At 64.5% G+C, this 55,772-nt stretch carries 56 protein-coding genes; 21 read left to right on the top strand and 35 right to left on the bottom strand.

From position 1 onward, the window contains the following. Positions 1-222: 222 nt before the first annotated feature. On the top strand, positions 223-720 hold the full coding sequence (gene dps, locus FJU11_RS13610; protein ID WP_141167616.1) for a DNA starvation/stationary phase protection protein Dps: 498 nt from the start codon (positions 223-225) through the stop codon (positions 718-720). A gap of 83 nt (positions 721-803) precedes the next feature. Here the strand turns inward: dps and FJU11_RS13605 are convergent, their stop codons facing one another. Genes FJU11_RS13605 through cyoA form a run of 5 tightly spaced genes read right to left on the bottom strand, consistent with a single transcriptional unit; the run spans position 804 to position 5,911 of the window. Next, positions 804-1,577: an SURF1 family protein gene (locus FJU11_RS13605; protein ID WP_141167615.1), complete on the bottom strand. Its 774-nt coding sequence runs from the start codon at positions 1,575-1,577 to the stop codon at positions 804-806. A 36-nt stretch (positions 1,578-1,613) separates the two neighbouring features. After that, positions 1,614-2,024 (bottom strand): cytochrome o ubiquinol oxidase subunit IV, encoded by a 411-nt coding sequence (cyoD, locus tag FJU11_RS13600; protein ID WP_141167614.1) that lies wholly within the window; start codon positions 2,022-2,024, stop codon positions 1,614-1,616. After that, positions 2,021-2,644 carry a cytochrome o ubiquinol oxidase subunit III gene (cyoC, locus tag FJU11_RS13595; protein WP_141167613.1) on the bottom strand — a complete coding sequence of 208 codons (624 nt, stop codon included), beginning with the start codon at positions 2,642-2,644 and terminating at the stop codon, positions 2,021-2,023. Before cyoC ends, cyoD begins: the two co-directional genes overlap by 4 nt. A gap of 9 nt (positions 2,645-2,653) precedes the next feature. Then, on the bottom strand, positions 2,654-4,657 hold the full coding sequence (gene cyoB, locus FJU11_RS13590) for a cytochrome o ubiquinol oxidase subunit I (RefSeq protein WP_141167612.1): 2,004 nt from the start codon (positions 4,655-4,657) through the stop codon (positions 2,654-2,656). Positions 4,658-4,705: 48 nt separating this feature from the next. Beyond that, positions 4,706-5,911, bottom strand: coding sequence for a ubiquinol oxidase subunit II (cyoA, locus tag FJU11_RS13585; RefSeq protein ID WP_141167611.1), 1,206 nt, complete (start codon positions 5,909-5,911; stop codon positions 4,706-4,708). Positions 5,912-6,282: 371 nt separating this feature from the next. Here cyoA and FJU11_RS13580 point away from each other — a divergent pair, with 371 nt between their 5' ends. Further along, positions 6,283-7,602, top strand: a complete 1,320-nt coding sequence (locus FJU11_RS13580) for an MFS transporter (RefSeq protein ID WP_141167610.1) — start codon at positions 6,283-6,285, stop codon at positions 7,600-7,602. An 87-nt stretch (positions 7,603-7,689) separates the two neighbouring features. Here FJU11_RS13580 and sufA read toward each other — a convergent pair whose 3' ends face one another. The 9 genes from sufA to FJU11_RS13535 all read right to left on the bottom strand — a co-directional run bounded on the left by sufA (position 7,690) and on the right by FJU11_RS13535 (position 15,890). Further along, entirely contained in the window at positions 7,690-8,085 is a 396-nt protein-coding gene (gene sufA, locus FJU11_RS13575) for a Fe-S cluster assembly scaffold SufA (protein WP_141167609.1), read from the bottom strand. An 87-nt stretch (positions 8,086-8,172) separates the two neighbouring features. Continuing rightward, entirely contained in the window at positions 8,173-8,553 is a 381-nt protein-coding gene (locus FJU11_RS13570; protein ID WP_141167608.1) for an SUF system Fe-S cluster assembly protein, read from the bottom strand. A gap of 14 nt (positions 8,554-8,567) precedes the next feature. Beyond that, positions 8,568-9,812 (bottom strand): cysteine desulfurase, encoded by a 1,245-nt coding sequence (locus tag FJU11_RS13565; RefSeq protein WP_141167607.1) that lies wholly within the window; start codon positions 9,810-9,812, stop codon positions 8,568-8,570. Further along, the gene (locus tag FJU11_RS13560) at positions 9,805-10,194 is read right to left on the bottom strand and encodes a VOC family protein (protein WP_141167606.1); all 390 of its coding nucleotides are present in this window, start codon (positions 10,192-10,194) and stop codon (positions 9,805-9,807) included. The genes FJU11_RS13565 and FJU11_RS13560 overlap by 8 nt, the downstream gene beginning before the upstream one ends. After that, positions 10,187-11,476 (bottom strand): Fe-S cluster assembly protein SufD, encoded by a 1,290-nt coding sequence (gene sufD / locus FJU11_RS13555; RefSeq protein WP_141167605.1) that lies wholly within the window; start codon positions 11,474-11,476, stop codon positions 10,187-10,189. Before sufD ends, FJU11_RS13560 begins: the two co-directional genes overlap by 8 nt. A 13-nt stretch (positions 11,477-11,489) precedes the next feature. After that, a complete protein-coding gene (gene sufC, locus FJU11_RS13550; protein ID WP_141167604.1) occupies positions 11,490-12,248 on the bottom strand; it encodes a Fe-S cluster assembly ATPase SufC in 759 nt (252 codons plus the stop codon). 265 nt (positions 12,249-12,513) lie between these two features. Continuing rightward, positions 12,514-12,837, bottom strand: a complete 324-nt coding sequence (locus tag FJU11_RS13545; protein ID WP_235891030.1) for a GIY-YIG nuclease family protein — start codon at positions 12,835-12,837, stop codon at positions 12,514-12,516. Positions 12,838-13,034: 197 nt separating this feature from the next. Next, on the bottom strand, positions 13,035-14,555 hold the full coding sequence (sufB, locus tag FJU11_RS13540; protein WP_141167602.1) for a Fe-S cluster assembly protein SufB: 1,521 nt from the start codon (positions 14,553-14,555) through the stop codon (positions 13,035-13,037). 159 nt (positions 14,556-14,714) lie between these two features. Beyond that, a complete protein-coding gene (locus tag FJU11_RS13535; RefSeq protein WP_141167601.1) occupies positions 14,715-15,890 on the bottom strand; it encodes a cysteine desulfurase family protein in 1,176 nt (391 codons plus the stop codon). A 240-nt stretch (positions 15,891-16,130) separates the two neighbouring features. On the opposite strand from FJU11_RS13535, the gene FJU11_RS13530 reads away from it, so the two are divergent. Next, positions 16,131-16,808, top strand: coding sequence for an alpha/beta hydrolase (locus tag FJU11_RS13530; RefSeq protein WP_141167600.1), 678 nt, complete (start codon positions 16,131-16,133; stop codon positions 16,806-16,808). A 24-nt stretch (positions 16,809-16,832) separates the two neighbouring features. On the opposite strand, the gene FJU11_RS13525 is transcribed toward FJU11_RS13530, so the two are convergent. Together FJU11_RS13525 and FJU11_RS13520 are read right to left on the bottom strand one after the other, a co-directional pair. Beyond that, entirely contained in the window at positions 16,833-17,477 is a 645-nt protein-coding gene (locus tag FJU11_RS13525) for a class I SAM-dependent DNA methyltransferase (RefSeq protein WP_141167599.1), read from the bottom strand. Positions 17,478-17,539: 62 nt separating this feature from the next. Next, positions 17,540-18,748 carry an anhydro-N-acetylmuramic acid kinase gene (locus FJU11_RS13520; protein ID WP_328591729.1) on the bottom strand — a complete coding sequence of 403 codons (1,209 nt, stop codon included), beginning with the start codon at positions 18,746-18,748 and terminating at the stop codon, positions 17,540-17,542. 21 nt (positions 18,749-18,769) lie between these two features. Here FJU11_RS13520 and tyrS point away from each other — a divergent pair, with 21 nt between their 5' ends. Then, complete coding sequence (gene tyrS, locus FJU11_RS13515) at positions 18,770-20,023, top strand: tyrosine--tRNA ligase (RefSeq protein WP_141167598.1); 1,254 nt, start codon at positions 18,770-18,772, stop codon at positions 20,021-20,023. A gap of 145 nt (positions 20,024-20,168) precedes the next feature. Here tyrS and FJU11_RS13510 read toward each other — a convergent pair whose 3' ends face one another. Continuing rightward, positions 20,169-23,402, bottom strand: a complete 3,234-nt coding sequence (locus FJU11_RS13510) for a YhdP family protein (protein WP_141167597.1) — start codon at positions 23,400-23,402, stop codon at positions 20,169-20,171. Between the two features lie 299 nt (positions 23,403-23,701). Between FJU11_RS13510 and FJU11_RS13505 the strand changes: the two genes are divergently transcribed. Both FJU11_RS13505 and FJU11_RS13500 read left to right on the top strand, forming a co-directional pair. Beyond that, positions 23,702-24,175, top strand: a complete 474-nt coding sequence (locus FJU11_RS13505; protein ID WP_141167596.1) for a peroxiredoxin — start codon at positions 23,702-23,704, stop codon at positions 24,173-24,175. Positions 24,176-24,376: 201 nt separating this feature from the next. After that, entirely contained in the window at positions 24,377-25,876 is a 1,500-nt protein-coding gene (locus FJU11_RS13500) for a DEAD/DEAH box helicase (RefSeq protein WP_141167595.1), read from the top strand. 70 nt (positions 25,877-25,946) lie between these two features. Here the strand turns inward: FJU11_RS13500 and FJU11_RS13495 are convergent, their stop codons facing one another. From FJU11_RS13495 to FJU11_RS13465, 7 genes are read right to left on the bottom strand one after another with little or no spacing between them, the layout of a single operon-like run. Continuing rightward, positions 25,947-26,309 (bottom strand): PRC-barrel domain-containing protein, encoded by a 363-nt coding sequence (locus FJU11_RS13495; RefSeq protein ID WP_141167594.1) that lies wholly within the window; start codon positions 26,307-26,309, stop codon positions 25,947-25,949. A 41-nt stretch (positions 26,310-26,350) separates the two neighbouring features. After that, positions 26,351-27,991 carry an NTP transferase domain-containing protein gene (locus tag FJU11_RS13490; protein WP_141167593.1) on the bottom strand — a complete coding sequence of 547 codons (1,641 nt, stop codon included), beginning with the start codon at positions 27,989-27,991 and terminating at the stop codon, positions 26,351-26,353. Between the two features lie 4 nt (positions 27,992-27,995). Beyond that, the gene (locus FJU11_RS13485; protein WP_141167592.1) at positions 27,996-28,709 is read right to left on the bottom strand and encodes an XdhC family protein; all 714 of its coding nucleotides are present in this window, start codon (positions 28,707-28,709) and stop codon (positions 27,996-27,998) included. Then, positions 28,706-29,050 (bottom strand): XdhC family protein, encoded by a 345-nt coding sequence (locus FJU11_RS13480; protein ID WP_141167591.1) that lies wholly within the window; start codon positions 29,048-29,050, stop codon positions 28,706-28,708. The genes FJU11_RS13485 and FJU11_RS13480 overlap by 4 nt, the downstream gene beginning before the upstream one ends. 54 nt (positions 29,051-29,104) lie before the next feature. Next, positions 29,105-30,343: a vWA domain-containing protein gene (locus FJU11_RS13475; protein WP_235891029.1), complete on the bottom strand. Its 1,239-nt coding sequence runs from the start codon at positions 30,341-30,343 to the stop codon at positions 29,105-29,107. Position 30,344: 1 nt separating this feature from the next. Next, a complete protein-coding gene (locus tag FJU11_RS13470; RefSeq protein WP_141167590.1) occupies positions 30,345-31,286 on the bottom strand; it encodes an AAA family ATPase in 942 nt (313 codons plus the stop codon). Positions 31,287-31,343: 57 nt separating this feature from the next. Further along, positions 31,344-31,823 (bottom strand): flavin reductase, encoded by a 480-nt coding sequence (locus FJU11_RS13465; RefSeq protein ID WP_141167589.1) that lies wholly within the window; start codon positions 31,821-31,823, stop codon positions 31,344-31,346. 262 nt (positions 31,824-32,085) lie between these two features. Between FJU11_RS13465 and FJU11_RS13460 the strand changes: the two genes are divergently transcribed. The 4 genes from FJU11_RS13460 to purB all read left to right on the top strand — a co-directional run bounded on the left by FJU11_RS13460 (position 32,086) and on the right by purB (position 35,809). Next, positions 32,086-33,165 (top strand): ABC transporter substrate-binding protein, encoded by a 1,080-nt coding sequence (locus tag FJU11_RS13460; RefSeq protein WP_181408186.1) that lies wholly within the window; start codon positions 32,086-32,088, stop codon positions 33,163-33,165. A 70-nt stretch (positions 33,166-33,235) separates the two neighbouring features. After that, on the top strand, positions 33,236-33,910 hold the full coding sequence (rpe, locus tag FJU11_RS13455) for a ribulose-phosphate 3-epimerase (protein ID WP_141167587.1): 675 nt from the start codon (positions 33,236-33,238) through the stop codon (positions 33,908-33,910). Positions 33,911-33,930: 20 nt separating this feature from the next. Then, a complete protein-coding gene (locus FJU11_RS13450) occupies positions 33,931-34,440 on the top strand; it encodes a hypothetical protein (protein ID WP_141167586.1) in 510 nt (169 codons plus the stop codon). Between the two features lie 58 nt (positions 34,441-34,498). After that, the gene (gene purB / locus FJU11_RS13445; RefSeq protein ID WP_141167585.1) at positions 34,499-35,809 is read left to right on the top strand and encodes an adenylosuccinate lyase; all 1,311 of its coding nucleotides are present in this window, start codon (positions 34,499-34,501) and stop codon (positions 35,807-35,809) included. Between the two features lie 293 nt (positions 35,810-36,102). Here the strand turns inward: purB and FJU11_RS13440 are convergent, their stop codons facing one another. Both FJU11_RS13440 and FJU11_RS13435 read right to left on the bottom strand, forming a co-directional pair. Next, positions 36,103-36,906, bottom strand: a complete 804-nt coding sequence (locus tag FJU11_RS13440; protein ID WP_141167584.1) for a DUF2189 domain-containing protein — start codon at positions 36,904-36,906, stop codon at positions 36,103-36,105. A gap of 154 nt (positions 36,907-37,060) precedes the next feature. Continuing rightward, positions 37,061-37,489, bottom strand: a complete 429-nt coding sequence (locus tag FJU11_RS13435; protein WP_181408185.1) for a response regulator — start codon at positions 37,487-37,489, stop codon at positions 37,061-37,063. A 178-nt stretch (positions 37,490-37,667) separates the two neighbouring features. Here FJU11_RS13435 and FJU11_RS13430 point away from each other — a divergent pair, with 178 nt between their 5' ends. Further along, the gene (locus tag FJU11_RS13430) at positions 37,668-38,216 is read left to right on the top strand and encodes an RBBP9/YdeN family alpha/beta hydrolase (protein WP_141167582.1); all 549 of its coding nucleotides are present in this window, start codon (positions 37,668-37,670) and stop codon (positions 38,214-38,216) included. Between the two features lie 13 nt (positions 38,217-38,229). On the opposite strand, the gene FJU11_RS13425 is transcribed toward FJU11_RS13430, so the two are convergent. Then, positions 38,230-38,553: a DUF1476 domain-containing protein gene (locus tag FJU11_RS13425; protein ID WP_141167581.1), complete on the bottom strand. Its 324-nt coding sequence runs from the start codon at positions 38,551-38,553 to the stop codon at positions 38,230-38,232. 226 nt (positions 38,554-38,779) lie between these two features. Between FJU11_RS13425 and purC the strand changes: the two genes are divergently transcribed. The 8 genes from purC to FJU11_RS13385 all read left to right on the top strand — a co-directional run bounded on the left by purC (position 38,780) and on the right by FJU11_RS13385 (position 45,402). Continuing rightward, positions 38,780-39,544: a phosphoribosylaminoimidazolesuccinocarboxamide synthase gene (gene purC / locus FJU11_RS13420; RefSeq protein WP_141167580.1), complete on the top strand. Its 765-nt coding sequence runs from the start codon at positions 38,780-38,782 to the stop codon at positions 39,542-39,544. A 13-nt stretch (positions 39,545-39,557) separates the two neighbouring features. Beyond that, a complete protein-coding gene (gene purS / locus FJU11_RS13415; RefSeq protein ID WP_141167579.1) occupies positions 39,558-39,800 on the top strand; it encodes a phosphoribosylformylglycinamidine synthase subunit PurS in 243 nt (80 codons plus the stop codon). Positions 39,801-39,816: 16 nt separating this feature from the next. Further along, a complete protein-coding gene (purQ, locus tag FJU11_RS13410; protein WP_141167578.1) occupies positions 39,817-40,488 on the top strand; it encodes a phosphoribosylformylglycinamidine synthase subunit PurQ in 672 nt (223 codons plus the stop codon). Beyond that, on the top strand, positions 40,488-40,913 hold the full coding sequence (locus tag FJU11_RS13405; protein WP_141167577.1) for a hypothetical protein: 426 nt from the start codon (positions 40,488-40,490) through the stop codon (positions 40,911-40,913). Before purQ ends, FJU11_RS13405 begins: the two co-directional genes overlap by 1 nt. Before the next feature lie 111 nt (positions 40,914-41,024). Beyond that, a complete protein-coding gene (gene purL / locus FJU11_RS13400; protein WP_141167576.1) occupies positions 41,025-43,250 on the top strand; it encodes a phosphoribosylformylglycinamidine synthase subunit PurL in 2,226 nt (741 codons plus the stop codon). 97 nt (positions 43,251-43,347) lie between these two features. After that, complete coding sequence (locus tag FJU11_RS13395; protein WP_141167575.1) at positions 43,348-43,593, top strand: BolA family protein; 246 nt, start codon at positions 43,348-43,350, stop codon at positions 43,591-43,593. A 116-nt stretch (positions 43,594-43,709) separates the two neighbouring features. Continuing rightward, on the top strand, positions 43,710-44,045 hold the full coding sequence (gene grxD / locus FJU11_RS13390) for a Grx4 family monothiol glutaredoxin (RefSeq protein WP_141167574.1): 336 nt from the start codon (positions 43,710-43,712) through the stop codon (positions 44,043-44,045). 115 nt (positions 44,046-44,160) lie between these two features. After that, positions 44,161-45,402: a multidrug effflux MFS transporter gene (locus FJU11_RS13385; RefSeq protein WP_210242890.1), complete on the top strand. Its 1,242-nt coding sequence runs from the start codon at positions 44,161-44,163 to the stop codon at positions 45,400-45,402. 7 nt (positions 45,403-45,409) lie between these two features. Here the strand turns inward: FJU11_RS13385 and FJU11_RS13380 are convergent, their stop codons facing one another. The 8 genes from FJU11_RS13380 to pcsA form a co-directional block, all read right to left on the bottom strand. Beyond that, positions 45,410-46,237, bottom strand: coding sequence for an inositol monophosphatase family protein (locus FJU11_RS13380; RefSeq protein WP_141167572.1), 828 nt, complete (start codon positions 46,235-46,237; stop codon positions 45,410-45,412). A 2-nt stretch (positions 46,238-46,239) separates the two neighbouring features. After that, complete coding sequence (gene ttcA, locus FJU11_RS13375; protein ID WP_141167571.1) at positions 46,240-47,139, bottom strand: tRNA 2-thiocytidine(32) synthetase TtcA; 900 nt, start codon at positions 47,137-47,139, stop codon at positions 46,240-46,242. 147 nt (positions 47,140-47,286) lie between these two features. Beyond that, positions 47,287-47,904 (bottom strand): 30S ribosomal protein S4, encoded by a 618-nt coding sequence (gene rpsD / locus FJU11_RS13370; RefSeq protein ID WP_141167570.1) that lies wholly within the window; start codon positions 47,902-47,904, stop codon positions 47,287-47,289. Between the two features lie 275 nt (positions 47,905-48,179). Further along, positions 48,180-49,244 (bottom strand): BMP family ABC transporter substrate-binding protein, encoded by a 1,065-nt coding sequence (locus FJU11_RS13365; RefSeq protein ID WP_141167636.1) that lies wholly within the window; start codon positions 49,242-49,244, stop codon positions 48,180-48,182. Positions 49,245-49,310: 66 nt separating this feature from the next. Next, positions 49,311-50,231, bottom strand: coding sequence for an ABC transporter permease (locus FJU11_RS13360; protein ID WP_141167569.1), 921 nt, complete (start codon positions 50,229-50,231; stop codon positions 49,311-49,313). Continuing rightward, on the bottom strand, positions 50,228-51,319 hold the full coding sequence (locus FJU11_RS13355) for an ABC transporter permease (RefSeq protein WP_141167568.1): 1,092 nt from the start codon (positions 51,317-51,319) through the stop codon (positions 50,228-50,230). The genes FJU11_RS13360 and FJU11_RS13355 overlap by 4 nt, the downstream gene beginning before the upstream one ends. Then, entirely contained in the window at positions 51,309-52,883 is a 1,575-nt protein-coding gene (locus FJU11_RS13350) for an ABC transporter ATP-binding protein (protein WP_141167567.1), read from the bottom strand. Before FJU11_RS13350 ends, FJU11_RS13355 begins: the two co-directional genes overlap by 11 nt. A gap of 144 nt (positions 52,884-53,027) precedes the next feature. Next, positions 53,028-53,762 carry a phosphatidylcholine synthase gene (pcsA, locus tag FJU11_RS13345; protein WP_141167566.1) on the bottom strand — a complete coding sequence of 245 codons (735 nt, stop codon included), beginning with the start codon at positions 53,760-53,762 and terminating at the stop codon, positions 53,028-53,030. A 245-nt stretch (positions 53,763-54,007) separates the two neighbouring features. On the opposite strand from pcsA, the gene FJU11_RS13340 reads away from it, so the two are divergent. Together FJU11_RS13340 and hspQ are read left to right on the top strand one after the other, a co-directional pair. Next, on the top strand, positions 54,008-55,237 hold the full coding sequence (locus tag FJU11_RS13340; protein WP_141167565.1) for a UbiH/UbiF family hydroxylase: 1,230 nt from the start codon (positions 54,008-54,010) through the stop codon (positions 55,235-55,237). 80 nt (positions 55,238-55,317) lie between these two features. Next, on the top strand, positions 55,318-55,647 hold the full coding sequence (hspQ, locus tag FJU11_RS13335) for a heat shock protein HspQ (protein WP_141167564.1): 330 nt from the start codon (positions 55,318-55,320) through the stop codon (positions 55,645-55,647). Positions 55,648-55,772 lie beyond the last annotated feature (125 nt).

Below are 55,772 nucleotides of genomic sequence, written 5' to 3'. Positions count from 1 at the left end.
TACGATGGGCACCTTCGCGCCGTCAAGAAGGACTTGCCCGTCGCCGCAGGTTCCGCGTCCTCCGGTGGACGGTCCGTCACCGAAACGACGGTCGCACGAAGGAACCGGCATGGGGTCCTTGCGTTTCACAAACCGCAATCGAGCGAGCGAAGCCTCGTTGCTTCGCGACACCATTTCGCCGTCCCACCGAACGACGAAAGACAATCGAAGGGACCATTCACCATGGCCAAGACCAAACCGAAGCTTCACCAGAGCAAGAACCCGATCGCCGAAAACGTGCGCGCGTCGAACGTCGCGCTGCTGCAGAAGCATCTGGCGACCGCCGTCGACATCACCTACCAGACCAAGCAGGCGCACTGGAACGTGAAGGGCATGAACTTCATCGCCGTTCACAAGCTGTTCGACGAGTTGCACGAAGTCACCGAGGAGTTCGTCGACACGATCGCCGAACGTCTCACGGCGCTCGGCGGCCAGGCGCACGGCACCGTGCAGGCGGCGAGCGAGAACACCGTTCTCGAGCCCTACCCTCTCGACCTCGTCAATTCCGAGGATCACCTGCGCCAGCTTTCAGAAGCCTATGCGCGCTGGAATGCCGAAGTCGAAAAGGGCATTGAGGAAGCCTCCGAGTCCGGCGATCCGCTGACCGAAGACCTCCTGACCGAGGTCGGCCGCGGCCTCGACAAGTCGCTTTATTTCCTCGAAAGCCATTTCCAGAGCTGAACGAAAGACGTCGACCGACTCCTGATCGACTGGCCCGGATGCAAAGGCATTCCGGGCCTTTTTTATCTACGCCGCAATCGGGTCTATGGGGAAATCGTCTTGCGCTTCCCGAACAGGCGCCCGCGGAACAGGGTGACCAATGCGCCGGCCGTCATCAGGGCCAGGGTGTACCAGGTCAGGGCGTAGACGAGATGGGCGTTGCGGAAATGAATGCGCGTCAGCCCGCCGACCGGCAGGCCGCCGGGGTTCTTCGCCGCACCGGCATCGACGAAATACGGTGCGACTTTGTCGCGCGGCAGTCCCCTCGCCTTCGCGATCGCTTCGACGTCGCGCGAGTACCAGCGGCCCTCGGCCGGCTTGTTCGATCGCAGGAACGCGCCGCCCGGCTGGCTCATGCGCATCAGGCCGACCACACGGGTATCGCCTTCGATCTCGCCCTTCGGACGGCTCGAGGCTTTCTTCTTCTCGTTCGGGACGAAGCCGCGGTTGACCAGCACATAGGTGCCGTTCGGCCGTTCGAACGGCGTCACGATCCAGTATCCCGGACCGCTGTCGTTCGCGGTGTAGACCGGCGTTTCCTCGTCGTTGAGAAAATGGCCCTCAAGGGAGACGCGGCGATATTCGTCGTTCTTCGCCGTGACGTCCGGCCAGGCCTCGGGCCCCGGTGCCGGAACCGGTGCGGCATGCACGCGGGCATCAACGCGCGCGATGAGGTTCAGCTTCCAGGTCCGCCGCTCGACCTGCCACGTTCCGAGCGCGAGGAAGCCGGCAAAGAGCACGACCAGCAGGACGGCGAGCGCGATCCGCCTGCCGGGCGGGATCGCGCGCGCGTCGATGTCACCGTCCTCGGCGTTCACGTCTTCGCCTTTTCGGGACCGCCGAGCGCGATCGGCCTACTGACCGTTCCCGCCGGACATGGCGCCCTGCATCTGCTGCCCGGTCATCTGCGGCATCATGTTGTTGTTGAGGTGGAACATGACCCAGATCGAGCCGCTGATCGCGATCACTACGAGGATGACCGTGAAGATCAGCGCCATGATATTCCAGCCGCCTTCCGCACGCGCGTTGACGTGGAGAAAGTAGATCATGTGCACGACGACCTGCACGAGCGCCAGCGCCATGACGAGAATGGCCGTGGCAAGCGCACTGTCGAGGACGTTGCCCATGACCAGCCAGAAGGGAATGACGGTCAAGACGACCGCCAGTCCGAAGCCGATCAGGTAGCCCCGGCGGCTGCCATGGCCTATGGCGTCGCCTTCGTGGTGGCCGTCGGCGTGATGTTCGATGTGCGTGTCTGCACTCATCCGAGAGCTCCAAGCAGATAGACGACGGAAAACACGCCGATCCAGATGACGTCGAGGAAGTGCCAGAAGAGGCTGAGGCAGGTCAGCCTGCGGCGGTTGTCTTCGCCGAGACCGTGGATCATGACCTGCGCCATCAGCGTGACGAGCCAGATGATGCCGATCGTGACGTGGAGGCCGTGGGTGCCGACCAGCGTGAAGAACGAGGACAGGTAGGCGCTGCGCCACGGCCCCGCGCCCTCAGCGATCAGCCCGGAGAACTCATGCAGTTCCAGGCCGACGAAGGCGATGCCGAAGAGCCCGGTGACGGCGAGCCACAGCAGCGTCTTCGTCTTGTCGTTGCGTTCCATCTCCAGCATGGCGAAACCATAGGTGATGGAGGAAAGCAGCAGCATCGCCGTGTTCAGCGCGACGAGCGGTAGTTCGAGCGTCTCCTTCGGCGTCGGTCCGCCCGCATAGGCATGCCCGAGCACGCCGTAGGTGGCGAAGAGGACCGCGAAGATGAGCGTATCGCTCATCAGGTAGATCCAGAAGCCGAACATCGTGCTACCGGGGGCGTGGTAGTCCTCGACGTAGAAGATCGGCTTCTCGCTGTCGGCGGTGGTCATCGTCTGATCGGCCATTCGTCTACCTCAAGCCTGCTGTTTCGCCAACAAGCGCGTACGGCGTTCCTCGGTCGCGGCGACCTCCTCGGCCGGGATGTGGTAGTCCCGGTCGTAGTTGAAGGTGTGGACGATCGCGACCACGACCATGGCTGCGAGCGACAGCGCTGCGAGCCACCACATGTACCAGATCATGCCGAAGCCGAAGGCGACCGAGAGACCTGCGAGGATCGGGCCGGTGCCGGAATTCTTCGGCATGTGGATCGGCCGGAAATCTTCCAGCGGCCGTTCGTAACCGCGGTTTTTCATGTCGTACCAGGCGTCGTGGTCGTGGACCATGGGCGTGAAGGCATAGTTGTACTCCGGCGGCGGCGAGGAGGTGGACCATTCGAGCGTCCGTGCGTTCCACGGATCGCCCGTCTCGTCGCGCAGTTCCTCGCGCTTGCGCACGCTCTGGAAGACCTGGACGAAGAAGCAGGCGATGCCGGCCGCGATGAGAAGCGCACCGAAGGCGGCGATGACGAACCAGATCTGCAGCGACGGATCGTCGAAGTGCCTGAGCCGGCGCGTCACGCCCATCAGGCCGAGCACGTAGAGCGGCATGAAGGCGAAATAGAAGCCGGTGACCCAGAACCAGAAGGACAGCTTGCCCCAGAACGGATCGAGCTTGAAGCCGAAGGCCTTCGGGAACCAGAAGTTGATTGCCGCGAACATGCCGAACAGCACGCCGCCGATGATGACATTGTGGAAATGGGCCACCAGGAACAGCGAGTTGTGGAAGACGAAATCCACCGGCGGCACCGCCAGCATGACGCCCGTCATCCCGCCGATGACGAAGGTCAACATGAAGGCGATGGTCCACATCATCGGCAGTTCGAAGCGGATGCGGCCCTTGTACATCGTAAAGAGCCAGTTGAAGATCTTCGCACCCGTCGGGATCGAGATGATCATCGTCGTGATGCCGAAGAACGAGTTGACGTCCGCGCCCGAGCCCATCGTGAAGAAATGGTGGAGCCACACGAGGTAGGACAGAAGCGTGATGACGGCCGTCGCGTAGACCATCGACACGTAGCCGAAGAGCCGCTTGCCCGAGAAGGTCGCGACCACCTCGGAATAAACGCCGAAGGCGGGCAGGATGAGGATGTAGACCTCCGGGTGGCCCCAAATCCAGATGAGGTTGACGTACATCATCATGTTGCCGCCCCCATCGTTCGTAAAGAAGTGGGTGCCGACGTAGCGGTCGAGCGACAGCATGGCGAGGACGACGGTAAGTACCGGGAACGCCGCGACGATGAGGATGTTCGTGCAAAGCGCGGTCCAGGTGAAGATTGGGATCTTCATCATCGACATGCCCGGTGCGCGCATCTTGATGATGGTCGCGACGAGGTTCACGCCCGACAGCAACGTGCCGAGACCGGCGATCTGCAGCGCCCAGATATAGTAGTCCACGCCGACGCCCGGACTGTAGGTCCCCTCCGAAAGCGGCGGAAAGGCGAGCCAACCGGTCTTGGCGAACTCGCCGAGGAAGAGCGAAAGCATGATGAGGACGGCGCCCGCGGCCGTCATCCAGAAGCTGAAATTGTTGAGGAAGGGAAACGCGACGTCGCGCGCGCCGATCTGCAGCGGAACGACGAAGTTCATCACGCCGACGATGAGCGGCATCGCCGCGAAGAAGATCATGATCACGCCGTGGGCGGTGAAGATCTGGTCGTAGTGATGCGCGGGTAGATAGCCCTGATTGTCACCGAAGGCGATCGCCTGCTGGGCGCGCATCATGATGGCGTCGGAAAAGCCGCGAACCAGCATCACGAGACCGAGGATGATGTACATCACGCCGATCTTCTTGTGGTCGATCGAGGTGATCCAGTCCTTCCAGAGATAGCCCCACAGACGGAAATAGGTGATCGCACCCAGCACCGCGATCGCACCGAGCGTCACGACCGCGAACGTCACTTGAACGATCGGCTCGTGCGGGATCGACTCCCAGGTAAGCCGTCCGAAGATGAAGCTCCAGAAATCGGTATTGGAAAACATGGCTTTGCTCTGCTTTCTTGCGAACTCCTGACCGATGGCGCCGGGCGCCTAGTCGGTCGGAGCGGGTTCCTTCGTGCCGCCGTTCTCGGCGCCACCGCCATTCGTGTTCGCGCCCGAGCCGGAAGCGTTGCCGGCGCCGTCGCCATTGTCGCCTTCGCGGGTCGCGTGCGCGCCGGGGCTCCCGCCCTCATCGCGCTTTTCCTGCTTCAGCGTGTTCGGCACGGCGCTCTGGCTGCGCGACTTGCTGCCCTCGGGCTCGTTGGCCGAAGGCTCATTCCTACGCGCCGGATTGCCGTTGGCATGGTTGGCGCCCACGCTTTCGCGATCGTTGCCGAGTTCGGTTTCCTTCGGGCCCGCCTCGCCCGGCTTCATCGCGTTCATGCAGACCTTCGACTGTTCCACGCAGCGATTGACGATGTCGTGGAAGAGGTTCTTGTCGACACCGCTGTAATACTTGACCGGCACGTCCTCGCTCGGCTGGCGCAGGCTCAGATACGCCTTGCGGCTCAGCCGGTCGCCCTTGGCCTGCACCTTGCGCACCCACTCCTTGAACGCGTCTTCCTTCATGCCGTGGAACGCGAAGTTCATGCCGGAGAAGCCGGCACCGGAATAGTTCGCCGAAAAGCCCTTGTAGGTTCCGGTCTTGTTGATCACCGCATGGAGCTGCGTCTTCATCCCCGCCATCGTGTAGATCTGGCCCGCCAGTGCGGGAATGTAGAACGAGTTCATGATGTCGGAAGAGGTCAGGTCGAAATCGATCGGCGTGTCGACCGGTGCGGCCAGCTCGTTGACGGTCGCGATGCCGAGGTCCGGATAGATGAAGAGCCACTTCCAGTTCAGCGAGACGACCTCGACGTTCAGCCCCTTCGTATCCTGGGGAATCACCTTGCCGTGCTCGATTCGGGTGAGTTCGCGATAGGGATCGAGCGTGTGCGTGCCGATCCAGGTGATGGCGCCGAGGGCAATGATGATCAGCAGCGGCGCCGACCAGATCAGCACTTCGAGCTGCGTCGAATGGTGCCAGTCGGGCTGGTAGTCGGCCTCGAGATTGTCGTGGCGATACTTCCACGCAAAATAGGCCGTCGCCGCCATGACCGGCAGGATGATCAGAAGCATCAGAACGACGGAGATGACGAGGAGGTCGCGCTGTTGCGCCGCAACATAACCCGCCGGGTCGAGCACCACCATACCGCAGCCGCTCAAACCGAGCAGAATGCCAAGGAGCGGCAGACCCGCGCGGAGTGTTTTCTTCATCCGTTCAACCTCTGAACTGTCCAGTCCGGCTTCGGCGTCGAAGGCGCGTCGTCCACCCCGAAACCGCTGCGACACGCCGTCTCACATACAAAATGGCGAGCAAACCGATCGGATCGCGCCTATCGCGTTCATGGTGCCCTACCTAACCGATCGGGCTCGTGTGACAACCCGTTTTTCGCCGACGGCGTTTCGTCTTTGGTCTGCGTCGCGTCATGCTCTATTTATTCGGTGCGGACCGTAATGGTAAGTCTTTTGCAGTGCGGAAGATTGACGCGGTTCGCACTCGGGGCTACGCCCGCGCCGCGATCGGCGATAAGGATGATGGCCGAACCGGCCTGTGAAAGCGGTTCGAGAGGAATCGAGGAACAAGCATGACGAACGTCACGGAAGGCATGTCGTCGCAGATCGAGCGCGACGCACGCAGCCAGCACATGGACCGGGGGGTAAAACCCTCCAAGATCGCGCTCGGCGTGATCATCGGCCGCACGTCGGAATTCTTCGACTTCTTCGTTTTCGGCCTCGCCTCGGTGCTCGTCTTCCCGCGCTTCCTGTTTCCGATGGACGACGCGCTGACCGGCACGCTCTATTCGTTCGCGATCTTCTCGCTCGCCTTCGTCGCCCGGCCGATCGGCTCGTGGCTCTTCATGCGCATCGACCGGCTCTACGGTCGCGGCGCGAAGCTGACGAGCGCCCTCTTCCTGCTCGGCTTCTCGACGGCTGCGATGGCGTTCCTGCCGGGCTACGACGCCGTCGGTTTCTTCGCAGTCTGGTTCCTGTGCGTGCTTCGCTTCCTGCAGGGACTCGCGCTCGGCGGCGCCTGGGACGGTCTCGCCTCGCTGCTCGCATTGAACGCACCGCCTAACAAGCGCGGCTGGTACGCGATGATGGCCCAGCTCGGCGCGCCGATCGGCCTCGTGCTCGCCTGCGCGCTCTTCGCCTACATCATGTGGGCGCTTCCGGCGGAGGATTTCATCACCTGGGGCTGGCGCTATCCGTTCTTCGTCGCCTTCGCGATCAACGTGGTGGCGCTCTTCGCGCGCCTGCGGCTGGTGACGACCGCCGAGTTCGGTTCGCTGCTCGATCGCGACGAATTGAAGCCCTCGCGCATTCGCGACACGCTGCGCTCCAACGGACCGACGGTCGTGCTCGGCGCGTTCACGCCGCTTGCGAGCTATGCGCTCTTCCACCTGGTCACCATCTTCCCGATCAGTTGGGTCGTGCTCTACACGAACCATTCGCCGGTGCGCTTCCTGCTCGTCCTGCTGCTCGGTGCCATCATCAGCACAGTGACGATCCTGCTTTCGGGCGTGCTCGCCGATCGCATCGGCCGCCGGCCGTTGCTCGCGGTGACCGCGGCACTGATCGGCATCGGAAGCTTCCTCGCACCCTTCTTCTTCAAGGGCGGCATCGTCAACGAGGACGGGATCGTGCTTGCGGGCTTTGCGCTTCTCGGCCTCTCCTTCGGACAGGCGTCCGGCGCCCTCGCCTCGAACTTCTCGCGCGTGCACCGCTATACCGGTGCGGCGGTGACCTCCGACTGGGCCTGGCTCATCGGTGCCGGTTTCGCGCCGCTGGTGGCGCTCGGCCTTTGCGCCCGGTTCGGCCTCATCGCCGTCGGCGCCTACCTGCTTTCCGGTGCGATTTGCACGCTGGTCGCTCTCTACTTCAATCGTCAGTTCCACGACGACTGAGAAGCGAGCGAAAACCGGTATCGGAATCAAAAGGGCCGCACGATGCGGCCCTTTTGATTCGTCGTATTTGGTGCGTACGGCGTTCGGTTAGTCGGTACGAACGACGGCGCCTTCCTCGCGCGCCAGCGCGGCAAGGTCGGCCGGCTTCAGTTCCACCGATTCGCCGCAGCCGCAGGCCGAGGTCTGGTTCGGGTTGTTGAAGGTGAAGCCGGCGCGCAGCTTCGTCACCTCGAAATCCATCTGCGTGCCGAGCAAGAACAGGACCGCCTCCGGTGCGACGTAGACCGTCGCGCCTTCATGCTCGATGACGTCGTCCTTGGCGTCCGGTTCGTTTACGAGATCGACCGTATATTCCATGCCGGCGCAGCCGCCCTTCTTGATGCCGACGCGGATGCCCCTGGCGTCCTCGCCCGCATTGTCGACGATGCTGCGCACGCGCTCGGCGGCGGCATCCGTCATGGTCATCACGGCGAAAGTACCCATTTTCGGCTCCTTCGTACGGAAATCGAACGTTCGATCGAATGTAGGAAACGCGCGGTCGTGGAACAACCGCGAGGTGCATTCCGACGATCAGTAGAAGCCGATCGCGACGCGGGCTTCCTCGGACATGCGATCCGGCGTCCACGGCGGATCGAAGACCATGTCGACGTCCACCGCCTGAACGCCCTCGACGGTACTGACGGCGTTTTGCACCCAGCCCGGCATTTCGCCGGCCACCGGGCAGCCCGGCGCGGTCAGCGTCATTTCGACTTTCACCGAGCGATCGTCCTCGATGTCGATCTTGTAGATCAGGCCGAGTTCGTAGATGTCGGCCGGGATCTCCGGATCGTAGACGGTCTTCAGCGCGCTGACGATATCGTCCGTCATCCGCGCCAGTTCCTCGCGGGGAATGGCCGATTCGGCGTGCGCGGTCGTCTCCGCCTGTTCGGTTGTAGCGGCTTCGTCGCTCATGACATTCGTTTCCTTCACGAAAAGAAGCTTCTGGCCTTGTCCAATGCGGTGGCCAGCGCATCGACTTCGCTGCGCGTATTGTACATCCCGAAGGAGGCGCGGCAAGTCGAGGTCACGCCGTAGCGCTTGAGAAGCGGGCTCGCGCAGTGCGTGCCGGCACGCACCGCCACGCCCGAACGGTCGATGACCATCGAGACGTCGTGCGCGTGGATGCCCTCGAGCTCAAACGACACGATCGCGCCCTTGCCGGGTGCGGTGCCGAGGATACGCATGGCGTTAATGCCGGAAAGCTGCTCGTGCGCGTACTTGACGATATCCGCCTCATGCGCAGCGATCGCCTCGCGCCCGACCGACCGCATGTAGTCGAGCGCCGCACCGAGCCCGACCGCCTGCGTGATCGGCGGCGTGCCGGCCTCGAAGCGCTGCGGCGGATCGTTGTAGGTGACCGAGTCCTCCGACACGTCGAAGATCATTTCGCCGCCGCCCATGAAGGGCCGCATGGCATCCAGCATTTCGGACTTGCCGTAGAGCACGCCGATGCCGGACGGTCCGTAGACCTTGTGGCCGGTGAAGACGTACCAGTCGCAATCGATGTCGCGCACGTCGACGGGAAGATGCACGGCACCCTGGCTGCCGTCGACGAGGACGGGAATGCCGCGCTCGTGCGCGATGCGGCAGACTTCCTTCACCGGAACGACGGTACCGAGAACGTTCGACATGTGCGTGATGGCGACGAGCTTGGTGCGCTCGGTCAAAGAACGCTCGAACGCTTCGATCGAGAAGCCGCCGTCTTCCTCGACCTCGATCCAGTTCAGCTTGGCGCCCTGCCGCTCGCGGATGAAATGCCACGGCACGATGTTGGAGTGGTGCTCCATGATCGTCAGCGCGATCTCGTCGCCCTCACCGATGTTCGGCATGCCCCAGGAATGCGCGACCGCATTGATCGCCTCGGTCGTGTTCTTGGTGAAGACGATCTCGTCGGCCGAACCGGCGTTCAGGAAGCCGCGAACCTTTTCGCGCGCACCCTCGTAGGCATCCGTCGCGGCATTGGAGAGGAAGTGCAGCCCGCGATGGACGTTGGAATATTCCTCCGTGTAGCTCTTCATGATCGCGTCGAGCACGGCCTGTGGCTTCTGTGCGGACGCACCGTTGTCGAGATAGACGAGCGGCTTGTCGTAGACGGTGCGCTGCAGGATCGGGAAATCCCGCCGGATCGCCTCGACGTCGTAGCCCGTCGCCGTTTGAACCCTGTCATCCATGATAGCTGATGAACTCCATGAGCGACCCGTCCGGATCGCGGAAATAGACGCTCGTGCCCTCGCCGAGCGCGCCGTGCCGGTCGACGGGACCGAGCTCGATCGGCACGCTGCAGCGTTCCAGATGGGTCAGCGCGTCCTCGATCGGCCCTTCCCAGCGAAAGCACAGGTCGCTGTTGCCGGGCTCCACCGGAAAGAGCGCGACCGGCTCGGCTTCGACGCCGGGCCCGTGCACGTTCAGCTGGCGATCGCCGATGCGGAAGGCATAACCCTTGCCGCGCGGGATGGCCTCGGCCCCGATCACCTCGACGTAGAACGCCCGTGCCCGTTCCCAGTCGGAAACGTGGATGACGCAATGGTCGAGCGCGACCGGAAGGTCAGCCATTGGCCCGGAGCCATTCGGCGATGACCGACTCCAGCGCCGGCACGAGCCGCTCGTCGTCCAGTTCCTCCACCACTTCGGCGAGGAAGGCATAGACGAGCATGCCGCGGGCACGCGCCGCCGGTATGCCGCGCGACATCAGGTAGAACAGGTGGTTCTTGTCGATGTCTGCGACCGTCGCGCCGTGGCCGCACTGAACGTCGTCGGCGAAGATCTCGAGTTCCGGCTTGGCCGAGAAGTCGGCATCGTCGGAAAGGAGAAGCGTGTTGCACGCCATCTGCGCATCGGTCTGCTGGGCGGCCTGCGCAACGCGGATCTGACCCTGGAAGACGCCGTGCGCCTTGCCGAAGACGACGTTGCGCAGGACTTCCGTCGAGGTCGTCGACGGTACGGTGTGGTCGAGCACCATCGTCACGTCCGTATGGCTCTCGCCGCCGAGGAGGTTGATGCCGCGCAGCTTGAAGTCCGATCCCTCGCCTTCGACGACGGCACGAACCTCCTGACGCACGAGCTTGCCGCCGGCATTGACGACGTAGAGCATCAGCTTGGCATTGGCGCCGAGACGCAGATTGACACGCGCCAGATGCGTATCGGCGTCGCCCTGCTCCTGCAGGATGATCCAGTCGATCTCGGCATCGTCGCCGACCGTCAGGTCGGTGATGGAGCTCGTGAACGCGGCACCCTCGCCGCTTGCGCACTGACGCTCGACGATCGAGCCCTTCGCACCCTTGCCGATGGTCACGGGAAAGCGCGTATGCGCCTGGCCCGTACTGTGGACGGCCTGGATCTCCAGCGGCGCATCGAGCACCGTGCCCGGCGCGACGTCGACGACGAGCCCGTCGGAAACGAAGGCCCCGTTGATGCGGGAGACTGCATCCTCCGGCCCTTGCGCGGCCAGAAACTCGACGACCGATTCGTCGTTCAGACGGTCCGCGAAGCGCGAGACCGAAACGCCCTCGGGCGCACCTTCAACGCTTGCCTCGCCGTTATTGACGGTCAGCACGTTCGATCCGTCGACCAAAGGCGCGACGCCCTTTGCTTCACCGCCCGTGCCGAACGCCTCGGGTACAGCCTTCAGCAACGTGCGCAAGTCCGTGTAATGCCACGCTTCCATGCGTCGATGCGGCAGGCGCTGATCCTGCAGCTCACTCATCAGCCGGTCGCGCATGCGGCGTACGGCTGACGATCCGGGAAGCGCGTCGATGCGCGCGTCGTAGGAATCGAAGACCGACGTTTCGGCGGCCGTTGCCGGTGGCCGTGCGTTCTTTTCTGCGTGATCGCTCATCGCCAAGCCTTCCTTACGCCGCGTGCTGCTCGATCAGATCGGCATAGCCGTTCCGCTCGAGCTCGCGCGCGAGATCCTTGTCACCCGTCTGCACGACCTGGCCGCGATAGAGCACGTGCACCGTGTCCGGCACGATGTAGTCGAGCAAGCGCTGGTAGTGCGTGATGACGACCATGGCGCGCTCCGGCGAACGCAGCGCGTTCACGCCGTCGGCGACGATCTTCAGCGCGTCGATGTCGAGACCGGAATCCGTCTCGTCCAGAAGGCAGAGTTGCGGTGCGAGCAGTGCCATCTGCAGGATCTCGGCGCGCTTCTTCTCGCCGCCCGAAAAGCCGACGTTCAGCGGCCGTTTCAACATGTCCGGGTTGATCTTCAGTTCGCCGGCGGCCTGCTTGACCTGCCGCATGAACTCCGGCGTCGTCAGTTCCGCCTCGCCACGCGCCTTCTTCTGCTCGTTGAGCGCGGTCTTCAGGAACTGCATCGTCGCCACGCCCGGGATCTCGACCGGGTACTGGAAAGCGAGGAAGAGCCCCTTTGCGGCGCGTTCGGCCGGATCGAGTTCGAGGATGTTCTCGCCCTTGTACCAGACCTCGCCTTCCGTCACCTCGTAGTCCTCGCGGCCGGCGAGCACGTAGGAGAGCGTCGACTTGCCCGAGCCGTTCGGCCCCATGATCGCGGCCACCTCGCCGGCTGCAATCGAAAGATTGAGCCCGCGCAGGATCTCGGTGCCATCCTCGGCAATGCGCGCGTGCAGGTTCTTGATTTCCAGCATTTCGCTTTCCCTGTGTCCATTGGTCCGATGCCGTGTTGGCGGACCGTTATGCTCGTTGTTCTCGTCGTTCCGACCGGGCGTCGGTCCGTAACCCTTTCGGGCGTCATTCTCGGGCTTGACCCGAGGATCCAACCCCATTTCGGTACGACCGGCGTAGCAGGTGTCCAGTATGCCGCTGCGGTCAGCGTTCCAGCCAGCACGCCACCATGTCGTTAGATCCTCGGGTCAAGCCCGAGGATGACGATAGAGTGGTGGGTGCAGTCGCTCATTCGTAGTCGTCTACCATCTGCGTGTTTGCGTGCGGTTGGTACGGATTGTCGATCTCGTCGATCCGTTCGTAGAGATCCAGCCAGCTCGGGTTCAACTTCTCGATCAACGTTATCTTCCAGTCCCGCCGATATCGCTTCAAAGATTTCTCGCGTTGGATCGCCAGAACGATGTTCGGATGGCGCTCGAGCCAGACGAGGTTCTTGGCTTTGTACGCCGATGTGAAACCTTTCTGTACCGCGTTCCCGTGGTCCCAAACACGCCCGTGGATGTCACTGCTAACGCCGGTGTAGATGACGCCACGTGGCTTGTCCGACATCATGTAGACGTAGCCACTCAACCCCTTACCCCTCGAACGTCATCCTCGGGCTTGACCCGAGGATCCAACCCCCATCTCGGTGCGACTGGCGTAGCGGGTGTCCGTTATGCCGCCGCCGTTTGCCTTCCGGCCGGCACGCCTCCTGGTCGTCAGATCCTCGGGTCAAGCCCGAGGATGACGGCCCGATAGGGTGATGCGACTTACCCGACACTCCCTTCCAGCGAGATGTTGATCAGCTTCTGCGCCTCGACGGCGAACTCCATCGGGAGTTCCTGAATGACTTCCTTCACGAAGCCGTTGACGATGAGGGCGATCGCCTCCTCCTCGGGAATGCCGCGCTGCATGCAATAGAAGAGCTGGTCCTCGGAGATTTTCGAGGTCGTCGCCTCGTGCTCGAACTGCGAGGTCGTGTTCTTCGCCTCGATGTAGGGCACGGTGTGCGCGCCGCACTGGTCGCCGATCAGAAGCGAATCGCACTGCGTGAAGTTGCGTGCGTTCGAAGCCTTTCGGTGACTCGAGACCTGGCCGCGATAGGTGTTCGACGAGTTGCCCGCCGAAATGCCCTTCGAGATGATGCGGCTCGACGTGTTCTTGCCGAGATGCAGCATCTTGGTGCCGGAATCGATCTGCTGATAGCCGTTCGAGACGGCAATCGAGTAGAACTCGCCGCGCGAATTGTCGCCGCGCAGAATGCAGGACGGGTACTTCCAGGTGATCGCCGAGCCGGTCTCGACCTGCGTCCACGAGATCTTCGAATTCTTCCCGCGGCAATCGCCGCGCTTGGTCACGAAGTTGTAGATGCCGCCCTTGCCGGTGGAATCGCCCGGGTACCAGTTCTGCACCGTCGAATACTTGATCTGCGCATCGTCGAGCGCGACCAGTTCGACGACCGCCGCATGAAGCTGGTTCTCGTCGCGCTGGGGCGCCGTGCAGCCTTCGAGGTAGGAGACGTAGGCGCCCTCCTCCGCGATGATCAGCGTGCGCTCGAACTGCCCGGTGTTCTTCTCGTTGATGCGGAAATAGGTCGAAAGCTCCATCGGGCAGCGCACGCCCTTCGGCACGAAGACGAAGGAGCCGTCCGTGAAGACCGCGGAATTCAGCGACGCATAGTAATTATCCGACGTCGGCACGACCGAGCCCAGATATTTCTGGACGAGTTCGGGATGCTCGCGGATCGCCTCGGAGATCGAGCAGAAGATGACGCCCGCCTCGGCGAGCTTCTTCTTGAAGGTCGTCACGACCGAAACCGAATCGAAGACGGCATCGACGGCGACCTGACGACCGCTCGACGGCGTGTCCTCGTCGGCATCGAGCGCGCTCGGCTCGTCCGGGTTGCGCACGCCGGCCAGCACTTCCTGCTCCTTGAGCGGAATGCCGAGCTTCTCGTAGGTCGCGAGAAGTTCGGGATCGACCTCGTCGAGCGACTTCGGCCCGGCGGCCGTCTTCGGTGCGGCGTAGTAATGGATGTCCTGGAAGTCGATCTTCGGGTAGTCGACCCGCGCCCAGCTCGGCTCGGTCATGGTCTTCCAGCGCTCGAAGGCCTTCAGCCGCCAATCGAGCATCCACTGCGGCTCTTCCTTCTTGGCCGAGATGAAGCGGATGATATCCTCGTTCAGCCCCTTGGGAGCCATGTCGGACTCGATGAGCGTCTCGAAGCCGTATTTGTACTGGTCGACGTCGATCTGACGGACCCGGTCGATGGTTTCCTGCACTGCAGGCATGGCGCTCTCCGTATTCCGCCGGCGAGGCCGGCTTTCAATGCGTCACGATTCCGGTGGCTCGAAGCCTTGCCGTTTATGTAGTCTCGCAAACTCTTCTTTTCATCCCGCCATAGCGGTCAGAGATCGGTTTTCCCGTACGAAAAGGCGCTTACCGGCCCCTCAGGCGGCCGCCTCGCCGCGTTTCGCGTAGCCGCCACGCTCGGCGAATCGCGAGAAGACCGCCAGGAACCGCTCGACGTCGGCCATCGTCGTAGTGGGCCCGAGGCTGACACGCAGTCCGCCGGTTTCGGCATCGAGCCCCATCGCATCCAGTACGTGGCTCGGACCGACCTTGCCGGACGAACAGGCCGAACCGGAAGACAGACAGACACCATCGAGGTCGAAGGCGATCTGTGCCGTCTCGCCCTTCATGCCCGGCAGCGTGAAAAAGGTTGTGTTGGCGACCCGCGGGCCTTGCCCGCCGACGATCGCGATATCCGACGCCATCGTGCGCAGGCCCGCTTCCAGCACGTCGCGCAGCGCGCCGACGGTCGCCTCGTACTCCTCGACTTCGCCGAGCGCGGCCTCGGCGGCGGTGCCGAACCCGGCGATCGCCGGAAGGTTCTCGGTGCCTGCCCGATGACCCTTCTCCTGCCCGCCGCCGGTGACGAGCGGCGCCGGCATCATGATCTCGCCGGCCGAAACGAGCGCGCCCGCCCCCTTCGGTCCGCCGATCTTATGGGAGGACAGGAAAAGGAAGTCGGCACCAAGCGTATGGAGCGAAACGGGCAGCCGACCGGCAGCCTGGACCGCGTCGACCACGAGCAAGCCCCGCGCCTTCTTGACGATCTCGGCGATCTTCGCGATCGGCTGGACGATGCCGGTCTCGTTGTTGGCGAGTTGCACGGCGATCATCGGCAGACCTTGCGAGACGTCGTGATGTGCCAGAAATCGGTCGAGTGCCGCCAGATCCAGGATGCCGTCCGCCCCGACGGGCACCGACGTCACGGCTTGCGGCGTAAAGCGGCCGCCGGCAAGCACGCACGGATGCTCGGTTGCGCTCACATAAAGGTGCGAAACCGCAAGCGGACTTTTCCCCATGCGGAAATCGGGCGTAAGCACGTGGGCGGCCGCCTCGCTGGCACCACTCGTGAACACGACATGCGCCGGATCGGCATCGACGAGCGCGGCGATCTGGCGTCTGGCACGATCGATCACGCCTCGTGCCGCACGCCCTTCGCGATGAACCGAGGACGGATTGCCCTGCATATCGAGCGCATCCAGCGTCGCCCGACGCGCTTCTGCACGCAGTGGCGCCGTCGCGTTCCAGTCGAGATAGATCCTTTCGGCGGTCATCGATCGCACTTTCGATACATCTACCCGGCGGAGGGTCCGTTGCCGCGCATTTTTCTTGTATTTTCGGGCCGGCTTGCCTTAAGGACCCGTGGTCGCGAAACGCGGACGAGATCCCGTAGTTTCGAATAATTCTAAACTGGGTTTTAGGAAGGGCACGCGGCGCCGTCAAGATCACGGAACGCCGCCTTCGTTGCCCGTCATGCCCGGTCGCGCCAAACCGTCACGCGTAACGGAGACTTTATGCCCGAAGTCATTTTCAACGGACCCGCCGGCCGTCTCGAAGGCCGCTACCAGCCTTCGAAGGACAAGAACGCGCCGATCGCGGTCGTCCTGCACCCGCATCCGCGCTTCGGCGGTACGATGAACAATCAGATCATCTACCAGCTCTTCTACATGTTCCAGCAGCGCGGTTTTACGACGCTGCGCTTCAATTTCCGCGGTATCGGACGCAGCCAGGGCGAATTCGACCATGGCGCGGGCGAATTGTCCGATGCGGCCGGCGCACTCGACTGGGTGCAGAGCCTGCATCCCGATTCGAAGGGCTGCTGGGTCGCGGGCTATTCCTTCGGCGCCTGGATCGGCATGCAGCTTCTCATGCGCCGCCCGGAGATCGAGGGTTTCCTGTCGCTCGCCCCGCAGCCGAACACCTACGACTTCTCGTTCCTCGCGCCCTGCCCTTCGTCCGGACTGATCATCCACGGCGATGCCGACCGCGTCGCACCGCCCAAGGACGTTCAGGTGCTTGTCGACAAGCTGAAACTGCAAAAGGGCATCGTCATCACGCAGAAGACGATGCCAGGCGCGAACCACTTCTTCACCGATCAGGTGGACACGCTGATGGAGGAATGCTCCGACTACGTCGACCGCCGGCTTCAGGGCGAACTCGTCCCGGAACCGGAAGCCAAGCGGCTTCGCTGAAACCCCTGGGGTTTGCCGCAGGACTCAGGCTTCGATACGAACCGTAACGAAGACGAGCTTGATCTTTTCGGCGAAGTCCGGGTTTTCCGGCATGTAGGGCTGCGGATCGCTGATCGCGAGCGCAGTCCACTTGCCCGCTTCTTCGAGCGCGCGGATCCTGCCGCGGAAATCCTGGCTTTCGAAGAGGTCGTCGCGGTGGGTGAAGACGGCCACTCCGCCCGGGCGAACGATACGGCAGAACTCGTCGAACACGGCGTCGATGTTCGGCAGGTAGGTCAGTACGCCGCAGCAGATCAGCCCGTCATAGGCGTCCTTTTCGGCATCGAGCGGCAGTTGCTGCATGTCCGCCACGAAGGCCCGGCGATAGACGCCGCGGCGCTCGGCAAGTTCGATCGATTTCGGCGAAAGGTCGGTGCCGTCGATCGGGCCGGTGAAGCCCGCCTTCCTGAGCGCTACGCCCGTAAGGCCGGTACCGCAGCCGATGTCGATAAAACGCGCGCCGGGCTCAAGATGCGCGCCGAGCATTCCGGCCGCCTCTTCGGGTGCGCGGTAGTTCCATGCCGAAAGCTGCGCGTCGTACTCGTCCGCCCAGTCGTCGTAGACACCCATGATCTCGGTACTGTCGGTGCTTCCGCGTCGCAGCCAGTCGCGGCTTTCTTCCTCGGCCATCGGCTTCTCCTTTCCGCGTTCTGAACGGTCCCTCTGGCGCCTTGGAGAACTTCGCAGAGCGCTCAGGCCGAACCGTTCTCTTCCGGTTTGCACAGGACACCACCGGTAACCGCCTCGCGTACCGAAGTGGTTCCGGGGAATGTGAGCGGCAGGCCTTCAAGGGAGCGAACCGCGAGATACGCCCATGCCTCGGCTTCCGTCGCGTCTCCGTCGAGCCCCGCCTCGTCGCTCGCCAGCACGCGCGCCGGGGCGGCGAGCGTCGCCAGATCCTTCATGATCGTCGCGTTGAGCCGACCGCCACCGCTGACGATCCATGCACCCGGCGTTTCGGGCAGATATCGCGCCGAATGAAAAATGGCTTCCGCACTGACCCGGCAGAGCGTTCGCGCGCCGTCGTGGAGATCGATTTCGGCGTCGTCCGGCAGCGGAAAGTCGTTCCGGTCGAGCGATCGCCGGTGCTGGGCGGTGAAGAAATCTGATGCCATGTAGCGCGCGACGAGGCGCTCGTCGATCGCGCCCTCGCCGGCGATCGCCCCGCCCTGGTCGAAGGGCACGCCCGCGTGGCGTTCGACCCAGCGGTCGATCAGCGTGTTGCCCGGACCGCTGTCGAAGGCGAGAAGCGTACCGTCGCGCCCGACATAGGTGATGTTGGAGATGCCGCCGATATTGACGAAGACGTACGGTCCGTCCCCGAGTTCGGCCGGCAGGTTGGCGGCGAGCGCGCGATGGTAGGCCGGCGCCAGCGGTGCGCCCTCGCCGCCGTGACGCATATCGTTCGCCCGCATGTCGAAGACGACCGGCAAGCCGGACCTTGTCGCCAGAAGCGGTCCGTCGCCGAGCTGAACGGTAAGCCCGCGCTCCGGCCGATGCAGCACCGTCTGCCCATGGAAGCCGACGAGATCGACGTCCGCGGGCGTCATGCCCTGCTCTTCGAGGAACACGCCCAGCGCCTCGGCATGGCGCAGCGTCAGTTCGCGTTCGATTTCAGCCAGGTCGTCCGGCCGGTCCGTGCGATCGGCAATCGACTTCGCCGTTTCCAGCGCACCGGCAAGGCGGCGGCGGAAAGCGGGATCGTAGGGCGTGCCGGCAAAGGCCAGTCGCTCGACGCTGTCCTTGCCGTCGGTGCGCACCAGGGCGATGTCGATGCCGTCGAGCGAGGTGCCGCTCATCATGCCGACGGCGGTCAGTATGCCGTCTCGCGAGGGGGTGTATTCCGCCATGAAGGATGCTAAACGCGCGGACCGCGCGCCGCCGGCATCCTCGTCCGGCATTCGCTGTTCAGGGACATGGTCATGGCAGGTTTCAAATCCGATTTCCTTCATACGCTGGCCGAGCGCGGCTTCATCCAGCAAACTTCGGACGACGAAGCGCTCGATCGACTGTTACAGAAGGAAAGCGTCACTGGCTACATCGGCTTTGACCCGACGGCGGCGAGCCTGCATGCCGGATCGCTGATCCAGATCATGCTGCTCTACTGGTTCCAGCGCACCGGCCATCGGCCGATCTCGCTGATGGGCGGCGGCACGGGCATGATCGGCGATCCGTCCTTCAAGGACGATGCGCGCCAGTTGATGACGCCGCAGCGGATCGCCGAGAACATCGCTTCGTTGAAGCGCGTCTTTTCGAGCTACCTGACCTATGGCGAGGCACCGGGCGACGCCCTGATGCTCGACAACGCCGAATGGCTTTCCGGCATCGAATACATTCCGTTCCTGCGCGATGTCGGCCGGCACTTTTCGGTCAACCGCATGCTTTCCTTCGATTCCGTGCGTCTGAGGCTCGACCGGGAGCAGTCGCTTTCGTTCCTGGAATTCAACTACATGATCCTCCAGGCCTACGATTTCGTGGAGCTTTCGAGGCGTCACGACTGCCGCCTGCAGATGGGCGGATCCGACCAGTGGGGCAACATCGTCAACGGCATCGACCTCGGTCACCGCATGGGCACGCCGCAGCTCTTCGCGCTCACCTCGCCGCTCTTGACGACGGCCTCGGGCGCCAAGATGGGCAAGTCCGCGGACGGTGCCGTCTGGCTGAACTCCGAGCTGCTTTCCGCCTATGACTTCTGGCAGTACTGGCGCAACACGGAGGACGCGGACGTCTCGCGCTTCCTGAAGCTCTACACGCCGCTTCCGATCGACGAGATCGAACGTCTCTCCACCCTCGGCGGCAGCGAGATCAACGAGGTGAAGAAGGTGCTCGCGACCGAGGTGACCGCCCTTCTGCACGGCCGGCACGCGGCCGAAGAAGCGGCGGAGACGGCACGCAAGACCTTCGAGGAAGGCGCCTTTGCGAGCACGCTGCCGACCATCGAGGTTCCGTCCTCGGAGCTCGAGGCCGGCGTCGGCATGCTCGCGCTCTACGTTCGCGCCGGCCTCGCCGCCTCGAACGGCGAAATGCGCCGTCACGTCAAGGGTGGTGCGGTACGCATCAACGACGATGCCGTTTCGGACGACCAGCGCGTGATCGGCGCCGACGATGTTTCCAGCGACGGCGTCGTCAAGCTGTCGCTCGGAAAGAAGAAGCACGTTCTCGTGCGCCCCGTTTAGAGCGTTTTCCAGCCAAGCTGATCCCCTCTGGCGCCGTGAACAATGCGCAAGACAAAGGGATGGAGCGCTGGACCTGATTCAGTCAGGTCGCATTGCGCTCCAGCCAATCTGCGAACGCATCGTCCGAAAGACGGACGGGCGGTGTTCAGAACTCGAAGATGCGCCGGAACACGCCCGGCGCGATCACCGAAAGCGGATTGATCTGGACGTCCGGCGAGGAAACCTTGCCCGTCAGCTTGAAGGTGATGCCGATCAGCCCGCGGTCCCGGCCATTGCCGAGAATTGCGCCGATCAGCGGGACTTCACCGAAGATGCGGTTCAGGCCGTAGGCCGGCATGAAGGTGCCCGTGATCGCCATCTGGCCGTTCGGATCGAAGACGGTACCCTGAAAGGTCGCACCGATGCGGGTGCCGCGCAGAACGCCGTCGGCGACGGCGAGCGAACCGTTGCCGAAGGTGAGACGGGTGAAACCGCGCTGGAATTCCGCCTCGCTGAGATCGAGCGGTTCACCGGTCGTATCGCGCAGGCTCTGGCCATGCGGCGAGCGCATCGAGACGATCGAGTTCAACCGGTTCTCGCGATCGATCGAGAAGTCGCGGATGTCGACCGTGCCGCGATAGGGTCCGTCCGCGGTGCGGCTGAGCCTAGCCGTCAGGCGTCCGCCGTTCAGTTTGCCGTAGACGTCGGCAAAGCGCGCCAGCGTGCCGGCGTCGCCCGTCGCCAGCGTAAAGTCGCGGGTCGGTCCCGCGACGTCCGTCCTGGCCGAAATCACTGCGCCGCCGCTGGTCTTCGCGGAAAGGTTCAGCCGGTCGATGCGCTTGCCGGCCCCGGCATAGCTCAGATGCACGCCTTCCAGTTTCTCGCCGTTGAACCCGTAGAGCCGGTCGAGATCGGCGTCGATTCGCACCGGTGTCGCCGCGCCCTCGCTTTTTGCGCCACTGGACCCGTGTAGGCCCTCGATCACCGAGCGCGCGTCGAGCGTCGTTCCGTCGACGTCGACCTCGAAGCCGGCGCCGTCACGCTTGACGGTCGCCGCGAAGCGGTCGCGTTCGGACAGCCGCACGTCGGAAAAGTGTGCATTGGTGAAATGCCCGTCATCGATGTCGATAGCACCCTTCACGGAGAAACCCGAACCGTGGAGCGTAAAGTCCCGAATGGCGATGTCGCCTTTTCCACCGGCATGCGTCGTCAGCGATACCGTTGCCGGGATGCCGGCGCCCTTCGTCCATTCGAGCCCCGGAATGGTGATCTTCGCGCCCTTCAGGTCGGCCGAGACCGCCTGCGTATCCGGCGCGACCTCACGCATCGTCATGTCGATCGGTCCGTCGACGATCGTGGCAAGACCCGGCATCAGCGCCTTCTGCGCAGCCGTGCCGAGGCTTGCCGTCACCACCTGTGCGCGTTCGACCGGCGAATCGGTGCCGAGCGGGCGTGTCAGCGCGACGTGCATCGGAATGCCGTCGATGCGGGCATCCGCATCGAGCACGGCCTTGTCGGGATCGACCGTCAGCGAACCGTCGAGATCGGTAAAGGCGCGCCCGTCGACCTTTTGCGCCAGATCGACGCCGTTGAGCGTCGCCTCGACGTGCCAGTCGGGCGGTGGCGGGTTCTGATCACGAATGAGCCCGAAGCGCGCATGAACGCGCGAGACGACGTCGCCGGAAAAGTCCTTCGCCGAGAAATCCGTCCGCTTCAGGGCGTCGATCGGCTCGTAGGAAACGAGTTCGGCGACCGCCGCCGCTTCGCCGGCCACCGTGATGTCGAGATTGGCCATCACCGGATGCTTGTCGGTATCGGCGATCGCGAAGACGCCCTTCGAAATGTCGACCGTCCGTCCGGTCGGGAAATAGCCGGTCGCCTGATCGAGCGAGACCGTCAGGTGCGGCCCGCGCAGACGGAAATGCCCCTTCGCGTCGCGAAGCGGGGGAATGTCGCCGGCGACGTTCAGCCGGGCGTCGGCATAGTCGAAATCGATGCTGAACTCGTTCTCGTCGAGATCCAGCTTTCCACCTGATTCGGCGATCTTCCCCTGCGGAATGTAGACCTTGATCGATCCGTTCGTGATCGCACCGCCGTAAAGGTTGTTCATGACCCATTGGCGCGCATGCACGCCGAGCCAGAACGGCCATAGCTGCTTGATCGCCGCCGTCTTCATGCCTTTCAGCGTGCCGGCGAAGCTGATTTCCGGCGAGCGGCCGCCACGGTCGATCTCGAGCGAACCGGCGAGCGAGCCGAGCGGGGTCGAGACGGAAAGCTGCTTGAACGAAAGCTCGCGACTGCCCTTGAGGTAGCGCGCCAGGATCTTGGCGTTGAAGGAAACGGGCGGCTCGCCCGAATCGAGCGGCAGCACGGACGATCCGTTGCTCACGAGGTCGAGCGCGAATCCGTTGCCCGTCATCGTATCGAGGTTCGAAAGGTCGATGATCCCGCCGGTGAAGGGAAACCGCGATTGCCCGATCGATACCGAAGACGGGCGGATGTCGATCGACTTCCGATCGAACCGATAGGCGAGATCCACCGTGCCGCCCTTGATCGAGGCGGCCGTCTCATGCGCGTAGAACTGCCCCGGAGAGAGGGAAAGCCTGGCTGTCAGCGCCGGTGCCGCATCGTCGCCCTTGCGGGTCGCTGCCGCCTTCAGCGCGAGATCCGTCGCGACCCCCCTGATCGGCGTGCCGTCCGGCGCGCGCTGCAGCATGAGCGGCGCCGTATCGAACCCTTCGAGATCGAACGCCATCGAAGCGATATGCCGGCCGTCCTTGCCGGGCAGCGCACGGGCTGTGAAGCGCGCAGGCGCGCCGCCGGCGCTCAGCGTTCCGGACAGTCGGACGGTGCCATCGGTACCGCGCGTCAGGTCGGCTTCGGCAATGTCGATCGGCGGCGAGCCGGCGCCGGCACTGGCGATCCTCGTATCGGTGACTTCGATCCGCCCGACCTCGCCGCCGTCCAGAATGCGCAACAGACGGTCGCTGCCGGCGAAAACCCGGTCCATCATGTCCGGCAACCCGTCGACCCGTAGCGAATCGAGCGTGATCGGCTCGCCCGAGCCGAGCGTTTCGGGATCGAGCGATATGCCGTCGACCACGAGACCCTCGACCGCGATGTTCCCGGAAAGCAGCGGCATCGGAGCCAGTGCGAGATCGATCGTCCGCAGACCGGCGACCGGCGTGCCGTCGGCGGCGCGACGGATCGACACACCCCTCGCCCTCAGCTCGACCTTTCCGTCGGCAGCGATCCGGATCGTGGCGCCCTGGAGGTCGGCGGCGAGATCGTCGCCCAGCACATGCTGGAGCGCCGAGCGCACACGCGCAGCCAGAAACCCGTCCGCGGCACCGTTTTCGAGCGCCACGCCGCCGGCGGCAGCGGCGATGACGACGACCACTACCAGGCCCGCGACCCACCTCGCGAAACGAACCGCCGGCCGCCGACGGTTCGCTCTTCCCGCGTTTGCGGACCGGGCCACTTCTCCCGAGGGCTCGTTGCCGGCCTCCTTCGAAGGTCGCCCCGCGTCATCCGTCTGGCTGTTCTTGCGATCGTTCACGAAACCGTCGAACGCGCCTTTCCCGTTTGCCGCTTGTGCATGCCGCTTCGCATGCGGCGTCTGGACAGCGCCGCGATACCGGCTATAGCGGTGGAACGCGGCCTGCGATGCGTCGCATACGATACCGAAAGGCGTTTGTCATGAGCGAGCTTGCCGTTGGCGACAAGGCACCCGACTTCGATCTTCCGCGCGATGGCGGCACCAGCGTTCGCCTTTCCGACGAAGCCGGGAAGTTCGTCGTTCTCTACTTTTATCCCAAGGACGACACTTCCGGCTGCACGAGCGAAGCGCTCGCCTTTTCCGCGCTCGTCGACGATTTCGACAAGGCCGGCGCCACCGTCATCGGCATGTCGCCCGACCCCGTCAGAAGGCACGACACCTTCGTCAAGAAGCACGGCCTTTCCGTCAGGCTTGCCTCCGACGAGGAAAAGTCGACGCTCGAAGCCTACGGGGTCTGGAAGGAAAAGAGCATGTACGGGCGCAAATACATGGGGGTCGAGCGCACGACGCTTCTGATCGACCCGCATGGCACGATCGTGCGTATCTGGCCGAAGGTCAAGGTTCCCGGTCATGCCGAAGCCGTTCTCGAAGCGGTACAGGCGGAAGCGGAATAATTCCGGCGGTCCGACGGACGGGCGGAGTTATTCACTTTCGAAGCCTGCCTGAATCACGGAAATGGGGCCGTTCCTTGACTTGAGGGGCCGGTCGGACTATTTCCCATTCACCGGCCGGCGGTCGATGTTTTCGCACGTCCCGCCTGTAGCCGGTCTTCGACGTCAATTCATCCGATATTCGAAACGGAAACGTCCTTCCCTTTGACACAGTTCTCCGAGCTTGGCCTAAGCGCAAAAGTCCTGTCGGCCGTCGAGGACGCCGGCTACACGGAACCCACGCCGATTCAGGCGGGGGCCATCCCTCCGGCGCTCGAACGGCGCGACATCCTCGGCATCGCGCAGACGGGAACCGGCAAGACGGCCGGCTTCGTGCTGCCGATGCTGACCCTTCTCGAAAAGGGCCGTGCCCGGGCACGCATGCCGCGCACGCTGATTCTCGAACCGACGCGCGAACTCGCCGCGCAGGTTGCCGAGAACTTCGAGAAGTACGGCAAGAATCACAAGCTCAACGTCGCGCTCCTGATCGGCGGCGTCTCCTTCGACGACCAGCTTCGCAAGCTCGAACGCGGGGCGGACGTTCTCATCGCAACGCCGGGCCGTCTGCTCGACCATTTCGAGCGTGGCAAGCTGTTGATGACCGGCGTCGAGATCTTCGTCATCGACGAGGCCGACCGCATGCTCGACATGGGCTTCATTCCCGATATTGAGCGCATCGCCAAGCTCATTCCCTTCACGCGACAGACGCTCTTCTTCTCGGCTACCATGCCGAAGGAGATCCAGAAGCTCGCGGACAACTTCCTCACCAATCCCGAGCGCGTGGAGGTCAGCACACGCTCCTCCGCCGCCGAAACGGTGACGCAGCGTCTCGTCGCGTCCACGGGGAAGGACTACGAAAAGCGCGCGAAGCTTCGTGAGATCATCGGTCAGCAGGACGATCTCAAGAACGCGATCATCTTCTGCAATCGGAAGAAGGACGTCGGCGACCTCTTCCGCTCGCTGGAACGGCACGGCTTTTCGGTCGGCGCGCTGCATGGCGACATGGACCAGCGCTCGCGCATGACGATGCTGCACAATTTCCGCCAGGGCGGGGTTCAGCTTCTCGTCGCCTCCGACGTCGCCGCACGCGGCCTCGATATTCCCGACGTCAGCCACGTCTTCAATTTCGACGTGCCGATCCATGCGGAAGACTACGTCCACCGTATCGGCCGTACGGGCCGGGCCGGTCGCGCGGGCAAGGCCTACACCCTCGTCACGCGCAAGGATTCCAAGTACGCTGATGCGATCGAACAGCTGATCGACCGCAAGATCGAATGGCTCGACGAAGGCCTCGACTCGCTCGGCGCGGAAACGAAGGACGAAGCACCCTCGCGGGGTCGCCGCTCATCCTCCTCCCGCAATGGCCGCGGGCGCAAGGCTGCGCCGGCGAACGATGGCGAAAACGGCAATGCCGTCGCCGCCGCTACGCAGACAGTCGCCGAGACCACATCCTCCGAGACCGGACAGGATGCATCGAACGCCGAGGACAAGATGCCCGAAATGCAGGTCGACAACAACAGCGACGGTCGCGGCAGCAGCAGCAATCGCCCGAACGGTCCGCGTCGCTCGAAGCGCGGCAATCGCGACCGCGACGAAGAGGCGAACACCCCGATCGGCTTCGGCGACGACATTCCCGCATTCATGATGGTGCCCGGACGGGCGTAGATGCCTCTCGACGTCGCGCCGTGACGGATCCTGCCTGAATGACAGGATCCTCAGGCCGACGTGGGTCTCGTCAGAAATAGGGCGGGATGCCGTAATAGTCGTAGACGGCGCGGCCCCAGACGATGTCGTCCCAGTCCGGTTCGCTTTCCGGTGCGTAGCGTGGCGCTTCCTCGAGCTCCTTGCGGGTCACGTCCACGGTGTAGCCGCCCTGGTCCTGATTGAAGGCGAGCTTGTCCCAGGGAAGCGGATGAAGCTCGCTGCCGATTCCCAGGAAGCCGCCGACGGAAAGGATCGCGTAGCTCACGCGTCCCTCCCGCTTGCCGATAACCAGATCCTCGACATGTCCGATATGGGTCCCATCCGCATCGTGCACGCTCGTTCCGGTGATGCGCGAGGCGAGGATGTTCGGGTTCGGCTTTCGCTCTTCGTTCATGGTCCTGGCTCCCTTAAGGGTGTCGACGGGAAAACGAGCGATCAGCGACGACGTTCCGGTATGGTCGTCCCCGTTTCGAGGATGCCGCCCGCCTCGATGACCGCCTGCGGTGTATCGACGTCAAGACGCGCCGCCTCGCCGATTTCCACGGTCACGACCTCGAAAGCCTGCGATTCGACGATCGATCGCGCGCCGACATCGCCGGTCAGCGCTTCGATCCGCTGAAACGCCGCACGCGGAAGGATCACGGGGTTGCCCGGCCTGCCACCCACGGCAGCGCGCACGATCGCGTTTCCATCGTGCGCGCGGAAGGCTTCGACGAGCCGGTTGATGTCGGCCGGCCGGATGCCCGGCATGTCGGCAAGCAGCACCAGGACGCCGGCCGCATTCCCGGAAAGTGCGCGCGTTCCCGCCGCGAGCGAGCTGGCCATGCCTTCCCCAAACGCCGGATTTTCGACGATCTCGACATCGAGCCCCGTGAGCGCCGAGGCGACTGCTTCGCCGCGATAGCCGACGACGACGTGCACGCGACCGACCATTGCGGCGAGCGCGGTTTCCGCCGTGCGCCGCACGAGCGGCTCGCCGTCGAAGCGGGCAAGAAGCTTGTGGCCCGCCTGCTCCCCCATCCGGCTCGCGCGACCGGCGGCAAGCAGCACCGTCTCCACGGCAAGTGTGGTATCGGTCTGCTTGGCACGCGGTCGCGGCCTCGTGGCGATCTCGCTCAGCAGGCCGCCGACGCCCATTTGCGTGATCTCACCGGCGGTCGGACGCTCGCCGGCGAGAAGCCGGTTCAGGATCCAGTCGAAGCCGTTTTCCTTCGGCGAGCGCGCACAGCCCGGTGCGCCGATCACCGGCACGGACCCAAGCGCGCCGAGCACCAGAAGGTTGCCGGGATCGACAGGCATTCCGACATGCTCCACCGTGCCGCCGGCAGCCCGGATGGCAGCGGGGATCACGTCCTCGGCGTCGACAACCGCCGACGCGCCGAAAAGCACGACAAGGTCGTTCGTTTCGGCAAGGTCGGACAAGGCTTCCCGTACGGGTTCGCATGCATGTGCGACCCTTCGCTCCACCGTCAGCGCGCTGCCGGAAGGCGCAAGCCGGGAACGCAAAAGATCGGCCGTCTTGTCCATGACGGTCGCTTTCAGGCTCGGCAATCGCGTCGCAACGAGGCCGACGCGCAAGGGCCGAAACGCCTTCACGGTGGCGAGACCGGCGGTCGCGATCACGGACTCGGCTGCCGCGAGCGACGCACCGGGCACGGCAAGCGGAATGATCTTGATCGTCGCGACCATCGCGCCTTCGAGGACCGGTACATGATCGTCGAGGCAGGCGAAGGTGATTGCCGGATCGACGGCATTCAGCCGGTCGACGGCGGCGCGGTCCGCACAGAAAAGACCGTTCTGGGCGGCAAAGAGGTTCAGACGACCGGTGCTCGCGGCCGAAAGCGTCATGCCGGAAAGGGTCATCGCCCGGCCGAGGCGCTCGGCGGCTGCGTCCTCGATGACGTCGTCGTCGTCGAGAACCGCGGCGATTACCGTCGAAAGACTTGCCGAACGCAGCGCGTCGACATCGTCCGCACTCAGCACACGCCCCTTCTTGAAGTGCAGCGCATCCGTCTTCAGCGCATGGGCAAGGATCGCCCCTTGTGCCTCGCCGAGTGGCGTCTCGCCGAAGCGCACGGCCTCAGGCCTGCTTCGCCGAGGCGTTCGCCAAAGGCTCGCGCTTGCGCAACGCCTGAATGATTTCGGCCATGATGGCGACCGCGATCTCCCCGGGGCTCGCCGCACCGATATCGAGGCCGATGGGTGCCGCGATCCGCTCCAGCGCAGCGTCCTTCACGCCTGCCTCGCTCAGGCGTTCCACGCGCCGACCGTGGGTCTTGCGACTGCCGAGCGCACCGACATAGAAGCATTCGGCAGCCAGGGCCGCCTTCAGCGGCCCGTCGTCGATCTTCGGATCGTGCGTGACCGCGACGAGTGCGGTGAACCGGTCGAGCGGACGCGCTTCCAGCACCTCGTCCGGCCATTCGGCGACGAGGTCGACACCGGCAAAGCGTTCGGGCGAGGCGAAGGCCGTGCGCGGATCGACGATCGTCAGGTCGAAGCCGGCGATGCGGGCGATCGGCGCCAGCGCCTGGCTGATATGGACCGCGCCGATGACCACGATGCGTGCGGGAGGAAGATGGACGTTCAGAAAATACCGCTGGCCGTCCTCGCCTTCAAAAATGACAGACTTGCCGCTCCTGAAGGTGCGTTTGACGACCTTGCCGAGGTCGTCGTCTTCACCGTCGCCCTCGTAGACCAGCCGGTCGTGGCCGGTCTCAAGGTCGGTCACATGCATGACGGCCCTGCGCTCGCGCCTTGCGGCATTGAGCTCGCGAAGCAGTTCCGGCGTCATCGGCTCACAGGCTCCACATAGACGCGGATCTTTCCGCCGCAGGACAGGCCGACCCGCCACGCGGTTTCGTCCGCCACGCCGAACTCGAGCAGGCGCGGCGTGCCGCTTTCGAGAACGTCGGCCGCTTCGGTCACGACCGCGCCCTCCACGCATCCGCCCGAAACCGAACCATGGAAATTGCCCTCGCCGTCGATGACGAGATGGCTGCCCGTCGGGCGCGGCGCCGAGCCCCAGGTTTCGACCACGGTCGCGAGCGCGACCTTTCGTCCTTCCGCACTCCATTCCTCGGCCATGGCCAACGGGTCGAGCGTGCTCGTGTCGATCGTCTGTTCGCTTTCCATCGTCGTCCTTTCCGGCCCCGACGGGTCAGATCGTGTTCTTTCGAGGCAATATGGTCATGCCGCTCGTCCGACGCCATCGGCGCGTACCAGATAACGCTTCGGGTCCGCCGCACGCGAACCGTGCGCACCGAGGGCGGCCACCAGCGCTTCGACCGCTTCCATATTGTGCACCGCCCGGAATTCGTCGACATGCGGCAGCATGGCGCGTACGCCGCTTGCCTGCGCCTCGAAGCCTTCGAAGCGCAACAGCGGATTGAGCCAGATCAGCCGTCCGCAGGAGCGGTGCAGCCGATCGATCTCCCTGGCGAGGAGCGTACTCGATTCGCGCTCCAGCCCGTCGGTGACGAGAATGACGCGCGCGCCCTGCCCCAGAACGCGCCGAGACCAGCGCTTGTTGAACGCTTCGAGCGTGGCGCCGATGCGCGTGCCGCCGGACCAGTCCTCGACCGCATTCGCGCATTCGTCGAGGGCGACGTCCGGATCGCGATTGCGCATCTGTCGCGAGACGTTGGTCAGCCGCGTGCCGAACAGGAAGGTGTGCACCCGCCGCCGCTTTTCCGTCAGCGCATGCAGAAAATGCAGGAAGATGCGCGTGTACTGGCTCATCGAGCCCGAAATGTCGGCAAGCACGACGAGCGGCGGATGAACGATGCGCCGGCTGCGATGGCGGGGCAGGATCAACGCGCCGCCGGTGCGCATCGCCGCACGCATCGTCGCGCGCGGATCGATCTCGGCAGCGCGGTTCGAGGGACGGTATCGCCGCGTCGTCACCCAGTCGTCCGGCAGGACGAGCGACGAGATCGCGCGTTTGGCCGCAGCGAGTTCGCCGGCCGTCATCTGCGCGAAATCCATCTGGCGCAGCACCTCGCCACCGGAACTCGACCGGCGCGCGTCCACCTCGATTTCGGGCGGCTGCTCCCGAACGTTCTCCTGCGCCTGCGCGAAGGCCTGCGCCGCGCGTCTTTCCGCGGCCTTCGGCTTGTCGCGTTGCCGGTCCATCGCAGTCGGCGAGAACATGGCGATCATCTTGCGCATGAGGTCGTGCGAGCGCCAGTAGAGGCGAAACGCCTCCTCGAACAGGGCGTCGTCCTCGTGGCGGGTGACGATCACCGAATGGAGCGTCCAGTAGAAGTCCTCGCGCGAGCCGACGCCGGCGACCGAGACGGCCTCGATCGCATCGGCCGTCGTCGACGGGCCGACACGCATGCCGGCCTTCCTCAGCGCGCGCACGAAATGGACGATGCTGTCGGCGAGCCGACCGTCCTCTGCGTGCTCGCCCGCTCGTGTCGTCACGTCACGCTCCCGCCGCGAGTTCGGCCTTGACGCTTTCGAGCAGCTTGCGGCCTTCGCTCGTCTCGATGCGCGCGATGTCGTCCTGATACTTGAGCAGCGTGCCGAGCGTATCGGACACGGTTTCCGGATCGAGCGCCATGCGATCGAGCTCGGTCAGCGCGCTCGCCCAGTCGATCGTCTCGGCAACCCCGGGGTTCTTGAAGAGATCCATGCCGCGCAGCTTCTGCACGTAGGCGACGACCTGCCGGGACAGTTCCGCGTTGCAGCCGGGCACCTTGCGGTGGACGATATCGAGTTCCTGTTCGGCCGCCGGATAATCGACCCAGTGATAGAGGCAGCGCCGCTTCAGCGCGTCGTGGATCTCGCGCGTGCGATTCGTGGTGATGACGACGATCGGCGGTTCCTCCGCGCGGATCGTGCCGATCTCGGGGATCGTCACCTGATAGTCCGAGAGCACTTCGAGCAGGAACGCCTCGAAAGCCTCGTCCGTGCGGTCGAGTTCGTCGATGAGGAAGACCGGCGCGCGATTCGGCGTCGATTGCAGCGCCTGCAGGACCGGCCGGCGGATCAGGTGCTTCTCGGCGAAGATCGAGCGCTCGATCGCAGTGCGGTCGTCGAGGCCCGTCGCCTCCGCCATCCGGATTTCGAGCATCTGGGCGGGATAGTTCCACTCGTAGACCGCCGAGGAAACGTCGAGCCCCTCATAGCACTGGAGCCGGATGAGCGGCCGATCGAGCGCGGTCGAAAGAACCTTGGCGATTTCCGTCTTGCCGACGCCCGCCTCGCCTTCGAGGAAGAGCGGCCGGCGCATCTTCAGAGCCAGGTAGAGCACCGTCGCAAGCGCGCGGCCGGCGACGTAGTCCTGCCCCTCGAGCATCGCCATCGTCTCGTCGATCGACGCCGGCAGGTTCGCCTCTCGTATCGCTCGGTCTGCCTCGGACATGGTGCCCCTTCCTTCTGGCGCGGTTCCCGCGCATCCCTCCTCGAGACCGAACGGGTCTCAAAGGTGATGATAGCCACGATTCATGTAGAGCAACGCCGCGCGATGATCACCCATGCGCAGGCCGACGACCTCGCCGAAGAGCACCATGTGCGTGCCGAGCGTCGTATAGTCGGAAAGCCGGCAGTCGAAGGTCACCGTCGCGCCGCGAAGCGTCGGCGCACCGCTTTCGATGGTGTCCCAATCGCCCTCTTCGAAGCGCTCGTCCTCGTCCATGCCGAACTCGCCGGAAAAGGCCGAAGCGACATTCTGCTGGTCGCTGGCAAGCGTGTTCAACGCAAAGGCGCCGCTATCGAGGAATATCTGGTTCTTCGGGTTCGATCGGTTGAGGCACACGAGCACCGTAGCCGGATCGTCGGAAACCGAACACGCCGCCGTCACGGTGACGCCACGGCGCTTCCCCCCGGCTGCCGTGGTCACGACCTGAACGTGACCGGCATAGCGCGCCATGGCCTCGCGGTACTGCTTCGGTTCGATCATGGAATGGTTCAACGCGGTTCCGCGCTCCCTGAATGGATGTCCTGAACGGTCGCTGATCGCCCGCCGGGCATCGCGACCATGGTGCGGCCTACCTGCAGGCGAATGCGCCGGCCTGCAACCATCCGCCGGCCCGCGGCGGCATTTTTCTCGAGTTCGCGACGCATCTTCCTGCCATGCGACGCGCCGGAGTACGCCCTCCTTCCGTCCGAAGGTGAAAAATTCTAGAAACGGGTCCGTCTCGCATTACCGCCGGAACAGTCCATTGCGCGCAACGCCCGTCCTCGTCGCCTTCGTCGGCCTCCTTCTCGTTTCCGCCCAGGCTTCGGCCGCTCTACGGCTCGGCGTCGTCGCGCCGAAGGGCGACCAGAGCTATGCCGTGCTCGGCGATCAGTTCCGTCAGGGGGTTCGTGCCTATCGGGCGGAGCATCCGGATGCCTTTTCGGACATCGTCGAGGTCGGTGAGACCTGCGAGGACGAGGCGGGGCCGACGATCGGCAAGCAGCTCGTCGACGCGAAGGTCGATGCGGTCGTCGGTTTCTTCTGCCCGGAAAGCCTGAACGCGGCGTTGCCGATCCTCGCCGGCGCGCACATTCCCACGCTGACGGCGACCGTGCGTGCCGACATCGTCGCGGAACGCCCCGCGAAGGAGAACTGGCCCTTTTTCCGCCTCGCGCCGAGCGAAGACATGCTGACCCGCAAGATCGCGGACGTGATCGAGGCTCGCTGGGCGGACGAACCGTTCGCCATCGTCGAGGACGGAACGATCTACGGCCGCGTGCTCGCGGAAAACGTCAACGCGCTGCTCAAGCAGAACGGCCTGACGCCGAGCTTCACGGATACGTTCCGACCGGCCGACGAAAAGCAGGTCGCGCTGGCAAACCGCCTGGAGCGCGCCGGCGTCACCCGTGTCTTCGTCGGCGGGCAGCGCGACGACGTCGCCGTCATCGCGCGCGACTGCCGGAAGATCGGCCTCGACCTGACGTTTCTCGGCGGCGACGCGCTTCGAGCACCGAAGGGCGACGTTCCGCTTCCCGACGGGACGCTCGCGGTGATGATGCCGCAACCGTGGACCCTGCCGAGTGCGAAGGATGCCCTAGCGGCACTGAAGGCGCACGGCATCGAGCCCTATGGCGAGCCGGTGCCGGGCTACGCCGCCGCATCCGTCATCGCCGCAGCCGAAAAGAGCGACGAACCGCTCGGCAAGGCTCTCGCGACGGAGCGTTTCGACACCGCACTCGGACCAATCCGTTTCGGTCCCGACCACGAACGCACCGACAACCCGTTCGAACTGATGGTCTGGCGCGACGACGCCTTCGTTCCGGCAGACGACCGCAAACCATAGGCGGTAAAACCGTCTGGCCGCCGAACGGTTCGGATGGTATCGCCACGAAAGATTTCACGAGGCCGACACCATGCTCCGTCCCATTGCCATTGCCCCATCGATCCTCGCGGCCGACGGCGGCGATCTTTCCGCCGAGACGCAGGCGGCGATCGAGGCCGGCGCGGATCGTATCCACCTCGACATCATGGACGGGCACTTCGTCCCGAACCTTTCGTTCGGGCCGGCGGTCGTCGCGGCGCTGCGCCCGCTCGGCGATATCCACTTCGACACCCATTTGATGATCGCACCGTGCGACCCCTTCCTCGAAGCGTTCGCCGAGGCCGGTTCGGACACGATCACCGTCCATGCCGAGGCCGGTGCGCACCTGCACCGCTCGCTCCAGGCGATCCGCGCGCTCGGCAAGCGCGCCGGCGTGGCGATCAACCCGGCGACGCCGGCTGTGGCCGTCGAGCATGTGCTCGACCTCGCCGATCTCGTTCTGTGCATGACGGTCAATCCGGGCTTCGGCGGCCAGCGCTTCATCGCGGGCATGACGGACAAGATCGCCGCGCTCTGTGCGATGATCGGCGATCGGCCGATCGACATCGAGGTCGATGGCGGAATCAGTCAAGAGACCGCCGGTCTGGCGGCAGCCGCCGGCGCGAACGTGTTCGTTGCCGGATCTTCGGTCTTCGGTGGCGCCCGTGATACCTATGCCGGTGCCATTGCCGGCATTCGCCAAGCCGCCGAGAAGGGGCGCGACTGACGATCGCCCGCGGCCAAGCGATGACGCGCCTTCGCGAGCAGTCCTGCGTATCGCTGCGTTCCGTTGGCCGTTGGCTGACATGTCTCCTGCTCGAAAGCATCGTATGGGCCTGTGCGATGGCCGTTTCGGTCATTCTCGCGCTCGGCCGCGTGACAGGCTGGATCGGCGGCCACACCGAGGCGCTTACCGAACTCTTCTTTGCCGGCGGCCTGATCGCCTTTCCGATCGCTCGCGCGCTCCATTCGTTCGTCGCCGGCCGCGGCCATCGCGAAACGCGCCTTGCCGCCGCCATTCTATGCCTCTCGGGAACCACGCTCGCCTGCACGGGCATGCTCTACGCGCTCGGCCATGTCGGCTGGGCCTTTCCGTGGTCGTTCTACGCCGGGACGGTTCACGCGCTCGTCGATTTCATCCTCGAGCTCGTCATCGCCACGGCGAGCTTCATCCTGTTCGGCCTTCGCTTCTATTTGCCCTTCGGCGCCGTAGCCCTTTTCGCTACCGCCTTCTGGCTCGCGCGCATGCCGCGTTGAGCTTCGCATGACGGTCTGCTAGGTCATCCGCTTCCCGAAGAACGAGCGAGCCCTACCCATGATCCCCCGCTACGCCCGCCCCGAAATGACCGCGATCTGGTCGCCGGAGACGAAGTTTCGCATCTGGTTCGAGATCGAGGCCCATGCCTGCGACGCGCTCGCCGACCTCGGCGTCGTTCCGCGCGAAGCCGCTCGCACGATCTGGGAAAAGGGCGGCGCCGCCACCTTCGACGTCGAGCGCATCGACGAGATCGAGCGCACGACCAAGCACGACGTCATCGCCTTCCTGACGCATCTCGCCGAAATCGTCGGTCCGGACGCCCGCTTCGTGCACCAGGGCATGACCTCCTCCGACGTGCTCGACACCTGCTTCAACGTGCAGCTCACCCGTGCCGCCGACCTTCTACTCGCCGATATCGACGCGCTGCTGGCGGCCCTCGAACGCCGCGCCTTCGAGCACCGCGATACCGTGACGATCGGACGCTCGCACGGCATTCATGCCGAGCCGACGACCTTCGGCGTGAAGCTCGCGCAGGCGCATGCCGAATTCCAGCGCTGCCGCGCCCGCCTCGTCGCCGCGCGCGAAGACGTCGCCACCTGCGCGATCTCGGGCGCCGTCGGCACCTTCGCCAACATCGATCCGCGGGTCGAAGAGCATGTCGCCGAAGCGATGGGCCTGAAACCCGAACCGGTCTCGACACAGGTGGTCCCGCGCGACCGGCACGCGATGTTCTTCGCCACGCTCGGCGTCGTCGCCTCCTCGATGGAACGGCTCGCCGTCGAGATCCGCCATCTGCAGCGAACCGAAGTGCTGGAAGTGGAGGAATACTTCTCGCCCGGCCAGAAGGGCTCGTCGGCGATGCCGCACAAGCGCAACCCCGTGCTGACGGAAAACCTCACCGGGCTTGCGAGGATGGTGCGCTCCTACGCCATGCCGGCGATGGAGAACGTCGCACTCTGGCACGAGCGCGACATCTCGCATTCCTCCGTCGAGCGGATGATCGGGCCGGATGCGACGGTCACGCTCGACTTCGCGCTCGCGCGCCTGGCCGGCGTCGTCGACAAGCTCGTCGTCTATCCCAATACGATGCGCGCGAACCTCGAGAAGCTGAGCGGGCTCGTCCATTCGCAGCGCGTACTGCTCGCGCTGACGCAAGCCGGCGTCTCGCGCGAGGATGCCTACGGCCTTGTCCAGCGCAACGCCATGAAGGTCTGGGAAGAAGGGGCGGACTTCCTGATCGAACTCATCGCCGACCCGGACGTGACCGCCGTGCTCGACGAAGAGACCCTGCGCGAAAAGTTCGACCTCGGCTATCACACCAAGCATGTGGATCGGATCTTCGAGCGGGTGTTCGGTCGCGCCGCCTGATCAAGGCGATAAGGGCGCACCGATAAAAAACCGCTCCGGTCCCCTCAGAGAACCGGAGCGGCCCTCGTCCGGACAAGTGGGCCCACTTAGACACCCCTCACCCGAAACTTGATCGGCGCCGGACGCGACCGCCGGCACCGTCGAACCCAAAACCGACGATCCGGTTCACCGGGGTCGTTCACGCTCGATTCGTAGTCATTGTCCACGTTCGCCGGTTCGTTGTCCATGGTGAATCGAACAACCCGTCGTTTCAACGGCGCTTTTCGGGCACGGCCAGCGAACATCGGGCGCGTTTACCGCCGTGAGCGCGGCATCGTCTTGCGGTAGAGATGCCAGGTGGCATGGCCGAGGATCGGCAGGACGACGGCGAGGCCGACGAGGAACGGGATGCTGCCGAGCACGAGCATGACCGCGACGATGAGGCCCCAGAGCGCCATCGGCCTGGGGCTCAGTTCGCTCGCACGGATGGAACTGAGCACCGCCACCCGCATGCCGACGTCACGATCCAGCAGCAAGGGGAAGGCAATCGCCGTCGTCGCCAGCACGAAGGCGGCGAAGGCGAAGCCGATGGCGTTGCCGAGCACGAGCAGCACAAGGCCGCGTCCGCTCGAAAAGACCATCGCGAGAAGGCCGCCCACGGTTTCGGGCATGCGCGCACCGAAGAGCGAGACGTAGAGCGCTTGCGCGACGAGCAGCCAGACCAGGAAGACGGCGAACAGGCAGGCGCCGAGCGTGACGATCGAAGGCAGCGCGGGCGAGCGCGCCACTTCGAGGGCGTCCTGCCAGGAGGGGTCCCTGCCCATCTCGCGGCGCCGGCTGATCTCGTAGAGGCCGAGTGCTGCGATCGGTCCGAGCAGCGCGAAGCCGGAGATCAGCGGAAAGACGAGCGAGAGCGCGCTGCCTGCTTCGGCCCATACGCCGAGCACGAGACCGACGACGGGGTAGATCAGGCAGATGAACGCCGCATGGGTCGGCATGGACAGGAAGTCCCGTGTGCCGAGACGCAGCGCATCGAAGACGTCTGAGCGCGTGATCCCGCGGATTTCGGGAAGCGGCGGTGCATCGGACGCGCCGGTCAGGACGTGAAAATTCGCCATGTCGAAACCTCCTCCGCCGTGCCGAGCAAAGGCTTCATGCCGCTCCTGTCGCACGGCAGCGTCAGCTTAGCACGGCAGAGACGATTTGTCGCGGAGGAAAGATTTGGGCCGTGTCCGGCGTCAGACTACGAGTGTGACGGGTGTGGGGTCGGCGTCAGGCGACGCGGGAGCCGAGTGCGGGTTCGGCGGCGAACGACACGAACCGGCGGGGAAGCGGCATGATACCGCCCTGCCCGATGCGGTACGCGGCCATGCAGCCGAGAAGGTTCGCGACTTCCCGCGGCAGCGCCGGTTTCGGCAGCGCGCCGAACGTACCGGGCACGCCGGTTCCGAGCGCGGCGATGTCGCTGGTGACGAAGGCGACGAGCAGCCCGTGATCGCGAGCGAGCGCCAGGCCGGTCTGCACGCCGGTCGCGCCGTCGGCGAGATTGACGTCGACCAGCGCGGCATCCGCGCGCGTCGCCAGGGCGAGCGCGCTTCTTCGGCTCGCCGCCAGTCCCGCGCTTTCGTGACCGGCATCGACGATCGACTGCTCGGTATCCATCGCGATCAGGACATTGTCCTCAACGACCAGCACACGCATCACACCCTCCTGGCCTCGTTGCCCACGACCGAAGTCTCGCGTTGAGTAAAGGCACGAGATGCAGGTCGGTTTCGCGACAATTCGATTTAAATGCATGGATATCGCGAACGTAGTTAATAGTCCGTGAGCATCGGCCGAACTTGACAACGACCGGACCGCCGGCGCACATCGCGGCCCCATGAAGGCTTCCGAAGCGGACATCATCATCGTGCCGGGCTACACCAATTCCGGCCCCGATCACTGGCAGTCCCGATGGGAGCGCAACATCCGTACCGCGCGGCGCGTCGAACAGGACGCCTGGTCGAAGCCCGAACGCGACGACTGGGTCCGACGCATGGCCGAAACGGTGAACGCCGCCCAGGGCCCCGTCGTCATCGTCGCCCATTCGCTGGGCGTGGCGACGGCGATCCATGCCATTCCCGAATTCGTCACCCCGGTCGTCGGCGCGTTCCTCGTCGCCCCGCCGGAGGTCGACAATCCGGAAATAAGGCCGAAGCACCTGATGACGTTCGGTCCCTATCCGCGCGATCCGCTGCCCTTCCCGTCGATGGTCGTCGCCAGCCGGAACGATCCGTTCGGCTCCTACGAGCACGCCGACGAACTGGCAGCGGCCTGGGGCTCGGTCATCATGGACGCGGGCAATGCGGGCCACATCAACGCGGAGTCCGGCCAGGGCCCGTGGCCGGAAGGCACGATGGTGTTCGCCCGCTTCATGTCGCGGCTTTGAGCCGGAAGGCGCTTCAGCCTTCCTTTCTCAGTTCCTCGACGGCTTCGACGAGGAAGGTTGCCATCTTCGCGCGGATTTCGTTGGCGTCGACGGCATGGGTCCCGGAAGCGAGGTCGGCCTCGATCCGGGTGACGACACCCTCGCCCCGCTTGCCTTCGAAGCCGGCCGCCACGATCTCGGCGACGTAGGCCTCGGCCTGCGCCCCGCTCTTTCCGAGCCGCGCGGCCGCCCAGCGCCCGATCATCCGGTTGCGGCGTATCTGCGCGCGGAAGCGCAGGTCCTCGTCATGCGCGAACAGGTTTTCGAATGCACGTTCGCGTTCGTCCAGCATTCCCATCGTCGGTCTCCTCGCATTCGAGCGACCACGGTCGTATATGGGAATGCGGGCGTTTGCGCGGCAGTCGTCCACCGCCATTCGGGCCATGGCCCGTGCGCGCCGATTGTCCGCAGCGCACAATTCGGCTAAGGACGCGAAAGAGCCGCGCGCGAATTGCAAGCCGGCAGCTGCGGCTGCCTCGATTCGGGCGATCGTGCCCAAGAATAAGCTGTAGAGAAGAACCGATATGAATCGTCGCCGCCGCATCTACGAGGGCAAGGCCAAGATCCTTTACGAGGGCCCGGAACCGGGCACGCTGATCCAGTTCTTCAAGGACGACGCGACCGCCTTCAACGCGAAGAAGCACGAAGTCGTCGACGGCAAGGGCGTGCTCAACAACCGGATCTCCGAATACATCTTCACGCATCTGAACCGCATCGGCATCGGCACGCACTTCATTCGCCGGCTGAACATGCGCGAACAGCTGATCAAGGAAGTCGAGATCGTCCCGCTCGAGGTCGTGGTGCGCAACATCGCCGCCGGATCGCTCGCAAAGCGCCTCGGCATCGACGAAGGTACGGTCCTGCCGCGCTCGATCATCGAATTCTACTACAAGGCCGACGCGCTCGACGATCCGATGGTGACCGAAGAGCACATCACCGCCTTCGGCTGGGCCTCGCCGCAGGAAATCGATGACATCATGGCGCTCGCCATCCGCGTCAACGACTTTCTCTCCGGCCTCTTCCTCAGCGTCGGCATCCAGCTCGTCGACTTCAAGCTCGAATGCGGACGCCTTTTCGAGGGCGACATGATGCGCATCGTCGTCGCCGACGAGATCTCGCCCGATTCGTGCCGGCTGTGGGATATCTCCAACCAGCAGAAGCTCGACAAGGACGTCTTCCGCCGCGACATCGGCAACCTCGTCGAGGCCTATCAGGAGGTGGCCCGCCGCCTCGGCATCATGAACGAGAACGAGCCGCCGCGCGGCAGCGGTCCGGTGCTGGTGAAATGAGCGGGGTTCGGTCGTGGTGAAGGCGCGTGTCACCGTCACGTTGAAGAACGGCGTCCTCGACCCGCAGGGCAAGGCGATCGGCGCGGCACTGGCCTCGCTCGACTTCGAGGGTGTGGAAAACGTACGCCAGGGCAAGGTCTTCGACCTCGAACTGGCCACGGACGACCGGCAGGCGGCCAAGGATGAGCTGAACGCCATGTGCGAGAAGCTCCTCGCCAATACGGTCATCGAAGACTATACCGTCGAGATCGAGTGAAGGGTCGCACGCCATCATGAAGTCTGCCGTGATCCTGCTTCCCGGCCTCAACCGCGACCGCGACATGATCGCGGCGCTGACGAAGATCGCCGGCGAACCGCCGGTGACGGTCTGGCAGAGCGAAACCGAAATTCCCGACGTCGACCTCGTCGTCGTCCCGGGCGGCTTTTCCTACGGCGACTACCTGCGCGCCGGCGCGATCGCCGCGCGCATGCCTGTGCTGCAGGCGGTGCGCGAAAAGGCGGAAAAGGGCGTGCGCGTGCTCGGCGTGTGCAACGGATTCCAGATCCTCATCGAAGCCGGGCTCCTGCCCGGTGCGCTGATGCGCAACGCCTCGCTGCGCTTCGTGTGCCGCGAGGTCCGGCTGCGGATCGAGAATGCCGATACGGTGTTCACGCAGGCCTACGAGGCGGGACAGGTCCTCACCTGCCCCGTCGCCCATCACGACGGCAACTACATCGTCGACAAGGCCGGGCTGAAGCGTCTGCAGGACGACGATCGCATCGTGCTGCGCTACGCCGACGGCACGAACCCGAACGGCTCGCTCGACGACATCGCCGGCATCGTCAACGAAGCCGGCAACGTGCTCGGCATGATGCCGCATCCCGAAAACCGCATCGAACCCGCCCATGGCGGGCGGGACGGCCGCGCGCTCTTTGCGAGCGCGCTCGACATGGTGGCTGCCTGATGAAAACCAAACGCTTCGCCCTCATCACCCTCGGTTTCGCCGCAGCCGCCGCGCTCGCGGGCTGCCAGACGCGAACGGACGACACGATGGCCGGCGAGTTGCGCTTCGCGGCCAATGACGGCGCGATCCCCGCGCTCGAACGCATCATGCAGCAGGCGTCCGTGTGCTGGTTCAAGCAGAATGCCAGCGGCTTTGCGAACTACCGGATCGCACCGGAGATCAACGCCATCAGCGGTCCCCCGCGCATCCTGCTCGTACCGGCGAGCAACCCGGCGGGACGGCCGAAGGCGGTCATCGAAGCGCAGGGAAATCCCGCGACGATCGACGTCTACGGTCCGCTGATGACGACCGGCGTCGCGGACCGCATTGCCGCGGATACGCAGCGATGGGCCGCGGGCGGCACGGGATGCGGCGCGGCGGCCTGAGCGGTCCACCCGATCCCCTCGAAGGAACGAGTACGCCGGGAGCCAACGCGCGAACCTAACGAAGCCGGCGGCGCAGCGAACCGCGCCGCGGCAAGACGTCGGAGCAGAAAAATCCCCATCGAACCGGAAATCACCGAGGAACTCGTCGCCGGCCACGGGCTGACGCCCGAGGAATTCGATCGCGCGCTCGAACTGGCCGGCCGCGACTTGACCTTCACCGAACTCGGCATCGTCTCGGCGATGTGGAACGAACACTGCTCCTACAAATCCTCCAAGCGCTGGCTGCGCACGCTGCCGACGACCGGCCCGCGCGTGATCCAGGGCCCCGGCGAGAACGCCGGCGTGGTCGACATCGGCGACGGGGACTGCGTGGTCTTCAAGATGGAGAGCCACAACCACCCATCCTACATCGAGCCCTATCAGGGGGCGGCGACGGGGATCGGCGGCATCCTGCGCGACATCTTCACCATGGGCGCACGGCCGATCGCGTCCATGAACGCGTTGCGCTTCGGCGCGCCCGACCATCCGAAGACCCGTCACCTCGTCTCGGGCGTCGTCGCCGGCATCGGCGGCTACGCCAACGCGTTCGGCGTGCCGACGGTCGGCGGCGAACTCGAGTTCGACGAGCGCTACAACGGCAATATCCTCGTCAACGCATTCGCGGCCGGGCTTGCCAAGTCCGACGCGATCTTCACCTCGAAGGCCGAGGGGGTCGGCCTGCCGGTCGTCTATCTGGGCGCCAAGACCGGGCGCGACGGTGTCGGCGGGGCGACGATGGCCTCGGCCGAGTTCGACTCGACGATCGAGGAAAAGCGACCGACCGTGCAGGTCGGCGATCCCTTTACCGAAAAGTGCCTGCTCGAAGCCTGCCTCGAACTGATGGCCTCGGGCGCCGTCATCGCCATTCAGGACATGGGCGCAGCCGGCCTCACCTGCTCGGCCGTCGAAATGGGCGCGAAGGGGGATCTCGGCATCCGCCTCGATCTCGATCGCGTGCCGGTTCGCGAAGCCGACATGAGCGCCTACGAGATGATGCTTTCGGAAACCCAGGAGCGCATGCTAATGGTGCTCCGCCCCGAGAAGGAAGCGCAAGCGCAAGCGATCTTCCGCAAATGGGGCCTCGATTTCGCGATCGTCGGCGAGACGACGGACGACCAGCGCTTCAGCGTCGTTCACGGCGGCGAGACGGTTGCGGACCTGCCGATCCGCGAACTCGGCGACGCCGCGCCGGAATACGACCGCCACTGGCGCGAGCCCGGCAGATACACGCCCATCGTCGCTTCCACCGTCGAGGAGCCCGAAGATTACCGCGCGGCGCTGCTCGCCGTTCTCGGCGCACCGAGCCAGGGCTCGGCACGCTGGGTGTGGGAGCAGTACGACACGATGATCCAGGGCAATACAGTCGAGCGCCCGGGCGGCGATGCCGGCATCGTGCGGGTCGAGGGACACCCTCGCAAGGCGCTGGCCTTCACCTGCGACGTCAATCCGCGCTACTGCGAGGCCGACCCCTACGAGGGCGGCAAGCAGGCCGTCGCCGAGTGCTGGCGCAACTTGACGGCCGTCGGCGCCGATCCGCTCGCCGTCACCGACAATCTGAATTTCGGAGACCCGGAAAACCCGGAGATCATGGGCCAGCTCGTCAAGGCGATCGAGGGGATCGCCGAGGCCTGTTCCTGGTTCGAGTTCCCGGTCGTTTCCGGCAATGTCTCGCTCTACAACCAGACCGAAGGCCGCTCGATTCCGCCGACGCCGGTGATCGCCGGGGTCGGCCTCGTTCCGGACTGGCGATACGCGGCGAGCGCAGGCGGCGCCAAGCCGGGCGACCATCTCGTCCTTCTCGGCCACGACGGCGACCATCTCGGCGCGTCGGCGTTCCTGCGCGTCGTCCAGGGCCTCGACAACGGGCCACCGCCGAGCGTCGACCTTGCCGCAGAATGGCGCAACGGCGAATTCGTCCGCTCGGCGATCCGCAACGAGCAGGTCACGGCCTGCCACGACCTTTCGAGCGGCGGGCTGGCGATCGCCATGGCCGAGCTCGCACTTGCGAGCGGCATTGGGCTCACCGTGCGCCTCGATACCGAAACCTCGCCCTTACATGCGCAGCTCTTCGGAGAGGACCAGGCGCGCTACCTCGTGACGGTGCCGAACGATCTGGCGAACTTCTTCTGCATGAATGCGGAGGGCGCCGGCGTGCCTTTCCGAATTCTCGGCACTATCGGTGGCGATGCGCTCGTGCTCGAAGACCGCTTCTCGATCCCGCTCGACGAACTGCGTGCCGCGCACGAGGACTGGCTGCCGAACTATATGGACGGCAACACCGCGCCGTCCGGCAATTGACACACAAGCCAACGATTGACGACAGGCCCGCGATTGACGCACAGCCCCGCGCGGGCGATACATCCCGGGCGTTCGAATCCCTTCGGAGTATGCTGCGATGGCAATGACGGCCGGCGACATCGAAACCATGATCAAGGCCGCGATTCCCGACGCGCAGGTGACGATCCGCGACCTCGCCGGGGACGGCGACCACTACGCCGCGGAAGTCGTCTCGGAAAGCTTTCGCGGCAAGACCCGCGTGCAGCAGCACCAGATGGTCTACGATGCGCTGAGCGGCAACATGGGCGACGCGTTGCACGCACTCGCCCTGCAGACTTCTGCGCCGAAACAGGACGCTGGCTGAGCCGACAACCGCTGCCATAGGCGGGTTCGCCTTGTTTCGCGCTGCCGCATGACCTATTTTGCGGACGAATTTCCATTCGCCGGCCGCTTTGCAGGCCGGCAGAAAGCGAGCGAGACATGAGCGGTATCAACGACTTCATCGACAACGAAGTGAAGACGAACGACGTCGTCCTGTTCATGAAGGGCACGCCGCAGTTTCCGCAGTGCGGCTTTTCCGGCCAGGTCGTGCAGATCCTTGATTACCTCGGCGTGAACTATCACGGCGTCAACGTTCTCGAGAGCGACGACCTGCGCCAGGGCATCAAGGAATATTCCAACTGGCCGACCATCCCCCAGCTCTACGTCAAGGGCGAGTTCGTCGGCGGATGCGACATCATCCGCGAGATGTTCCAAGCTTCCGAGCTTCAGGGTCATCTCGAGGAACAGGGTGTCGCGGTGCGCGGCGCGGCCTGACCAAGCCCCTTCCCGGCGGCTCACGAGAGCCGCCTACAATCTACTTTCATGCTAGCGAATGCGTCGGTATCCGGCGCATTCGTATTTTTTGCAGGTATCGTTACGGAGACCGACGATGAGCGCCAATCCGGCCGTGGCTGGCGAACGACCAGGCGGTGTCGGCAAGACCAGTCGCGCGGAGTTTATCTGTCTTCTGGCCGCGTTGATGGCGGTCAACTCCATCGCCATCGACATCATGCTGCCCGCCTTCCCGAACATGGCCGATTTCTACAGCCTGTCGGACCCGAACAACGTCCAGTTCGTCCTGATCGCCTACATCGTCGGCTTCGGCGGAGCGCAGATCGCCTTCGGTCCGATTTCGGACCGCTTCGGACGCAGGTCACCCCTTTTTGCGGGGCTCGGTCTTTATATCGTATGCGCGTTGATCGGTGCCTTTGCGCCGACCTTCGGCATCCTGCTGTTCGCCAGGTTCTTTCAGGGGCTCGGTGCAGCAGCGACGCGCATCATTGCCCTGTCGATCATCCGCGATACCCATTCCGGCCGCCAGATGGCCTCCATCATGTCCTTCGTCATGATGGTCTTCATGATCGTTCCCGTCATCGCGCCGGCGACCGGACAGGTGCTGATCCTCATCGGGCACTGGCAGCTCATCTTCGCCTTCATGGCGATCATGTCCTCGCTGATCACGGTGTGGACCGTTGCGCGCCTGCCCGAGACGCTGCCGGAAAGCCACCGCCGCCCGCTGACCCTCATCTCGATCGTGCAGGCATTCCGGATCGTGCTCACGAACCGGCTGGCATTCTGCTACGCCATGGCGATCGCGTTCTATTTCGGTTCGCTGTTCGCCTACGTCAGTTCCGCCCAGCAGATCTATGTCGGCGTCTACGACCTCGGCGTCTGGTTCCCGGCATTCTTCTCCGGCGTCGCGATCCTCATGGCGGTCTCGAATTTCGTGAACGCCAAGCTCGTCGGCAGGCTGGGTCAGCGGCGGCTCTCGCACGGGGCCCTCGTCGTCTACGTCGTTCTTTCCATTACGCTGATGATCGCGGCACTCCTGGGTCCGGTGCCCTTCTGGCTTTTCTATCTGATCCTCGGGATCATGATGCCGCTTTTCGGCTGGGTCGTCGCCAACTTCAATTCGATCGCCATGGAGCCGCTCGGGGCCGTGGCCGGTACGGCGTCGGCCGTGCTCGGCTTCACGCAGACGGCAGGCGGCGGGATCATCGGCGCCGTGATCGGCCAGACCTTCGACGGCACGATGCTGCCACTCGCGACCGGTTTCGCCATCGTTTCGACGATCGCGTTGCTGCTGGTGCTCGTCGCGGAGAACGGAAAGCTGTTCGGGGCGGAGGTGTAAGGCTCGCTCAGTCCTCCCAGATCGCGTGGCGGATCATCTGCCAGCTTTCGCGATCGGGTGCGGCGAGCAGCCCGCCGGCCTTGTCGCCGGCGCGGTACGGCGTGCCGTCGAGCTTCGCCGAATAGCCGCCGGCCTCGGCATGGATCAGCAGGCCGGCGAGGTGATCCCACGGCATCGTCTTGCTGTAGGCGGCGAAATCGGCCCGGCCCTGGACCAGAAGCCGGTATTCGTGGCCGGCGCACTTGTAGTTCAGCGGCGACAGAACCTTGGTATGGTTGGCTGCGATGCGGCTGCGCTCCGGCTCTTCGAAATACTGCCACGAGACGACGCCCGCCATCTGCGCAAGCTCGACGGGTTCGGCGACCGCAAGCCGCCGCGAATGTCCGTTGCCATCCGTCATGAAGGCGCCGCCGCCGCGCTCGGCCACCGCCTGATCGCCATTGACCGGATCGTGGATGATACCCGCGACCGTCTCGCCCTTCTCGACGACGGCGAGCATGATGGCGAAGAGTGAAAGGCCCGACGCGAAATTGAAGCTACCGTCGATCGGATCGATGACGAAGGCGAGCTCGGCTTCGCCCAGCCCTTCGAGCACGGACGGATCGGCACTCACCGCTTCCTCGCCGACGATGTGCGCGTGCGGGTAGCGCTTGCGAAGCGCGTCCGTGATCATCCGCTCGGCTGCCTCGTCGCCTTCGGTCACGAGATCGGCGCGGCTCGTCTTGCGTCGGATCGAACCCGCGTCGAGCGTGCGAAAGCGCGGCATTACCTCGTTGCGGCCGGCTTCGGCAAGCAGTTCCACGAGATCGTCGATCGCCGTCTGATCGAGAGGCATGTTCAGGTTTCCTTCGGGGCTTGCGGCATGAGGCCGGCGAAATCGAACAGCCCCGGATCGAGCAGATGGCCGGGGCGGACATTGGCGAGCGCGCGGATCATGACGTCCTTGCGGCCGGGCATGCGGCGCTCGAGATCGCCAAGCATCGTCTTCATGGCGTCGCGCTCCAGCCCGTCCTGCGCACCGCAGAGGTCGCACGGGATGATCGGGAAACGCATGTATTCGGCAAAACGCGCCAGATCGTCCTCGGCGCAATAGACCATCGGCCGGAGCACCGTGAGGTCGCCTTCGTCGTTCATGAGCTTGCCCGGCATGGCGGAAAGCCGCCCACCATGCAGGAGGTTCATGAAGAACGTTTCGAGCACGTCCTCGCGATGATGGCCGAGGACCAGCGCCTCGCATCGCTCTTCGCGAGCGATGCGGTAGAGGTTGCCGCGCCTCAGCCGCGAGCACAGCGAGCAATAGGTGGCGTTTTCCGGCACCTTTTCGGTCACGATGGAATAGGTGTCGCGATACTCGATGCGGTGCGGCACGGCGTTCCTGGTCAGGAATTCCGGCAGCACGCGCTTCGGAAAATTGGGCTGGCCCTGATCGAGATTGCACGCGACGAGATCCACCGGCAGCAAACCACGCCACTGAAGGTCGAGCAGGATCGCGAGCAGCCCGTAGGAGTCCTTGCCCCCGGAAACGCCGACGAGCCAGCGCGGCCGTGCCGCGTGCGAAACCATCGAGAAATCCGACAACGCCTGGCGGACCTGCCGCTGAAGCCGCTTTCGAAGCTTGTTGAAACCGACCGACGACGGTGAGTCGCGCAGGATGGCCGGCACGCTGGCGCCGCCATTGTCCGACCCGTTCGCTTCCGTCACTTCGGCGTCAAGCGCGCCTTCGTTCAGGCTCTCCATCGTCTCAAGCTCCGGACCGACCCCGTGGCGCCGCGTTTAGCGCATGCGCGCGCGCCAGACAAATCGTTCGGCAGCGCGGGCGGTCGTCTCAAAAAGAAAGGCCGCCCCGAAGAGCGGCCTTTCGTAGATACAGAAGGCTTTCGCCGGTCAGCGCGAATAATACTCGACGACCAGGTTCGGCTCCATGACGACGGCGTAGGGCACGTCGGCAAGGGCCGGCATGCGCACGTATGTCGCGGTCATCTTGGTGTGGTCGGCCTCGATGTATTCCGGCACGTCACGCTCGGCGAGCTGAACGGCCTCGAGGACCTGAAGGCTCTGCTTGGACTTTTCGCGCACCTCGATCACATCGCCAGCCTTGCAGCGATAGGACGGGATGTTCGTGCGCTTGCCGTTGACGAGCACGTGGCCGTGGCTGACGAACTGGCGCGCGGCGAAGATCGTCGGCACGAACTTGGCACGGTAGACGATCGCGTCGAGGCGCGATTCGAGCAGACCGATCAGGTTGTCGTTCGTGTCGCCCTTGCGGCGGTTCGCCTCCTCGTACGTACGACGGAACTGCTTCTCGCGAATGTCGCCGTAGTGACCGCGAAGCTTCTGCTTGGCGCGAAGCTGCGTGCCGTAGTCGGAGATCTTGCCCTTGCGGCGCTGGCCGTGCTGGCCGGGGCCGTATTCACGGCGATTGACGGGGGACTTCGGACGGCCCCAGATGTTTTCGCCCAAGCGCCGGTCGAGCTTGTAGCGGGCCTTGTTGCGTTTGCTCATCGCATTTCCTTTCAAGCGATCGCGACCGGCCTGCGCGAACCGCCGGCCGGTCTTCAAGGAAACGCGCCCTCCTCTGGCCCGGGATCGGACCTGACAGGACGACATGCGCACGCTTGCGCCGCCATCCGCGGGACACGTCAAGAGATTGCGCTCGGGCGTTGCCCGGCACGCAGCGAGCGATAGACAACGCCGCCCGGAATGTCAATCGGCCCCGCACCGCGGGCACCGACCGACGAAACGCCGGGCCCGAAGGCCCGGCATGCCCGATCCGCTGCCTATTGCGGAAGCTTGTCGTCGACGCCCTTCACGTAGAAGTTCAGGCCGAGCAGGGTCTCGTCCTTGGCGGTCTCGCCCTTCTTCAGCCAGACCGAACCGTCCTGCTTCGTGATCGGACCGGTGAACGGGTCGAAGCCGTCCTTGATCTTCTGCTCGGTCTCCTCGGCCATCTTCTTGGTGTCGGCGGACATGTTCTCGTACGGCGCCATGATGAGGATCTTGTCCTTCAGACCCTCCCAGCTCGACTGTGACTTCCACGTGCCGTCACGCAGCGCCTTCACGCGCTGGACGTAGTACGGACCCCAATGGTCAACGATTGCGGTCAACTGCGCGTCGGGGGCGAACTTGCTCATGTCGCTCGCCTGCCCGAAGCCGAACTTGCCGCGCTTTTCCGCGATCTGCAGCGGCGCCGGGGAATCGGTATGCTGGACGATGATGTCGACGCCCTGATCGAAGAGCGCCTTGGCCGCGTCGGCCTCCTTGCCGGGATCGAACCAAGTGTTCACCCAGACGATCTTGATCTTGAAGTCCGGATTGACCGACTGCGCGCCGAGCATGAAGGAATCGATGCCGCGCACGACTTCCGGGATCGGGAAGGAGACGATGTAGCCGGCCGTCCCGGTCTTCGACTTCTTCGCCGCGATCTTGCCGAGGATATAGCGGCCTTCGTAGAAGCGGGCATTGTAGGTGGCGAGGTTATCGGCGGTCTTGTAGCCGGTCGCGTGCTCGAACTTCACGTCCGGGAACTGCTTGGCGACCTTGACCACCGAATCCATGAAGCCGAACGACGTGGCGAAGATGATGTTGCAGCCCGAGCGCGCGAGTTGCTGGAGGACGCGCGTCGCGTCCGGTCCTTCGGAGACGTTCTCGACGTATTTCGTCTTCACCTCGTCGCCCATCTCCTTTTGCAGGAAGAGGCGCGCCTTGTCGTGGCCTTCGGAATAGCCACCATCGTTGTGCGAGCCGACATAGACGAAGCAGGCGAGCGTCGGATCCTTGTCCTGCGCCTGCGCTGCGGCGATCATGCCGAGCGAGGCGGTAAGCGCTAGAAGCAGTTTTTTCATCATGACCTCTCTGTAGGGATTTCGAGCCTTGTTCTGGTTATGGCGCAAAGCCCGCGATGCCGGCATCTAGCGATCCGGCACAAAGGGCTTTCCGAGGCAGGCCGGCGTGTTCATGAGCGTCAGCCTGCGATTGCGTGAGATGAGCACGAGGACGACCACCGTCGCAAGGTAGGGCATCGACGAGAGGAACTGCGAGGGGATGCCGAAGCCGAAGGCCTGCGCGTTGAACTGGCCGATGCTGACGGCGCCGAAGAGATAGGCGCCGACGAGAACCCAAACCGGCCGCCACGAGGCGAAGACGACGAGGGCGAGCGCGATCCAGCCCCTGCCCGCCGTCATGTTCTCCGTCCATTGCGGCGTGTAGACGAGCGAAAGCTGCGCCCCGGCGAGGCCGGCGCACGCGCCCCCGAACATCACCGCCAGGTAGCGCACGCGAATGACGCCCATGCCGAGCGCATGGGCGGAATCGTGGTTGTCGCCGATCGAGCGCAGTTCGAGGCCGGTGCGCGTTCGAAACAGGAACCAATGCACCGCGATCACGAGCAGGATCGAGAGATAGAAGATCAGGTCGTGCGAAAAGAGGATCGGCCCGACGACGGGGATTTCGGCAAGGCCGGGAATCGGCAGCGCGCCCATCTGAATGCCGGGCGTGCCGACGAAGCTGTCGCCGATCATGCCGGAAAGGCCGAGGCCGAGGATCGTCAGCGAAAGGCCGGTCGCGACTTGGTTGGCGACGAGCGTCAGGGTGAGAAAGCCGAAGAGCAGTGAAAAGGCCGCGCCCGCGAGAATGCCGCACACCATCCCGGCATAGGGCGAGCCCGTCGCCTGCGCGCCTGCAAACGCCGTGACGGCACCGATGATCATCATGCCCTCGACGCCGAGGTTGAGCACGCCGGAACGCTCGACGACCAGTTCGCCGACCGCCGCGAGAAGCAGCGGTGTCGCAGCCGTCATGATGGTCGGCAGCATGGCGAGGAAGAGGTTCATTGCGCTGCCTCTTCGCCGCTTGCACGGCGGCTCGAGACAAGACGGATGCGGTAGAGGATCAGCGTATCGCAGCCGAGTACGAAGAAGAGCAGGAAGCCCTGGAAGACGCGCGCGACCTTCTCGCTGAGCCCGATCGTGATCTGCGCGGCCTCGCCGCCAAGATAGGTGAGCCCCAGCACGAGACCCGCGACGACGATGCTGAGCGGGTTCAAACGTCCCAGGAAAGCGACGATGATGGCCGTGAAGCCGTATCCGGGCGAGATGACAGGCTGAAGCTGATTGATCGCTCCGGATACTTCGCAGATGCCGGCGAGACCGGCGAGCGCGCCGGAAAACAGGAACGAGAAATAGACCATGCGCCGGCTCGAAAACCCGGCGAAGCGCCCGGCGCGGCTCGATTCGCCGAGGACCCGGATCTCGAAGCCCTTCAGCGTGCGGCGAAGCATGAACCATGTGACGACGGCCGCGACAAGCGCGAAGACGAAGCCCCAATGGGCGGCACCCCCGGCATAGATCGGGGGCAGCGTCGCGCTGTCGGAAAACTGGATCGTCTGCGGGAAATTGAAGCCCTGCGGGTCGCGCCACGGCCCGCGCACCGTCCAGTCGAGGAAGAGCTGTGCGACGTAGACGAGCATGAGGCTCGAAAGGATCTCGTTCGCATTGAACTCGGCCTTCAGGATCGCCGGGATCGCCGCATAGAGCGCGCCGCCGACCATGCCGAGGACGAGTATGATCGGCAAAAGCAGAGGCGAGGTCCAGTCCGGCGCCATGACAGGCAGGATCGAACCCATCAGCGCGCCGGCGATGAACTGGCCCTCCGCGCCGATGTTCCAGTTTCGCGAACTGAAGCAGACCGACAGTCCGACGGCGATCAGGATGAGCGGCGCCGACTTGATGGCGAGCTGATTGAGCGACCACGCGCTCGTCAGCGGCGCGATGAAGAACGAATAGAGCGCCGAAAACGGATCCTTGCCGAGGGCTGCGAACATGATACCGCCGGCAACGACCGTCAGCGCCAGCGCGATGAAGGGCGAGAGCGCGGCATAAAGGGAAGAACGCGTCGCGCGGCGCTCGATCTCAAGACGCATCGGCAAGCTCCGTCCCCTCGTCGACGCCCTGAATGCCCCCCATGAGGCGGCCGATGCGCTCACGGGTCATCGTCGCCGACGGTTCGGCCTTCGAGAGCCTGCCGCCGCTGATGACGGCGATGCGCGTTGCAATCTCGAAGATCTCGTCCAGATCCTGGCTGATGACGAGCACCGCGGCCCCTTCCCGCGCCCGTTCGATCAGCGCCTGGCGAATGCGTGCGGCGGCGCCTGCATCGACGCCCCAGGTCGGCTGGTTGACGACGAGCACGCGCGGCTTGCGGTCGAGTTCCCGCCCGACGATGAACTTCTGTAGATTGCCGCCCGAAAGCGACGAGGCCTGCGGATCCTCCCCGGACTTGCGCACGTCCATCGCGGCGACGATGCGCCGCGCCGTCTCGCGCACCGAGCCTTCTTTCAGCATGCGGACGGGGCCGCCGGCGAGATAGGCACGCGAATCACTGGCATGTCGCGAGAGCATGACGTTCTGCGAAAGGGCGAGACTGCCGACGGCACCGTGACCGTTGCGCTCCTCCGGGACGAAGCCGGCGCCGAGCAGACGGCGCGCCGAAATGGAGAGCCGGCCTGCGTCCCGCCCGTCGATGCGCACCGCGGCAGCGTCCGCAACCAGCGTCTCGCCGGAAAGCACGTCGAAGAGTTCGCTCTGGCCGTTGCCGGCAACGCCAGCGATCGCGAGGATTTCCCCGCTTCGAACGGCGAGCGTGACGTCTTCGAGGGAGATCGAGAAGGGTGTTTGAGCAGGCACGGAAAGCGCGCGAGTTTCGACAAGCACCGCCTCCCCGGGCGAAAGGCCGCTGTCGGCGATCCCTTCCACTTCGCCGCCGACCATCATGCCGGCGAGCGAGCCGACCGTTTCACGTCGCGGGTCGCAGGCGCCCGTTACCTTGCCGTGGCGAAGCACCGTCGCACGGTCGCAGATGCGGCGCACCTCTTCGAGGCGATGGCTGATATAGAGGATCGCCCGGCCCTCCCCACGCAACTGCTCGAGCGTCTCGAAGAGCCGATCGGCCTCCTGCGGCGTCAGCACGGAGGTTGGCTCGTCGAGGATGATCAGTTCCGGCTTCTGCAGAAGCGTGCGCACGATCTCGATGCGCTGGCGCTCGCCGACGGAAAGGTCCGCGACGTGCGCGTTCGGGTCGAGCGGCAGGCCGTATTCGCGCGACAGGCGCGCCGCCTCCTTGGCAATGCGTTCGATCGGAACCGCATCGTCGAGCGAAAGGGCGATGTTTTCGGCGACGGTCAGCGCCTCGAAAAGGGAAAAATGCTGGAAGACCATGCCGATGCCGGTTCGGCGCGCGGCAGCCGGCGAACGGATCGCGACCGGATCGCCGCGCCAGCGGATCGCGCCTGCGCTCGGCTCGAGGACGCCGAAGAGCATCTTGACCAGCGTCGACTTTCCGGCGCCGTTCTCGCCCAGCAGGGCATGGATCTCGCCGCCGGCGATCGAGAGGTCGATCCCGTCGCATGCCTTGAACGAACCGAAAGACTTGGTCAGCCCCTCGGTCGATAGAAGGGCCGCATCGCCGGTGGAAGAGCTGGACGCCACGAAATCTCCCGTGCTGCGGCCGTGCGACGTTGGATCGTGCGTCACGACCCTTGCCTGCCCTTACATTCCGCAGTTTTCCCAAATGATCAAGATGTGAGCACTCTCAATCCCCACGCTAATCCTGCAACGGCCGGATCGGCCAGCTTATGCGGAACCGCGCCGGCCGAGGTTCGGGAAAAACTGCAGCACGGGGCCGATGAAGTAGAGATAGGCACCCGCCGCGACGACCGCCCAGACGAGCCAGCGCGGACTGTCGAAATTGAGAAACAGCGCGAAGACGCTGAGGACCGACCACAGTGCGAAGACGCCGAGATTGAGCGGCCGCAGGCGTTCGACGCGCACCGGGTGGAGAAAAAACACGTTGAGAAAGGTGAAGACCACGGAAAGCAGGATGGTGATCCACGCGACCGCCGGCGTCGGATCGACGACGAAGAAGGTGAAGACGACCATGTTCCAGGCGACGGGAAAGCCGGAGAAGAAGTTCTCCTCGGTCTTCATGCCGGTGTCGGCGTAATAGATGGCGCTCGACATGACGATCAGGCCGGCGGCGACGAACGACCACGTGTTGCCGAGCATGCCGCTTTCGTAAAAGCCGTAGGCCGGGATCAGCACGTAGGTCACGTAGTCGATGACGTTGTCCAGCATTACGCCGGACCATGTCGGCAGGACCGACTTGACGTCGAGCTTGCGAGCGATTGGCCCGTCGACGCCGTCGACGAGCAACGCCGCACCCAGCCACCAGAACATGGCGCCGAAATGCCCGTCCCCCGCGGCCACCAGCGCCAGAAAGGCGAAGAAGGCGCCGGAAGCCGTCAGGATGTGCACGGAAAAGGCGCGAATCTCCGCATAGGGAACACGTCGATAGTTGAAGATCGGCAAGGAAGGCCCCCGTCCCCTGGATACGCCGGCGCAAGGCCGTCTTGGCACGGCCGTTCGGCTTCAAGCGCTAGCAGACATGACGCACGTGATCCAGCACGCATGTAATCCCGTGCGTCTAGCGTGTTTCCGGAAAAGTCGGAAACATTTCCGTCGATCCACCGTGCGTTCCGCACTCTGGCGATATGGCGCCGCCGCCCTATCTTCAGGCGTCATACGAGAAAGTACCGCGAGGAAACTGGACGGGAATGGCAGAGGAATTCGATGCGCTTGTGGTGGGCGGTGGCCTGACGGGTGCGACCGCTGCGCTGGAACTTGGATACAAGGGTTTCCGCACCGCCTTCGTCGCCCCGCGCATCGCCGAGCCGGACGGTCGTACGACCGCCTTGATGAAGCAGCAGGTGACGATGCTGGAGCGCCTCGGCGTATGGGAGCGCATCAGCGATCGTGCCGCTCCGCTCGCGACGATGCGCATCATCGACGGCACGAGACGGCTCTTCCGTGCGCCGACGGTCGCCTTCCATGCGGGCGAGATCGACGAACCGGCTTTCGCCCACAACATCGCCAACGCCGCCCTGATCGAGGCCATGAACGATGCGGTCGGCGAGAACGAGAGCGTTACCCGTTTCGAAAGCATGGCGAGCGAAGCGCGCAGTGAGCGCGACGGCGTCGTCGTGTCGCTTGCCGATGGTACGAGCTTGCGCGGCGGCCTCGGGATTGCCGCTGACGGGCGCCGTTCGGTGCTTCGGCGCGCCGTAGGCATCCATACGCATACGCGCAGCTATCCGCAGGCCGCCCTCGTCACCGTCTTTTCCCATCGTCTGCCGCACGACAACGTATCCAACGAGTTTCATACGGAGGACGGCCCGTTCACGCAGGTACCGCTTCCCGGCAAGCGTTCCAGCCTCGTCTGGGTCATGCGACCGCGCGACGCGGAAACGCTGATCAACCTCGGCACGGACAATCTCGCGCGGCGCATCGAGGAGCGCATGCAGTCGATGCTCGGGCGCGTTTCGATCGAGGCCGAGCCGCAGCGTTTTCCCTTGTCCGGGCTCGTCGCCCACCGCTACGGGGCGCGGCGCATCGTGCTCGTCGGCGAAGCGGCGCACGTCTTCCCGCCGATCGGCGCGCAAGGGCTCAATCTGGCGCTGCGCGATGTGCTGACCCTGTCGAGGATCATCGATCAGAAGGGAAACCGCGGCGACCTTTCCGGCGTGCCTTCCGTCTACGATCGGGCACGGCGCGTCGACATCCTTTCGCGTACGGCAGCCGTCGATCTCCTGAACCGCAGCCTGCTCGGCGGACTATTGCCCGCCCAGATGCTGCGCGGTGCGGGGCTGGCCGTCCTAAAGGAGGTGACACCGCTTCGCAACGTATTGATGCGCGAAGGCATGCGACCCGGCGATTCCCTGCGCGCGGTTGGCGAAGATATCGCCGAGCGTTTCCGCAACCCGTTGCGTCGAGATCGTACGAACTAACGTTTCCAGTGGATTACCTTCCGCATGCTTTGATTTTTCGTTCTGAGTTTTTCACCTTCGCGCCTCACGAGGGAATCGAAATGAAAGCCCGCGAAGCCAAGTTCCAGATCGGCCAGATCGTCCGCCACCGGATCTATCCGTTTCGTGGCGTGATCTTCGATGTCGATCCGGAATACGACAATACCGAAGAGTGGTGGAATTCCATTCCCGAAGAAACGCGTCCGCGAAAGGACCAGCCGTTCTATCATCTCTTCGCGGAGAACGACGAAACGGAATACGTCGCCTATGTTTCGGAACAGAACCTCGTTGCCGACGAGAGCGGCCAGCCCGTGCGCCATCCTCAGGTGAACGAACTCTTCGACATCGTCGAGGACGGCATCTACCGAACGCGCGAACGCACCAGTCACTGAAACCCGACACGCAAAAAGGCCCGGCAGCCTTTATAGCCTTTCAGGTTTATACGGAAGCGCTCTGTTCGATCGTGCCGGTTTCCCACGCGAAGGCGATCGCAGCGCGATGTGGTTCATCGGGCAAG

The sequence above is a fragment of the Pararhizobium mangrovi genome (assembly GCF_006516965.1).
In the GTDB taxonomy this organism is placed as follows: Bacteria; Pseudomonadota; Alphaproteobacteria; order Rhizobiales; family Rhizobiaceae; genus Pararhizobium_B; species Pararhizobium_B mangrovi.
Note: the sequence above shows the minus strand (reverse complement) of the source record. Positions and strands in the feature narration are given on the sequence as shown.

Bases quoted from the DNA above. Each gene is read 5' to 3' on its own strand.
- FJU11_RS13495 (WP_141167594.1), bottom strand. From the start codon at position 26,309: ATGAACGAAGAGCGAAAGCCGAACCCGAACATCCTCGCCTCGCGCATC.
- cyoA (WP_141167611.1), bottom strand. From the start codon at position 5,911: ATGAAGAAAACACTCCGCGCGGGTCTGCCGCTCCTTGGCATTCTGCTC.
- sufA (WP_141167609.1), bottom strand. From the start codon at position 8,085: ATGGGTACTTTCGCCGTGATGACCATGACGGATGCCGCCGCCGAGCGC.
- sufB (WP_141167602.1), bottom strand. From the start codon at position 14,555: ATGCCTGCAGTGCAGGAAACCATCGACCGGGTCCGTCAGATCGACGTC.
- FJU11_RS13505 (WP_141167596.1), top strand. From the start codon at position 23,702: ATGAGCGAGCTTGCCGTTGGCGACAAGGCACCCGACTTCGATCTTCCG.
- FJU11_RS13580 (WP_141167610.1), top strand. From the start codon at position 6,283: ATGACGAACGTCACGGAAGGCATGTCGTCGCAGATCGAGCGCGACGCA.
- FJU11_RS13380 (WP_141167572.1), bottom strand. From the start codon at position 46,237: ATGCCTCTCGATCAGACGGCGATCGACGATCTCGTGGAACTGCTTGCC.
- FJU11_RS13385 (WP_210242890.1), top strand. From the start codon at position 44,161: ATGAGCGCCAATCCGGCCGTGGCTGGCGAACGACCAGGCGGTGTCGGC.
- purQ (WP_141167578.1), top strand. From the start codon at position 39,817: ATGAAGTCTGCCGTGATCCTGCTTCCCGGCCTCAACCGCGACCGCGAC.
- rpe (WP_141167587.1), top strand. From the start codon at position 33,236: ATGCTCCGTCCCATTGCCATTGCCCCATCGATCCTCGCGGCCGACGGC.
- FJU11_RS13435 (WP_181408185.1), bottom strand. From the start codon at position 37,489: ATGCGTGTGCTGGTCGTTGAGGACAATGTCCTGATCGCGATGGATACC.
- FJU11_RS13485 (WP_141167592.1), bottom strand. From the start codon at position 28,709: ATGACGCCGGAACTGCTTCGCGAGCTCAATGCCGCAAGGCGCGAGCGC.
- FJU11_RS13545 (WP_235891030.1), bottom strand. From the start codon at position 12,837: ATGATGTCGGACAAGCCACGTGGCGTCATCTACACCGGCGTTAGCAGT.
- FJU11_RS13425 (WP_141167581.1), bottom strand. From the start codon at position 38,553: ATGGGAATGCTGGACGAACGCGAACGTGCATTCGAAAACCTGTTCGCG.
- sufC (WP_141167604.1), bottom strand. From the start codon at position 12,248: ATGCTGGAAATCAAGAACCTGCACGCGCGCATTGCCGAGGATGGCACC.
- ttcA (WP_141167571.1), bottom strand. From the start codon at position 47,139: ATGGAGAGCCTGAACGAAGGCGCGCTTGACGCCGAAGTGACGGAAGCG.
- FJU11_RS13520 (WP_328591729.1), bottom strand. From the start codon at position 18,748: ATGCCGGACGAGGATGCCGGCGGCGCGCGGTCCGCGCGTTTAGCATCC.
- FJU11_RS13530 (WP_141167600.1), top strand. From the start codon at position 16,131: ATGCCCGAAGTCATTTTCAACGGACCCGCCGGCCGTCTCGAAGGCCGC.
- FJU11_RS13430 (WP_141167582.1), top strand. From the start codon at position 37,668: ATGAAGGCTTCCGAAGCGGACATCATCATCGTGCCGGGCTACACCAAT.
- FJU11_RS13440 (WP_141167584.1), bottom strand. From the start codon at position 36,906: ATGGCGAATTTTCACGTCCTGACCGGCGCGTCCGATGCACCGCCGCTT.
- FJU11_RS13340 (WP_141167565.1), top strand. From the start codon at position 54,008: ATGGCAGAGGAATTCGATGCGCTTGTGGTGGGCGGTGGCCTGACGGGT.
- FJU11_RS13565 (WP_141167607.1), bottom strand. From the start codon at position 9,812: ATGGATGACAGGGTTCAAACGGCGACGGGCTACGACGTCGAGGCGATC.
- FJU11_RS13535 (WP_141167601.1), bottom strand. From the start codon at position 15,890: ATGACCGCCGAAAGGATCTATCTCGACTGGAACGCGACGGCGCCACTG.
- FJU11_RS13355 (WP_141167568.1), bottom strand. From the start codon at position 51,319: ATGCGTCTTGAGATCGAGCGCCGCGCGACGCGTTCTTCCCTTTATGCC.
- dps (WP_141167616.1), top strand. From the start codon at position 223: ATGGCCAAGACCAAACCGAAGCTTCACCAGAGCAAGAACCCGATCGCC.
- purB (WP_141167585.1), top strand. From the start codon at position 34,499: ATGATCCCCCGCTACGCCCGCCCCGAAATGACCGCGATCTGGTCGCCG.
- cyoB (WP_141167612.1), bottom strand. From the start codon at position 4,657: ATGTTTTCCAATACCGATTTCTGGAGCTTCATCTTCGGACGGCTTACC.
- cyoC (WP_141167613.1), bottom strand. From the start codon at position 2,644: ATGGCCGATCAGACGATGACCACCGCCGACAGCGAGAAGCCGATCTTC.
- FJU11_RS13395 (WP_141167575.1), top strand. From the start codon at position 43,348: ATGGCAATGACGGCCGGCGACATCGAAACCATGATCAAGGCCGCGATT.
- FJU11_RS13480 (WP_141167591.1), bottom strand. From the start codon at position 29,050: ATGGAAAGCGAACAGACGATCGACACGAGCACGCTCGACCCGTTGGCC.
- sufD (WP_141167605.1), bottom strand. From the start codon at position 11,476: ATGAGCGATCACGCAGAAAAGAACGCACGGCCACCGGCAACGGCCGCC.
- FJU11_RS13405 (WP_141167577.1), top strand. From the start codon at position 40,488: ATGAAAACCAAACGCTTCGCCCTCATCACCCTCGGTTTCGCCGCAGCC.
- cyoD (WP_141167614.1), bottom strand. From the start codon at position 2,024: ATGAGTGCAGACACGCACATCGAACATCACGCCGACGGCCACCACGAA.
- FJU11_RS13470 (WP_141167590.1), bottom strand. From the start codon at position 31,286: ATGTCCGAGGCAGACCGAGCGATACGAGAGGCGAACCTGCCGGCGTCG.
- purC (WP_141167580.1), top strand. From the start codon at position 38,780: ATGAATCGTCGCCGCCGCATCTACGAGGGCAAGGCCAAGATCCTTTAC.
- FJU11_RS13360 (WP_141167569.1), bottom strand. From the start codon at position 50,231: ATGAACCTCTTCCTCGCCATGCTGCCGACCATCATGACGGCTGCGACA.
- hspQ (WP_141167564.1), top strand. From the start codon at position 55,318: ATGAAAGCCCGCGAAGCCAAGTTCCAGATCGGCCAGATCGTCCGCCAC.
- rpsD (WP_141167570.1), bottom strand. From the start codon at position 47,904: ATGAGCAAACGCAACAAGGCCCGCTACAAGCTCGACCGGCGCTTGGGC.
- FJU11_RS13365 (WP_141167636.1), bottom strand. From the start codon at position 49,244: ATGAAAAAACTGCTTCTAGCGCTTACCGCCTCGCTCGGCATGATCGCC.
- FJU11_RS13560 (WP_141167606.1), bottom strand. From the start codon at position 10,194: ATGGCTGACCTTCCGGTCGCGCTCGACCATTGCGTCATCCACGTTTCC.
- grxD (WP_141167574.1), top strand. From the start codon at position 43,710: ATGAGCGGTATCAACGACTTCATCGACAACGAAGTGAAGACGAACGAC.
- FJU11_RS13450 (WP_141167586.1), top strand. From the start codon at position 33,931: ATGACGCGCCTTCGCGAGCAGTCCTGCGTATCGCTGCGTTCCGTTGGC.
- FJU11_RS13465 (WP_141167589.1), bottom strand. From the start codon at position 31,823: ATGATCGAACCGAAGCAGTACCGCGAGGCCATGGCGCGCTATGCCGGT.
- FJU11_RS13525 (WP_141167599.1), bottom strand. From the start codon at position 17,477: ATGGCCGAGGAAGAAAGCCGCGACTGGCTGCGACGCGGAAGCACCGAC.
- FJU11_RS13570 (WP_141167608.1), bottom strand. From the start codon at position 8,553: ATGAGCGACGAAGCCGCTACAACCGAACAGGCGGAGACGACCGCGCAC.
- tyrS (WP_141167598.1), top strand. From the start codon at position 18,770: ATGGCAGGTTTCAAATCCGATTTCCTTCATACGCTGGCCGAGCGCGGC.